Origin of the sequence: Undibacterium sp. 14-3-2, assembly GCF_016595265.1 — a bacterium.
In the GTDB taxonomy this organism is placed as follows: domain Bacteria; phylum Pseudomonadota; class Gammaproteobacteria; order Burkholderiales; family Burkholderiaceae_D; genus Undibacterium; species Undibacterium aquatile.
The window spans coordinates 115,344-173,014 of the sequence record NZ_JAENGS010000006.1 but is presented as its reverse complement, the minus strand read 5'-3'; the positions used below and the strand labels follow the sequence as shown (position 1 = coordinate 173,014).

Below are 57,671 nucleotides of genomic sequence, written 5' to 3'. Positions count from 1 at the left end.
TGGCGCGCACAGGTTTTGCCGGTTTAAAAATTGATTTATTTTCAGAGGATGCAGGTCACTCTTTGCTGACGCAAGTGCAGGCGGCGATACGCGATTTGCTGCCGCTGGTGGAGCATCCCCATTCGCCGGTTGTAGCAACGGATACCTCGATTGAGTTTCATCTGGCGCATAGTGTCCAGAGGGAAGTTGAGATTCTGCATGATCGACTGTTAGGGATTTTTGCAGAGGCGGACAATAAAATTCGTCCGCGTGATGTGGTGGTTATGGTGCCGGATATTGCACAGTTCACACCGTCAATACGCGCCGTGTTCGGCCAATATAAGCGGACGGATCGACGTTATATTCCGTATGAGATCGGCGACGTCTCTGATCGTAAAACAAATCCAGTCATGGTGGCACTCGACTGGTTATTACGCCTGCCGCAGCAGCGCTGTCAGCAGAATGAAGTTGTGGATTTGCTGGAAGTTCCCGCGATTGCAGCTCGCTTTGGTTTGGATGAAGAAGATTTACCGGTACTGAAGACCTGGATTAATGGTGCCGGAATCCGTTGGGGCTTAAATCAACAGCATAGGGACGGCTTGGGGCTGGGCGCGACTGGTGAACAGAATTCCTGGATATTTGGCATTCGCCGCATGTTGCTTGGTTATGCGAATGGCGCTCAGCTACACTATCTAGACATAGAGCCGTATGCTGAAGTTGGCGGGCTGTCATCCTCAATGGCGGGCTGTCTTGCCGAATTTGTTGAAGCGCTGATTGCATGGCAAAACAGACTGGCATTGCCGCAGACACCGCTGGTCTGGGCCGAGCAGGCGCGGCAATTGCTGACTGATTTTTTTGCCGTATCCGGCGAGAATGACAGGGTGTTGCTGGCACGGCTACATGAGTCACTCGACAAGTATCTGAATGCCTGTGAACAGGCGCATTTTGACGAGGCGATTCCGCTCGCGGTTTTCCGTGAACCATGGCTGGCATCGATAGATGAGGCAACGCTGAATCATCGCTTTATTTCCGGTGGCGTGACTTTCTGCACCTTCATGCCTATGCGCTCGATGCCGTTTCAACTGGTCTGTCTGTTAGGGATGAATGAAGGTGACTTTCCACGCAGAACAAGTCAGGTGGATTTTGATTTGCTGGCTTTGCAAGGAATGGCAAGACCCGGTGACCGTTCGCGGCGTGACGATGACAGGTATCTGATGCTGGAGGCGATTCTGGCTGCACGATCCAGGCTGTACATCAGCTGGGTTGGGAAAAATATCCGTGATAATTCTGAGCAGCCACCGTCGGTGTTGGTATCTCAACTGCGTGATTATCTGAATGCGGGCTGGGACATTGATCTGCAAAAGCATACACATGAATATCCTATGCAGGCGTTCAGCCGCGCATATTTTTTCGCCGGACCAGATCGGCCGCTGACGTATGCGCGGGAATGGGGCGCAGCATATTTACAAACGCAGCTGCAAGCGCAACCGCAAGCGCAACAGCCCATGGCGGACAATAGTGTTCCGCTCATGGAAGACGATACCGGTCTGAGTCTGAAACTGAGTGAATTGAGTCGCTTCGTCCGTCAGCCCGTCGCCCATTTTTTTCAACAGCGATTAGGGGTGCAATTTGCTGATGAAGAGCAAATGACCGGCACTGAGGAACCTTTCAATCTCGATGCTTTACAAGAATATTTTTTGAATGACAGGCTGATCAATAGAGGTGATGTACCGGGGAATATCGCTGAGCTTGAAACAAAACTGACCGAAAAAGCGGCGCAGCTTTCACGTGAGGGGCTGTTGCCGGTGGGTTTTATGGGGCAAAAATGGCAGCGTCTGCTGGTGGCTGAAATGATGCCGGTGCAAACGGCGTGGCTGACATTATGTGAATTATTCCCCGATCCTGCAGCGAAGTTGCCGGTGCAGTTTCGCTATCAGAATATCAGTATCTCGGATTGGCTGGAAAACCTGCGTACTGATGGTCAGCAAACCGTTTCCATCATGCAGATCGCTAGCAAAGTGTGCAATGCCAAGGGAGAATTGCGTGCAGATAAAGTGATCGATATCTGGATCAGGCAATTAGTCGCGGCCAGCCTGAATTATCCTGTGACTTTTTATCTGGTCGCACGCGATGCCAGCCTGTGCATGCCGCCTTTGGAGCAGGCTGCTGCGACAGCAACACTGGAAACCCTGATCGTTTTATGGCGCGCGGGTCTTGATGGCATTTTACCGGTTGCCTGTAAGACTGCGCTGGCGCTGATTGCAGGTGATAACCCACAACAAACCTATGATGGTGGCTATAACATGAGAGGCGAAGTAGAAAGCCCTTATCTGGCCCGGATGTGGCCTGATTTTGCTGCATTAAGCGCCGAGCCTGATTGGGAAAACGTCGCCAGAACATTGTATGAGCCTTTATTTCAATGGGCGCGTGAGATTCAGGTAACGCCTCTGAGTGCGATGACAGAGACGGGAGAATCAGAATGAGCCATCTACTGCATCCATTAAGCTTCCCTTTACATGGCAGTCGCCTGATTGAGGCGAGTGCCGGAACCGGTAAAACCTGGACCATCGCCGCATTGTATCTGCGCCTGGTATTGGGGCATGGAGGTGAGCATGCGTTTCAACGCGCTTTGCATCCCTCAGAAATTCTGGTGATGACGTTCACACGCGCGGCGACCAGAGAATTGTCGGATCGCATACGTCAGCGGCTGACGGAAGCTGCTGGCTACTTCAGGTCTGGCGAGGTGCCCGCGAATGATCATTTCATCAGCGAATTGATACAGGCTTATCCTACGCAGGAATTGCAACAACAGGCGGCGTATCGACTCAGTATGGCGGCGCAGGCTATGGATGAGGCGGCGATTTTTACGATTGATGCCTGGTGTCAGCGTATGCTCAAAGAGCATGCGTTTGATAGCGGTTGTCTGTTCGATGAAGAGCTGATCGCCAGCGAGTCTTCTTTACTCGAAAATGCCGCGCTGGATTACTGGCGGCAGCAGGTGTATCCGCTTGATAGCAATGGATTCTCGCTGGTAACCTCGTTCTGGAATGATGCACCTGCACTTTCGGCTGCGGTGCTGAAGCTGGTGCCGTTTGCCGGTTTGCTCGGTGTGCGTATCACGCAGCCTTTATCCGTTTTTATTGCGCAGACATTGGCGGAACAGGAAAAAATTCTGGTTAATTTGAAGGCTGGTTGGGCAGAGAAAGCCGATCAGATGATGCAATGGTTTGCCGCGGAAAGAGAGGCGTCACCGAAACAATTCAGTGCGACGAAATTAAAACCCGCCTCGCTGGATAAATGGCTGGCAGGTCTCAAAGTCTGGGCACAGACGCCTTCGCTGGTCTGGCCGGATGGTTTTGAAACCGCCGCAGAAAAGTTGACACCGGATGCCTTACTGAGCGCATGCAATAAAGGATATGAGCCGGATATTCCCGCCGTATTTAACGACATAGCACCGCTCGCTGCAAAGCTGTGGGAGATAGAGCCGATGAAACATGCGCTGTATCGGCATGCGGTTTCTGTGATCGTTGCCCGTGCGGATTTGCTCAAGCGTAGCAGTCGCCAGTTTGGTTTTAACGATATGTTGCAACGCTTGCGTGCAGCAGTCAGCGGGCCGAATGCGGCTGCACTGAATCTGCGTATCCGTCAGCAATATCCGGTGGCGATGGTCGATGAATTTCAGGATACCTCGCCAGATCAGTATGCGATTTTTGACGCGATTTATCGCATTAACGAGAACGCGGCGACGCAGGGCTTGTTTCTGATTGGCGATCCTAAACAATCGATTTATGGTTTTCGCGGTGCTGATATACAAAGTTATCTGGCAGCCCGCGTAGCGACCACGGGCCGGCATTATTTACTAGGCACTAACTTCCGTTCCACCCATGCGCTGGTGCATGCCGTGAATCATGTGTTTCTGCATGCGGAAACAAATGAAGATGCCGCGTTTGCCGCAGGTGCGTTCCGATTCCGGCGTGCGGCAGCTGATCCTATGCCGTTTGAAGCGGTCACTGCACATGGCCGGGCAGAAAAGTTTGTCAATGCCGATGGCGAAGTCAAAGCGCTGAATCTATGGGCATCGGCGAATCCGGATATGAAAAAAGACGAGTATCTTTATTTTTTTGCGGAACACTGTGCCGAGCATATTGTGACGCAACTGAATAGCCCGCGGACGGGTTTTCAGGGCGCACAGGGAATGCAGCGATTGCAGGCGGCGGATATCGCGATTCTGGTCAGGGATAAATTTGAAGCCGAAGCCGTTCGCAGCGCACTGCAAAAGCGAAATGTCGCCAGCGTGTATTTGTCAGATAAAGACTCGGTACTCAATAGCGACGAGGCCAGAGATGTATTGCGCTGGCTGCATGCATTCTCGAATCCGCTGGATGACACTGTCGGTCGCGCCGCGTTTGCCACCAAAACAGCGAAACTCAGCATCGGGCAACTGATCACGCTGGCGTCCGACGATGAGGCGTGGGAAAACTGTACCGCGCAATTAAAAGAACTGCACTCTGTCTGGCAACGGCAGGGCGTACTCGCTGCGATCCGGCGTTTTATTCACATGCTGGAATTGCCGGCAAAATTACTCAGCGAGGTCGGCGGCGAACGTAGTTTAACCAATATCCTGCATCTGGCTGAATTACTCGAAACGGCCAGCATGCAGCTCGATGGCGAGCAATCGCTGGTTCGCTGGCTGGCAGAGCAAATGGCGGACGATAGTCAGCACAGCGACGAACACATCTTGCGACTGGAGAGCGACGCAAAACTGGTCAAGGTGATTACGATACATAAATCCAAAGGCTTGCAATATCCATTGGTGTATCTGCCATTTGCCGTATCGACCCGGGTGACGACCCGCATGAACCGCAGTTTCTTTGATTACTTCGATGAATCCGGTGTGCGGAAAATTGATTTTGCTTTGTCGCAGGCAGCGCTGGATGCGGTGAACCGTGCCAGAAAAGAAGAGGACATCCGCCTGTTTTATGTGGCTGTCACCCGCGCCGTGCATGCGCTGTGGCTGGGTATCTCCTCGAATCAGGACAAAATACACGAGTCGGCGTTTGGCTATCTGCTGGCGGGGGAAACGACACTCAAGGCGGTCGCGCTGAATGATGCTCTGCATGACATGAGCGATGCTTGCGATGACATCGCGATCATCAATGTCGCAGATTTACCCGGTGTGAGTTTCTACACGCGTCATGAGGCGCAGCAAAGCCTGGTGGATATTCCTGAATATACGCAGGAATTTGAACGTGACTGGGCGGTTGGTAGTTTTACCTCGCTGACACGCGGTATGACGTCCACCGGCAATATGACCCGAGTGCAGGACAGCAAGCTGCTGGAAGAAGATGACACCGCACCGGTGCCAGCGTCGGGCAACAGCGCCTGGCATCGTTTTCCGCGTGGTGCGATGCCGGGACAATTTTTACATGAGCAGCTCGAATGGATGGCGGGCGAGGGCTTTGATTTCATAGAGTCCGACAGCTTTGATACCAGACTGACTTCCCGTTGTCAGCGCGCAGGCTGGGATAATCATCTGGACGATATCATCGTCTGGCTAAAGCGCATCGCCACGACTCCCTTATTGCCAGCGAATGTCAGCCTGATCGGGCTGTCGACGTTTTTGCCCGAGATGGAATTCTGGTTTCCGTGTGAGCGGGTGAATGCGCAGAAAATTGATCGCTTATGTCAGGAATTTTTTCTGGACGGCATACCACGCGATGCCCTGAGTGAACGCGAGTTGCATGGTTTGCTGATGGGCTTTGCCGATCTGGTGTTTGAATATGAAGGAAAGTACTGGGTGCTGGATTACAAGTCGAATGTTGTTGGTGTTGACGATCTGAGTTATCACAAAGCGGGTCTCGCCTCTGCCATGGCGGCGCATCGATATGATGTGCAGGGAGCGATCTATATGCTGGCCTTACACCGTTTGTTGCAGTTGCGTATCGGTGAGGCTTACGCCCCTGCCATCCATCTTGGCGGTGCGATTTTTTTCTTTATGCGCGGCGTTGCGAACGAAGAGACGCATGGTTGTTACCATCTTGAAGCAGACCCGGAATTTCTCGCCAGACTCGATCAGATGATGCGCGACGATGATTCGGCGGCAGGCGATATGTCTACCGGTGGTAAATTTGCTGATACAAAGGAAATCCCATCATGATGGTAGCGACACCGCCAGTGCTGGAACGGCTCAAACAATATGCAGAGCGTGGTCATGTCCGCCTTTTGTCCGTCGCCTTTGTGCGCTTCATGCATAGCCTTGGCATGCAGGACCAGCGCCAACTGCTGCTCGTCGGCTTGTTATGCGAACTTGAAGCGCTTGGTCATAGTTGTATCAAACTCGAAGCCTTGGTGACTGATCCTTGTGCTTTGTTGGGGTGGGATGTGCCGCTGTGGGAAACGCTGATCGCTGATATGGATTTGCCTGCTGACGTGGCCGGTTGGCTGGATGTACTCAGTAGTTCTGCGCAAATTTATCTGCCTGATGTGGCGAGCCGGGACGATCAGCAGCAACCGCTGGTGTTGCACAGAGACAGCCTGTATCTGCGTCGTTACTGGCGACATGAAATGGCGATTGCCTCTGCCGTCAGACAACGCGCATCTGCTTTGATGCCTGTCGATGTGGTAGCAGTGTCGCGCTGGCTGGATATCTTGTTCAACGCTTCCGACGAGATAGATTGGCAAAAGACTGCTTGTGCGATTGCTGTCCGCAGTCATTTTTCTGTCATTACTGGCGGGCCGGGGACGGGGAAAACCTACACCGTGGCACGGCTGCTGGCTTTGTTGTTTGCCTTGTCCGCACATCCTGAACGTTTGCGTATCGCATTGGCTGCACCGACCGGTAAGGCCGCAGCGCGCCTGAAGCAGGCGATTGATCACGCTTTGTCTGAACTCGCGGAGAAAATCGGTCCGGCGTTACCGCTGGCGGAGCTGACCAACAGAATCGGTGCCGCGCGTACGCTGCATAGTTTGCTGGGTGCTCGTCCAGATACGCGGGCATTCCGGCATCATGCCGGGAATTTGCTCGATATTGACGTGCTGATCGTGGATGAGGCGTCGATGGTGCATCTGGAAATGATGGCCTCGCTGTTAGCGGCGTTGCCAGATTCCACCATGTTGATTTTGCTGGGCGATAAAGATCAGCTGGCGTCGGTAGAGGCGGGGGCGGTGTTGGGCGATTTGTGTGATCGCGCCGAATCCGGAAATTATTCGCCTGCCACGGCGCGCTATATTGCCAGCGCCTGCGGCAAAGAGATTCCGCCAGAGTTCATTGCCGATGGCAGCGTGATAGCACAGCAGACCGTGATGCTCAGAAAGAGCCGTAGGTTCAGCGGTGCCATCGGCGCGCTGGCATTGGCTGTGAACAGCGGGCAGACAGACCTTGCGATTGATTGTTTGCGCAGAGCAGATGAGCAAGTCCTGTTCTGGGCCGAATCTGCCCAGCAAAAAACGCTATTGCAAATGGCCTTGTATGGTAGGGCTGGCGCAGAGGGCGGCTATTTCACTTACTTGCAATTACTGGCACAAAGGCCGCAGGGCGGCGACGAAGCGCAGTTTCATCTATGGGTGATTGCTGTTCTCAGAGCTTTTGAATCATTCCGTATTTTGTGCGCGGTCAGAGAAGGAGATTGGGGCGTCAGTGGTTTGAATCAGGCCATCGAACGACACCTGCATCAATTGGGGCATATCAACAGCCGTAGCGAATGGTATAGCGGGCGTCCGGTGATGATTACGCGTAACGATTACGGTACCGGTGTTTTTAACGGCGACATCGGTATGACCTTGCCTGACTTCAGTAAAGACAAGGTACAACGGGTTTATTTTCTGGATGGCGATAAATTGCGCCACGTACTGACCTCCCGTTTGCGCCATGTTGAAACCGCGTTCGCGATGACCGTGCATAAATCACAAGGATCTGAATTTCAGCATACGGTGATGGTATTGCCAGCCGAGGCGTCGCCAGTGATTACCCGCGAGTTGATTTATACCGGTATTACCCGGGCAAAGCAGAATTTCAGCCTGCTGACGCCTGTATCAGGTGTGCTAAGCCATGCAATCGGGCGCCTGACGCTACGGGCGAGTGGCTTGCGAGAAGAGTTAAATATTGTTTAATTGAAAATAAATTCAGAGTTGAATTGCAGATTAATCCTTTGGTTTCCGGTGAAGTCTTTTATAATCCCCCGCGTACCAGATAAGTCGCCCGGAGCGCGGACTGATGACTGATACCTTCGAAATTGATGTGCTCGTATCAACGTTGTGACATTCTTGGAGGTTGTTATCTTGGATAGACGTGTTAAATAAAGAATGTAAATTGTATGAGTAAAGACTTAAGTAAGCCCGCCAAGGCTGAATCAGGAAACATCCCCGAACATATCGCAATCATTATGGATGGTAACGGCCGATGGGCGAAGCAACGATTGTTGCCCCGATTTGCCGGGCATACCAAAGGGGTGAATGCCGTCAATAAAGTGGTGGAAGCGTGTTGTAATCGCGGCGTTCGCTATCTGACTTTGTTTGCGTTCAGCTCAGAAAACTGGCGTCGTCCACCGGAGGAAGTCTCACTGCTCATGAAGTTGTTCCGGAAAGTACTGGTACTTGAGATTAACAATATGTGCCAGAACAATATCCGTCTGAAAATCATTGGTGATCTGAACAAGTTTGACACCGAACTCAAAGAGCTGATCCGCAACGCAGAAGAAAAAACCGCCGCCAATACCGGGCTGACGCTGACGATCTGCGCCAATTATGGTGGCCGCTGGGATATCGTCAATGCCTGTAATGCCTTGATTCGTGAAGGGCTGGATCAGGACAGTATTACCGAAGAAATGCTGTCGTCAAAATTGTCTATGGCGTATGCACCACCGCCAGATATGCTGATACGCACCGGTGGCGAGGCGCGCATATCGAATTTCCTGCTGTGGCAAATGGCTTATTCCGAATTTTTCTTTACCGATACTTACTGGCCGGATTTCGATGGCAAATCGCTGGATGAAGCGATCGCCTCGTTCCAGAAGCGCGAACGTCGTTTCGGCAGAACCAGCGAACAGTTGCTGGAATCTGCTGAGTAAAACAGCATAGCAACGCTATTTTTTATGTAATGCAGGCGGGAATTATCAATGACCAAAATTGTTCCGGTAATTTTATGTGGTGGCTCAGGCACCCGCCTGTGGCCCTTGTCACGCGCTGGTTTTCCTAAACAGTTTCTGGTGTTGTCTGGCACGACCAGCCTGTTTCAGCAGGCTGTGCAACGCGTGAATGCAATTGCTGATGCCGATATTCAGGTCAGTCCTACACTGATCGTGACCAATGAAGAGCACCGTTTTCTGGCACTCGATCAATTGCGTGAAATGAAGTCGGTTCAGGCCAGTCTGTTACTGGAACCCACCGGAAAAAATACCGCACCGGCATTGACGCTGGCGGCTCTCGAAGCTACCGCCAAAGGCGATGATCCGGTTCTGGTGGTGACGCCGGCAGATCAGACCATACAGGATGACGCCGCGTTCACCAACGCATTACAGCAGAGCGTGCGTGCCGCCAGCGATGGTGCGATTATTATTTTAGGTATTACGCCTGATCGCCCTGAAACTGGCTACGGCTATATCCGCAGAACCGGGCAGGCAGCATCGTTTGGCGAATCTGCAGTCGCGCAGTTTGCCGAAAAGCCTGATGCAGCGACCGCGCAGCAATATCTGGACAGCGGCGAATACCTTTGGAATAGCGGCATGTTTGTGCTCAGAGCCAGCACCTGGCTGAAAGCGCTGGCGCAATTCCGGCCTGATATTGCGGAGTCTGCCAGACTCTCGTGGTCGGAAAAAACCAGTGATGCTCAATTCATCCGTCCTGACGCGGCTGCTTTTGCCAATATTCCCGCAGATTCTATCGATTATGCCGTGATGGAAAAATGCCCGGGGTCAGCTTTTGACATACGCATGATTCCGCTGGCCGCCGGTTGGAACGATCTGGGCGCGTGGGATGCGGTCTGGCAGGTCGGCAAACAGGATGCGCAGGCGAACGTGACCTATGGCGATGTGATACAGACCAATTCCAGCAATAGCCTGATTTATTCGTCCAGCCGCCTTGTCAGCACCGTTGGCATTGATCATCTGGTGGTCGTCGAAACGCCGGATGCCGTGCTGGTGGCCGACCGTCGCCAAAGTCAGGATGTGAAGGCGATTGTGGCGCAATTAACGCAGCAGGGACGGCAGGAACATACTTTGCACCGCAAGGTGTATCGTCCCTGGGGCTGGTATGACAGCATTGATGAAGAAGAACGTTTCAAGGTCAAGCGCATACAGGTCAAGCCCGGTGCCAGCCTGAGTCTGCAAAAGCATCATCACCGTGCTGAACATTGGGTCGTGGTCAGAGGAACGGCCGAAGTCACTTGCGGCGATAAAGTCATGCTGCTGACGGAAAATCAATCCACCTATATTCCGCTCGGTGAAGTACATCGGTTGGCGAATCCGGGCGCGATACCGCTGGAGATTATCGAAGTGCAGTCCGGCAGTTATCTGGGTGAAGACGATATCGTCCGTTTTGAAGACACCTATGGCCGTACGAAGTAAATGCGGTAAGGTATAAAAACAGTGCGGCGCCAGGCAAGCACAATTCTTTTGATGTATGTCATGGCAATGACACAATTTCTTGGTATGATTCATCTCAGTTACTGTACATACAACTGATATGTATGACGGTAACAAGGTGTGCCGGATCAGCAGATAGCGGGTTGGCCACCGTCCAGAACAAGGGTACGGAGACTGAACAGACAGTCTCCGTATTTTTTTTGCGCGCTGGTTTTATTCGTTGCGCACAATGCGAATGCAGGGTTGCACCGAAAAAGACAGAAAGCGCAGCGCGTTTCAGATTCAGATACTTTTCGCTCCGTTCTGGTTCAGGCAGATGCCTGTCTGCCCGAATCACGCACAGATCTGAAATCGCAACGGCGTCCGCACTGAGACCTTATGGGGCATTCGCGCCGCAAATTATCTCAAGCTGGCACACCCCGCACAGCGACGGAGCCTCGCCATGCCGAAAAAACGCCTCCGCAAGCACTAAATATACTCCCCCCAGTATGTAAAACAGCCCAATATTCATAAGGAGATAAGGCTGTTTTCTGCATATACTCCCCCAAATTCTCTCTATTTCAGGATGTGCTGGCAGATTTTTCAGGCTTTTTGCGAACGTGGCACGCTATCTGCTCATAGGCTGGTGAAGCTTGCAGTTTCTTTGTTACCCACCACCTTCAGGAGAAATCATGACACGTCGTACGGTTTTGAAAGCAACAGCAATTGGCGCAATGGCGCTCGCTACATCGGGCTGGATGGCTCAGGCATTCGCAGCAGATACGATCAAGGTTGGCATTTTGCATTCCCTCTCAGGCACGATGGCGATTTCCGAAACATCGCTGAAAGACGTGGCACTGATGACGATTGATGAAATCAATGCCAAGGGCGGCGTCATGGGTAAAAAACTGGAAGCGGTGGTTGTTGATCCGGCATCCAACTGGCCTTTGTTTGCTGAGAAAGCACGGCAGTTAGTGTCGCAGGATAAAGTGTCAGTGGTGTTTGGTTGCTGGACATCGGTATCACGCAAATCGGTGTTGCCAGTGTTTAAAGAGTTGAACAGCCTGCTGTTTTACCCTGTGCAATATGAAGGTGAAGAGCTGGAGAAAAACGTGTTTTACACCGGCGCTGCACCGAATCAGCAAGCGATACCGGCGACAGAATATCTGATGTCAAAAGAAGGTGGCGCGGCAAAACGTTTCGTGCTGCTGGGTACAGACTATGTCTATCCACGCACAACCAATAAAATCCTGCGCGCTTTCCTGCATAGCAAAGGCGTGAAAGACAGCGACATCGATGAAGTCTACACACCGTTTGGTCATTCTGATTACCAGACCATCGTCGCGAATATCAAGAAATTTTCTGCCGGTGGAAAAACTGCTGTGATCTCGACCATTAATGGCGATTCGAATGTACCGTTTTACAAGGAGCTTGGTAATGCCGGTCTGAAAGCGACCGATGTGCCTGTCGTAGCGTTCTCGGTTGGTGAAGAAGAATTGCGCGGCGTCGATACCAAACCACTGGTGGGCCATCTGGCCGCATGGAATTACTTTGAGTCCGTCAAAAATCCGGTGAATGCGGAATTCATCAAAAAATGGAAGGCGTATGCGGTCGCCAAAAAATTGCCGAATGCTGCCACCGTGGTGACGAATGACCCGATGGAAGCAACCTACGTCGGCATTTATATGTGGAAGCAAGCGGTGGAAAAAGCTAAATCCACGGATACCGATAAAGTGATCGCAGCGATGGGCGGGCAGACTTTCAAAGCCCCATCCGGCTTTGAACTGACGATGGATGCGACGAATCATCATCTGCATAAACCCGTCATGATCGGTGAGATTAAAGCAGACGGCCAGTTCAGCGTCGTCTATAAAACCAAAGCGCCTATCCGTGCGCAACCATGGAGCCCGTATATCAAGGGCAATGAAGGTAAGCAAAAGCTGTAAGCAGCGCGGCAGTTTTCTCCTTGCGTGAGCACTTCCTGGTGTTTTCCCGACTGACCAGGTCGTTGCTCGCGCGTATGGGGAATGTTGCCTGGCTTTGATCTGCCAATTTTGGTCTGCCAATGCGGAAGCGGCATGTTCCCGTTTCTGCCTACAACAGAATTCCATGAAATTTCCACGAATGAATGCGTCTGCAGAACTATGACATTCCAGAAAATGTTGGCACGCCTGCTTGTCACTATGCCCGGCATCTTATGTGGCAGATTATGTGGCATCTTGTTCAGCGTCTTGTTCGCTGTGTTGCTACCGGCAACAGCGCATGCAGCGATCGACGCGAGTCAGCTTAAAGCGCTGGCGGGTGATGATCCTGATGCACGTATCGCTGCCGTCAATACGATCGCCGCGCTGGCGAATGATGAAGCCGCGAAAGTGTTGACTGCACTTAAAAATGAAGAATTGTATTTCAAAGACGATCAGGTTTTTCTGCCTGAGGGTGAGCAGTTCATCGCCTTAGCCGATGGCAAAAAAGTCGCTTTGCCTGATGGTGCTGATGTCATCGCGATTAACAATCGCTTGCGTGCTGCAGTCGACAGCGCCTTATCCGGTCTGAAGCTGTTTGCACCGGAGCGCGTAGTCCGTCTGGCGGCGGCGCATGCGTTGCAAAAAGAAGCGACGCCGGAACAACTGCCTTTGCTCAATAAGGCGTATGTCAAAGAAAAAGATCCTGAAATCGGCGCATTGCTGCAAATGCTGATCGCGACTGTGAATCTGCATGCAGAAGATCCCGCCATTCGTAAAGCGGCGGTCAAAACACTCGTCACCAGTGCGAATGCGAATCTGAAACCTGCATTGCAGGAAATGATCACCCAACGTCCGGATGGTAGTTATGCCGAGCCGGACGAAAGCATACGCGTCGCAGCGGTGGCCACCTTGAATGCCATCGACAACCGCATAGCCCGTACCGAATTCGTCGGCAATCTGTTTTATGGCATCTCGCTCGGCAGCGTGTTGTTGCTGGCAGCGCTGGGGCTGGCGATCACGTTCGGACTGATGGGTATCATCAATATGGCGCATGGCGAATTACTGATGATAGGTGCCTATACGACCTATGTTTGCCAGTCACTGTTCCGGCATTTTTTCCCGGAAGCGATTGACGCTTATTTATTGCTGGCCGTGCCAGCGGCTTTTCTGGTCTCGGGCATGGTCGGTATCGTGCTGGAACGCACGGTGATTCGCTGGCTCTATGGCCGCCCTTTGGAAACCCTGCTATGTACCTGGGGTATCAGCCTGATGCTGATGCAGGGTGTACGTTCGGTGTTCGGCGCGCAAAACGTCGAGGTGGCCAATCCTGCCTGGATGTCTGGCGGCGTCACAGTGATGGGCTCACTGGTGTTGTCTTACAACCGCATCATCATTATTTTCTTTTCTCTGGCAGTGGTTTTTGCGGTTTGGCTGATTCTGAATAAAACCCGCATGGGCTTATTTGTGCGTGCCGTGACGCAAAATCGCCGCATGGCCGATTGTGTCGGCGTCGCGACCGGCAAGATCGATATGCTGACCTTTGGTCTGGGTTCTGGCATCGCGGGTCTGGGCGGCGTTGCCTTGTCTCAGTTGGGGAATGTCGGCCCTGATCTGGGGCAGAGCTATATCGTTGATTCATTTATGGTGGTGGTGCTGGGTGGTGTCGGCCAGCTGGCGGGTACCGTGATTGCGGCATTCGGCCTCGGTGAAGTGAATAAATTTCTGGAGCCAGTGGCAGGTGCGGTGATGGCCAAAATTGTGATTCTGGTGTTCATTATCATCTTTATTCAACGCAGACCGCAGGGCTTGTTTGCACTCAAGGGAAGGAGTGTCGACTGATGCGCCATTTATTTTCACGTCCGGCATGGACGGGCATCGTCGTACTGGCGCTGATCGCGGCGCTGCTGCCGCTGTGCTATCTGGTGTTCCCTGAAGGCCATGCCTTGCATGTGTCTTCGTATGTGATCGGTATCGTTGCCAAGTTCATGTGTTACGCACTGGCGGCGATGGCGCTGGATCTGGTGTGGGGCTATACCGGTATATTGTCTTTGGGGCACGGCGTATTTTTTGCGCTCGGTGCTTACGCGCATGGCATGTATCTGATGCGCGCGATTGGCCGTGACGGTGTGTATCAAAGCGACTTACCCGATTTCATGGTGTTCCTCGATTGGAAAACTTACCCGTGGTACTGGTCGCTGACGGATCATTTCTGGTATTGCATGGCGCTGGTGGTGCTGGTGCCCGGTGTGCTGGCATTCGTCTTTGGCTATTTCGCTTTCCGTTCCAGAATCAAAGGCGTGTATTTTTCCATCATCACGCAAGCCATGACCTTTGCCTTCATGCTGCTGTTTTTCCGCAATAACACAGGCTTTGGCGGCAATAATGGTTTTACTGATTTTAAACGCATACTCGGTTTCAGCATCACCGCGCCGGGCACCAAAGCCGTGTTGTATCTGATGACCTTAGTGATTCTGCTGGCCGCTTTATTTTTGTGTCGCTGGATCGTGCAGTCCAAACTCGGGCGGGTGTTGCAGGCGGTCAGAGATTCAGAATCGCGCCTGATGTTCATCGGCTACGATCCCTTATGGTTCAAGCTGTTTATCTGGACCTTGTCTGCGGTCTTGTGCGGCATTGCCGGGGCTTTGTATGTGCCGCAGGTCGGCATTATCAATCCGTCTGAAATGTCGCCGGGAAATTCGATAGAGATGGTGATCTGGGCCGCCGTTGGCGGGCGCGGCACTTTGCTTGGCCCGATTATCGGGGCGTTCACTGTGAATGGTCTCAAGAGCTGGTTTACGGCGGCGTTTCCTGATCTCTGGTTATATGCGCTGGGCTTATTATTCATTCTGGTGACGCTATTCATGCAAAAAGGCATATTGGGTTTAGCCGGCAAGTTGCGCAAACGTGGGGAGTCCGCATGACTTACTTGATGAACGGCGTGATGAGTGGTGTATTACGTCCCGGCCAGCAATACGCATCGGCGACCGGCGATCAGGGTGTTTCTTATGGCAGAGTCCGGCAGGCAGGTGTCGATACCACGCATGGCGCGATTCTGTATCTGGAAGATATTGTTGTTTCCTTTGATGGCTTTAAAGCGATCAATCATCTGACGCTGGATATTTCTGTCGGTGAATTACGCTGCATCATAGGCCCGAATGGTGCCGGTAAAACGACGATGATGGATGTGATTACGGGCAAAACCCGGCCTGCATCGGGCACCGCATTTTTTGGTCAGACCATGGATCTGAGCAAGATGAATGAAGTCGAAATTGCGCATGCCGGTATCGGTCGTAAATTTCAACGCCCCACGGTGTTTGAGCAGCATACCGTATTCGAGAATCTGGAACTCGCCATGAAAATGGATAAGCGGGTCAAGACGACTTTGTTTGCACGATTGAATAGCGAGCAGCGCGATAAGATTGCGGCGATATTGCAACTGATACGTTTGCAGGGTGAAGAAAAACGGCTCGCAGGTTTGCTGTCGCACGGGCAGAAACAATGGCTGGAAATCGGCATGTTGCTGATACAGGAGCCGCAACTGATTTTACTGGATGAGCCGGTGGCAGGCATGTCCGATGCCGAGACCGCACGCACCGCCGAATTGCTGAATGAATTGCGCGGCAAACATTCGATCATGGTAGTGGAACACGACATGGGATTTGTGACTGAGATTGCGCAGCAAGGCAAGGTCACGGTATTGCACGAAGGTGCCGTACTGGCAGAGGGCACGATGCAGCAGGTGCAGGCCGATGAACGTGTGATCGAAGTCTATCTGGGGCGCTGATGTTGATCAGCTTTGCTCATCCTTGCTACTGCCGGATTCAGTTTATTTCCGTGGTCGTTTTCATTCACAGGATTGACGCAATTTGTCCCGGCAAGGCATGGCGACGAAGACAGTACGAATAGTACGGCCAGGAGCCATAACGCCGCTGGGGCGAATTTGCGTCAGTCCTTATTCAGGAAAATCATGCTAGAAGTTAACCAACTGCATCAATATTACGGTTCCAGCCATACGCTGCGCGGCATTTCCCTGTCGCTGAAAAAAGGCGAATGCCTGACCTTGCTGGGGCGTAACGGCGTCGGTAAAACCACCTTGCTCAAATGCCTGATGGGTGTTCTGCCTGCGTCGCAAGGTGAAGTGGTGTTTGAAGGGCGCAATATCAATAAGCTGGCTCCGCATGAGCGGGCGAAAGCCGGTGTCGCCTATGTGCCGCAAGGGCGCGAGATATTTGCCCGTCTGACGGTGGAAGATAATCTCCTGATGGGCATGGCAACGCTGCCAGCAAAACGCGCCAAAACGATCAAAGGCGAAGTGTATGAATTATTCCCCGTGCTGAAGGAAATGCTGCATCGGCGTGGTGGCGATTTGTCTGGTGGTCAGCAACAGCAACTCGCGATTGCCCGTGCTTTGCTGGCGGAACCCAAGCTGATTATTCTTGATGAACCCACCGAAGGCATACAACCATCGATTATCAAAGACATCGGCCGCGTGATCAGGCTTTTGCGTGAACGCGGCGATATGGGCATTCTGCTGTGCGAGCAGTATTTTGATTTCGCACGTGAACTGGCTGATCAGTTTGTGGTCTTGTCACGTGGCGAAGTCGTGGCGTCCGGCACACAGGATTTAATGGATGGCGACGATATCAAACGTCATCTGGCGGTATAGTGTGGTTCTTGTTTTTTTGTTGTGAGTCTGCATGAGTTTGCCTATCACTGTTACGACGCCTATCACCGAAACTGCTGCAGTATCTGCACCATCAGCACCAGAGAAGAGCCACTGGCAGGCACGTTTGCAACTGGGGTTTAGTAAAGATGCGGCAACCACACGCCTGACTGAACGTCAGCACAGCGGCCCGCTGCGAGTGCAAAAGCCTTTGTATCCCGAAGGTGCAGAGATTTGTCATGCGATCATTATTCATCCTCCCGGTGGCGTGGTCGGTGGCGACCAGTTGCAGATCAGCGCAACGCTGGGTGAGGGTACTCACGCACTGATCACAACACCCGGTGCCGCCAAGTGGTATCGCGGCAACGGTTACACATCTAAGCAAGCTGTGGTGCTGCATGTCGCTGACGGCGCGGTCATGGAATGGCTGCCGCAAGAAACCATATTTTTTGATGATGCCTGCGTGTCCTTGCATCAGGACATCCACCTCAGCGGCAATGCCGCCGTCATTGCCTCGGACATTCTGTGTTTTGGCCGCACGGCTGCTGGTGAAACCTATACCAGCGGCAGCATCTGGCAACACAGCCGCATCTATCGTGATGGAAAACTGATCTGGTTTGAGCAAGGTTGTCTGGAAGGTGATGGCGAGTCCATGCAAAGTCCGCTGGGGCTCGCTGGCCGCTCCGTCAGCGGCATGGTGCTGGCGGCAGGCGCCATGCTCAGCAGCGCACAGCTTCTGCAATTACGCGAAGAAAGCCGCGCCTTGCTGGATGCGCGCGAACCCCAGGCTTTGTGCGGCGTCACGCAAATGAAGTCAGTGCTGGTGGCGCGTTATCTCGGCAATTCCAGCGAGGTCGCACGCGCATGGATGCAATTGGTCTGGCAACACCTGCGCCCCGTCGTCGCCAGACAAACCGCACGCATACCACGCATCTGGAATACCTGAGTAGCTGATTTTTTAACGGCTTTGTCCTGTTTTAACTGCGACTAATGCAAGTGTTTGTTGCCGTTAAGCAGCGGTTGTGTTGTGTAGCTTTTCCACGAATTATTTTCTCTTACTCATAATCCGAAAATGCAACAGCATTCCCCAAACAATCACAGCCCAAGAAGCCCACATAATCCATACTCCTAAATTGTCGGCTCCTATTAAGGAAATTCCAAATCCTAATAAGCAGCAAAAGAAACCGATTCCGCCAATCGCGATACCACGCTCTTCCGCTTTAATTTTCATTGCAACCTCACTGATCGAGTTTTCAAATTGATTGGAAGTTTTCGGCACTCCATTTCCCGAAAGCCCGAATAATTCAAGGTTTTTCAGCAAAAGCTCTGAACTTTTCAACAGTATGGCGTCCTCTGACATATGCATAGCCAACGGCACTATTTCGGTTCGCTCTAAAATCAATCATATTTCACCTATTTGATGCGTCTGCCATTTCGCGGCAGTGCGTTGGTGATAGACCTTGGCGCATTCTGGCTGGTTTGCTCCGTTTTATCAGTGCAAACCAGCGTAATTACGCGCTTATTTTCTGAGCTCTGGAGTTTCCAGTAGTACCTTTTGCAGCTTCTGAAGCAGATCCTCAGTGGAGCGGCGAGCGCTTAGTGAGTGATCTAGTTTAAATTCTTCGAACTCAGCAGCACCATCTCCCACTACTTTTTTCTCAACGACCAATTGACCATTTTTATCTGTAATTTTACAGGTCAGCTCGGTTGTAAACTTGGTTGGTGGCCAGGTAAACGGGCTTGGTGATGAAGAGTTTGTCAGAATGAGTGGTGTAAAAATAAGAGAAATATCGTATTTTGTAATCAGTTCTTTCTCTTGCGGAGATTTGAGACGATTCACATCTTTAAATACGTTCGACAATACTTTATAGAAGCCCGGCTCAATGTCCTGATAAGGGGAATATTTTACTTTGTCGCCACCACCACCACCAGTAGTCACTTCAGTATTGAGTGATGCTGGGTCAATGTAGTATCCAACGCTTTTATCAATTTTCTGACTCGCCTGTACTGTAGATATTTTGTCGAGATTAGATTTCAGTGTTATTGGATGGGCGCAGGCTGCCATTAATACAGGAACTGCTAATGCTGTAGCTATTTTTGCGATTCGTAACATAATTATTTAGTTATTTTGTTGCTTGGTTGAAGGAGTCGTCAGAAAACAGAGATGCAAGTAATTTTTGTACCGCAACGTTGTAAGACTGGATGGCAGAAGGAATTGCAATGTTCCCCATAAACGACGAAGTGAATTCATGTTTCACAGTTTTTACTTGGTTGTAACTTTCTTTACCGTCTGTTTTTACGATAAAGCGTGCCGAAACTGTTGTATATCCGGTACTGAACCCAGCAGCATCAATATCATTTTTTAATAAAGTGCCGGTTACTTCGATTGCAGCATTATTTGACAGACGGTTTGCCAATTGAAGTTCTTGTTTTAACGCAGCAGTCAGATACGAAGAGTAAGACTGATCATACGGTGACGCCAGAGATGAGCCACGAATAGAAATCGAATTATTATTATCGGGAGACTTCTCAGATGTAAACGGCGTTACTTTTACCTGAGTCTGACTATTATTTTTAAGTGATTGCACGTTGTCCATTGATGCGTTGTAGCTTGGGGCTACCATGGCACATCCTGTTGCAAAGAAAACTGTAGCTCCACAAACAACTGCTGATTTTAAGATTGATTTCATATTTAAATACTTGTTATTAAATTTAGGAAAAAGATAATATTGTCACTCTATGAGTGATGTCAATCAATTAATTCATTGTTAAAGTTATCCTAATAATATTTTTGGCGAAACTCCTTTCCTTATTAGCTCGGTACTTGGTGAAATGCGTATGTGTAGTTCATCAGTAAAATCACGAGAAGCGCAACCAAGGTTATTACGGCAAAGTGTTTTGTACATCCCACCACACGCTTTTTGCTTAGGTAGGTTGGTATTCTTGGTAAAGTGGTTTACTTAAACACCGTGATAGCCAACAGCACCATTCCGCGCCAATCACAATCAAAATCCCTGCCTGCATCCCCAATCGCACTAAAATCAATCAGTCCGCACTTATTTGATGCGCTCGTCATTTCGTGGCGGTGCGTTGCCTGTAAACCTTGGTGCGTTCTGGCTGGTTTGATTCTTGCTGTTTCTGTCAACAATACATTGCGTATGCAGATGAGGAAAACGAACGATGGATCTGAGCCCGAGAGAGAAAGACAAATTACTCATTTTTACGGCGGCACTGCTGGCGGAAAGACGCAAGGCGCGTGGCCTGAAATTGAATTATCCGGAAGCAGTGGCACTGATTACTGCTGCGATTATGGAAGGTGCACGCGATGGTAAAAGCGTCGCAGAGCTGATGTCCGACGGCACGCAAATATTAAGCCGTGCCGATGTGATGGAAGGGATTCCTGAAATGATTCCCGATATTCAGGTCGAGGCGACTTTTCCGGATGGCACCAAGCTGGTGACCGTTCATCATCCGATTCCATAGGAGGCCACATGATTCCGGGAGAAATGCTGATCGCTGACGGCGATATCGAGTTGAACGTGGGGCGGCAGACGACGTCGCTGACGGTGGCCAATAGCGGTGACCGGCCTATACAGGTGGGCTCGCATTTTCATTTTTTTGAAACCAATCCGGCGCTGCAATTTGAGCGGCAGGCGGCGTATGGCATGCGGCTGAATATCGCTGCGGGTACGGCGGTGCGCTTTGAGCCGGGGCAGCAACGCACGGTTGAGCTGGTGGCGCTGGCGGGTGAACGGCGGGTGTTTGGTTTCAGCGGCAAAGTCATGGGCGCACTGGATGCGAAGGAGAACAACGCATGAAAATTTCGCGTCAGGCGTATGCCGAAATGTTTGGCCCGACCACGGGCGACCGTATTCGTCTTGCCGATACCGATTTATTTATTGAGATCGAAAAAGACTTTGCGATCTATGGCGAAGAAGTCAAATTCGGCGGCGGCAAAGTGATACGTGATGGCATGGGGCAATCTCAGCGTGCGCATGCAGACGTCATGGATACCGTGATCACGAATGCGGTGATTCTCGATCACTGGGGCATAGTCAAAGCGGATATCGGTTTAAAAAACGGCCTGATCGCTTGCATAGGCAAGGCGGGCAACCCTGATATCCAGCCCGGCGTGGATATGGCAATCGGCGGTGCGACCGAAATCATTGCGGGCGAGGGCATGATCGTCACCGCCGGTGGCATTGATTCGCATATTCATTTCATTTGTCCGCAACAGATAGAAGAAGCGCTGATGAGCGGCGTGACGACCATGCTTGGTGGCGGCACCGGGCCAGCGGTCGGTACCGCGGCAACGACCTGCACACCGGGGCCCTGGCATCTGCATTCTATGATCATGGCGGCAGATGCGTTTCCTATGAATCTGGGGTTTTTAGGTAAAGGCAATGTCAGCCTGCCATTGCCGCTGGAAGAACAGATCCGCGCCGGTGCGATAGGCCTGAAGCTGCATGAAGACTGGGGCACAACGCCGCAGGCCATTGATAATTGCCTGAGTGTGGCTGACAACATGGATGTGCAGGTCGCCATTCACAGCGATACCTTAAATGAAGGCGGTTTTTTAGAGCACACGTTGGCGGCATTCAAAGACCGCACGATACATACTTTCCACACCGAAGGCGCGGGTGGCGGCCATGCGCCGGACATCATCGCCGCAGTGGGCGAGGGTAATGTGCTGCCTTCTTCAACTAATCCGACCCGGCCTTATACCGTCAATACGCTGGATGAACATCTGGATATGCTGATGGTCTGCCATCACCTTGATCCGGCGATTGCAGAAGACATCGCGTTTGCCGAATCGCGCATACGCCGTGAGACGATTGCTGCCGAAGATATTCTGCATGATATCGGCGCGATCTCGATGATGTCGTCAGATTCGCAGGCGATGGGGCGCGTTGGTGAAGTGATCATGCGCACCTGGCAAACCGCCGACAAGATGAAACAACAGCGTGGTGCATTACCGGAAGACAGTCGCCATAACGATAATTTCCGCGCCCGACGTTACATCGCCAAATACACGATTAATCCGGCGATCACGCATGGCATTTCGCATGCGGTGGGCTCGCTGGAGGTTGGAAAAATTGCCGATATCGTGTTGTGGAAACCCGCGTTCTTCGGCGTGAAACCGTCGATGATACTGAAAGGCGGCATGATCGCAGCGGCGCAGATGGGCGACCCGAATGCATCGATTCCTACGCCGCAGCCTGTGCATTACCGCATGATGTTTGGTGCGTTTGGTGGCGGCCTGAAAAAATCGTTTACTTTTGTTTCGCAGGCGGCATTTGATGCTGATCTGGCGGAACAACTGAAACTGAACAAAACCCTGATTCCGGTAAAGAACACGCGCACGATCCGCAAACAAGACATGATCCTGAATGGGCTCACGCCGAAGATGGAAGTGGACCCTGAAACCTATGAAGTGCGTGCGAATGGTGAATTGCTGGTGTGCGAACCAGCAAAAATTTTACCGATGGCACAGCGCTATTTTTTATTCTGACATGATGCTGACACTCCAAACCAAAATTGAACGCAGTGAGAATGCTGCTCACATCGATGGCCAACTCATTCTGCCGTATGAATTGCGTGAAAAATCGCGTTTGCGTGCGACGCTGCAAAGTGGCGAAGATGTTGCAGTATTCACCGTGCGTGGCACCGTGATGCGCGATGGCGATCTGATGCTGGCAAATGATGGCCGCATTATTCAGGTGCTGGCGGCGGCTGAACCGACTTATAAGGTCGAATGTGCGAATGCGTTTGCGCTGCTGCGTTGTGCATTCCATTTGGGAAACCGGCACACGCAGGCACAACTGGGCGATGGATTTTTGCGTATCCGCAAAGACCCGGTACTGAAAGAAATGCTGGAAGGTCTGAATGCCGTCGTGACTGAAGAGCTGGCGAGTTTCGAGCCGGAAGCCGGTGCTTACGGCGGCGGCCATCATCATGGCGGCGATGAGATGCATCCGCATAATCCGCTGGCGCCTATCCCGTTGCGGCAACGGATACATCGTCCTTCGGATAAACAATAAGCCTTAACAATAAGCACATGCAATCCGCCGCCTTACTTCATCTGTTACAGCTTGCCAGCCCGTCGTTGCCGATAGGTGCTTACAGCTATTCGCAAGGTCTGGAAGCAGCGATAGAGAATGGCACGGTAAAGAATAAAGCAACAGCGCGGGCATGGATCACCACGTATTTGCGCGAAGTCGTTGCCCGCTTTGAAGCCCCGATTTTATGGCGACTGATACACGCGTTTCAGCAAAAAGATCTGGCCGCAGTCACTTACTGGAATGAGTTATTTATCGCCGCCCGCGATACTGCTGAATTCAGGGCAGAAACCATACAAATGGGATACTCGCTGGGCAAGCTGGTGGGTGATTTGCAGATTGCCGACCCTGCGTTGCTGACGATCTTGCAGGCGCAAAGCGAGTTGCCATTACCGACCGCACTTGCTTGTGCCGCCGTCGCGCTGGAGGTGCCAGCGACAGCGGCCTTGCTAGGCATGTTATTTACCTGGGCAGAAAATCAGGCGCTGGTGTGTGTGAAGTCGATACCGCTGGGGCAGGTTGCAGGGCAGCGTTTATTGCTGTCGTTGCGCGCAGATCTGGAAGCTGCAGCGACACTGGCAGAACATCTGGAAGACCATCAGTTATCGAATTGGTCGCCGGGTTTGTCGCTTTTGTCTATGCAGCATGAGGTGCAGTACAGCCGTTTGTATCGCTCCTGACGTGTTTTACAGATGGAAGTTAAGGATGATGTTTGTCGCCTCAACATGAGAACAACAGGAACAGAATGAATATGAATACAGAAAATTTAAATGCGGAAAATTTAAACGCAGCCGATACGAGCGCAGCGACTGGCAAGAGCGAACCGAATCCCTTGCGTGTCGGCATTGGTGGCCCTGTTGGTTCCGGCAAAACAGCACTTTGCGAAATGCTTTGCAAACGCATGCGCGACGACTATGAAATGGCAGTCATCACGAATGATATTTACACCAAAGAAGACATGGAAATTCTGCTGCGTGCCGATGCGTTGCCAGCGGAAAGACTGATGGGTGTGGAAACCGGCGGTTGCCCGCATACCGCGATTCGCGAAGATGCCTCGATTAATCTGGAAGCGATTGCGCGCATGAGCGCCGATTTTCCTGATCTCGATCTGATTCTGGTCGAGTCCGGCGGTGACAATCTGGCGGCGACCTTCAGCCCTGAATTATCCGATCTGACGATTTATGTGATCGACGTGGCTGGCGGTGAAAAAATCCCGCGCAAAGGCGGCCCCGGCATCACCCGTTCTGATCTGCTGATCATCAATAAAACCGATCTGGCACCGCATGTCGGCGCGAACCTCGACATCATGGCGCAGGATGCCAAGCGTATGCGCGGCACACGCCCGTTTGTGTTCACGAATCTGCGCACCGGTGACGGGCTGGAAACGGTGGTGAGTTTCATTCGTGAGCAGGGCATGCTGGACGAAGTCAGGCCATAAGCCCGTGCGAGGACTGACGCAAAACCGCCCCAGTGGCGTGATGCAATGTTGTGTAAGTCCTGCGATGTTTTTCTGAAAAATTATCTATTCGTATTTATCCAAGCTGAAGGAAAAAATCATGAAATCAGTCACCGTTCAATCCCGCCTTTTACTGAGCTTGTTGAGCTTGCTGAGCGCAACGATGTTGGCCGCTACACCCGCATTTGCCCACGTCAGCGTGATGCATTCCGTCGCCGGAGGCAGCGGCTTTCTGGCTGGTTTCCTGCATCCGCTGATGGGTGCAGATCATTTGCTGGCAATGCTAGCGGTTGGCATCTGGGCAGCGCAACATCAGCGCCCGACATACTGGCTTTTGCCACTGGCATTTCCGCTGATGATGACGGCAGGTGCTGCGCTGGGCATGAGTGGCATCATCATTCCGGGCGTGGAAGCAGGCATCGCCGCCTCTGTATTGATACTCGGTTTGCTGATCGCGGGCGCGGTGAAATTGCCGCTGGCAGCCAGCACGGCATTGATTGCGGTATTCGCCGTTGCACATGGTTATGCGCATGGGGTTGAAATGCCTGCCGATGGTAAGGCGTTGGCATTCGGAACCGGTTTTGTTGTCGCGACTGCCTTGCTGCATCTGAGTGGCTTATTCGCGACGATCACTGCAAACCGTTTTCTCAACGCAAAAATCAGCCGCTTCGCCGGTGCCGGCATTGCGCTGAGCGGGCTGTTCTTTGTGTCCGCGATGGCCTGATTTTTATTGTAAGAACGCAGGCTTCATGCGGTGGTGGCAAGTTGTATGATGTTTTTCTTCAACGCCGCATGCACTGCCTGCATTTCTGTTTTTTGTCTGTGCTTGTGATAGCGGAACAGCATCAGACCTTCCACCTGCGCAACGATCAGAACTGCGCGTAACATGTACTCGTCATCACTGACATCCGGGTGCATACCGCGTATCAATTTATAGATGGCCTTGCGTTCGCGCAGAATCATCGTATCCATCAGCGCCGAAGCAAATGCATTGCGCGCGGCCAGTGCCCATAGTTCAAAAAACAAACCGTGCGTCAGCGGATCATTCAATTCTTCCAGAAACATATCGATGGCGCTGTTGAGCTGCTCTATGCGCGACAGTTTGCCCTTCGTTGTGGTGATGTGATCGAGTTTTTCCTGAAACGTATTCATGGTCATCAGCAGCACGGCCTCGATCAGCAAATCTTTGCTTTGATAATAGTGCTGCACGTTGCTGAGGCTGATGCCTGCCTGCGAAGCGACTTTGCGCATCGATAAACCAGCGTAACCCTCGGTCGCAAAAATCGTCCGTGCAACGCTGAGTATCGCGTGGACGCGCTCCATGCCTTTTTCTGTGGTTCCGGAAGGTTTGCTTTTCAACGAGGTGTGCAGTGCGTCAGGCATGAATAATGTGTGGAGATAACCGATAGGGTGAGTACGTGTGAGGCAAAATTATCCCATAACGATTGACAAATAGTACGACTGACCTATAATTTTTGTTTAATTGGTCGTTTGACCTATTTTATTATCCGCGTCAGTCCGGCTGTTCTGCGGACGATGCGGCAAAGCTGCAAAGTTGTTACCGGAGATGGCGCAGCTTTGCTTAAGCGCAGTTTTACATCATCTATCAATCATAAAAATAATCAGGAGACACACATGAATCAGCGGGTATACGTATCCGGCGTAGGGATGATCCCTTTCGTCAAGCCAGGCACCAGCGCGAGTTACGATCAGATGGGAATGACAGCCGGCCGTCTGGCACTCGCTGATGCAGGCATCAGCTACGATGATATCGAACAGGCGTATGTAGGTTATGTCTATGGCGATTCAACGGCAGGGCAAAAGGCTTTGTATCAGATCGGTATGTCCGGCATACCGATTGTGAACGTGAATAATAATTGTTCGACTGGTTCCAGCGCCTTGTTTCTTGCGCGTCAGGCGATTGCCAGCGGCGCCGTTGATTGCGTGCTGGTGCTGGGGTTTGAGCAGATGAGCCCGGGTGCGCTGGGCTCAGTATTTCAGGACAGACCGAGTCCGTTTGATGCGTTTGATGCCGTGACCGATCAGTTGGTCGGCATGCCGCAGATTCCGCTGGCGCTGCGTTATTTTGGTGGTGCCGGGCTGGCACACATGCAGAAATACGGCACACCGCTGGCGTCGTTTGCAAAAATCCGCGCCAAAGCCAGCCGCCATGCAGTGAATAATCCGCTGGCCTTGTTCCGTCAGGAAGTGACACCGGAAGATGTGCTGAATTCCACCATGATCTGGCCCGGTGTGATGACGAAACTGATGGCATGTCCGCCAACCTGTGGCGCTGCTGCAGCAGTTCTGGTTTCTGAAAAATTTGCCAAGGCGCGTGGCTTGAATACGCAGGTCTACATTGCCGCGCAAGCCATGACGACGGATACGCCCAGCACTTTTAATTCCGGTGACATGATGCGCGTGGTGGGTTATGACATGAGCCAGAGTGCGGCAGCGAAAGTCTATGCCCAGGCTGGCATCGGCCCGGAAGATCTGGATGTCGTCGAATTGCACGACTGCTTTGCGCATAACGAACTGATCACTTACGAAGCACTGGGTTTATGCCCCGAAGGCGGCGCGGAAAAATTCATTGACGATGGCGACAATACCTACGGCGGTAAAGTCGTGACCAATCCTTCCGGCGGCTTGCTGTCGAAAGGGCATCCGCTGGGCGCCACCGGTCTCGCGCAATGCTTTGAGCTGACTCAGCAATTGCGTGGCAATGCTGGTGCCAGACAGGTTGCCAATGCGCGGACAGCGCTGCAGCATAATCTGGGGCTGGGCGGCGCGTGTGTGGTGACGATGTATCGTCAATCCTGATACCGCGAGGAGAATTTTATGCACTATACATCCCCCTGGATGACAGCGGAGCTGGAAGGTTTCCGCGACGCGATTCGCCGTTTTGTTGAGAGTGAAGTGGTACCGCATCAGGAACGTTGGGCTAAACAGCAACACGTCGATCGCGAGTTGTGGCGCAAAGGTGGCGAGATGGGCATGCTGCTGGCCGATATCCCTGAAGAATACGGCGGTTCCGGTGGCACTTTTGCGCATCAGGCGATTGTGTTTGAAGAACTGACTTATGCCGGTGACATGGCGTTCGGCATCCATGTGCATGCGATTGTGGCGCACTACATTCTGAATCAGGGCACGGAAGCGCAAAAGAAAAAATATCTGCCCTTGCTGGCGAGCGGTGAAATGGTCGCGGCGATTGCGATGTCCGAACCCGGCGCCGGTTCTGATCTGAAAGGCATACGCACCACCGCCTTGGCGGATGCAGATGGTTACCGCATTAATGGCTCTAAAATTTTTATCTCGAATGGCTATCTGGCTGATCTGATTGTCGTGGTCGCCAAAACTGATCCGGACGCGGGCGCCAAAGGCGTTTCGCTGATGTTGTTGGAAACAAGAGATTGCCCCGGTTTTAAAGTCGGTCGTATTCTAGAAAAAATCGGTCAGAAAGGGCAGGATACTTGCGAGCTTTTTTTTGACGATGTGCGCGTGCTTGCGGATGCGGTACTCGGTGGCGTGGAAGGTCGGGGCTTCGCACAGCTAATGACAGAGTTACCGTATGAACGCACGATACTCGGTGTCTCGGGTGTCGCCGCAATTGAGCGCGCTTTGCGCTTGACGGTGGAGTATGCGAAACAGCGCAAGGCGTTTGGTCAGGCATTGATAGACATGCAGAATACCCGTTTCGTGCTGGCGGAAATCAAAACTGAAGCCACCATTGCCCGTACCTTCATAGATCGTTGCATCGTCGATATGCTCGAAGGGCGCATGGATACTGAGCTTGCGTCGATGGCGAAATACTGGATATCCGATCTGCAATGCAAAGTGATCGATCAATGTCTGCAACTGTTCGGCGGTTATGGCTATATGCTTGAATATCCAATTGCGCAGATGTATGTCGATGCGCGGGTGCAGCGCATTTATGGCGGCGCGAATGAGATTATGAAAGAAATCATCGCCCGCGGCTTGTAAGCGGCCGCACTGCAAAGCGATCCGAGTGTCGTCGTTCTGACAGAATTGCGTGTGCTGCTTGGTACGACGATGCGGAGCGTATGGCTGAAAACGCGACGCACCTTGCATCAGATAATCATTCTCCGGAGGCAGTATGAGTGGTCCATTAAGTGGTTTGCGCATCATAGAAATGGTGGGTCTGGGGCCTTGCCCGTTTGCGGCGATGATGTTTGCCGACATGGGGGCGGAAGTCATACGCATAGATCGCCCGCCGGTGCCCGGTGCGGCTAATCCATTTCCCATGCTGAGCACGAAATACGATGTGATGGCGCGCGGCCGACGTTCGCTGGCACTCGATCTGAAGCAGCCGCAAGACCGCGCGACTTTGCTGGAACTGATCGGTAAAGCCGATGCGCTGATAGAAGGATTTCGTCCCGGCGTGATGGAACGCTTGGGTCTCGGGCCGGACGTCTGCCTGCAAAAAAATCCGCATCTGGTGTTTGGCCGCATGACAGGCTGGGGACAAGATGGTCCTTTAGCGCAAGTTGCAGGGCACGATCTGAATTACATCGCCTTGAGCGGTATGCTGCACGCGATGGGCCGGCCCGATACGCCGCCAGCACCGCCGCTGAATCTGGTGGGTGATTTTGGCGGCGGCGCGATGATGCTGGCGTTCGGCGTGGTGTGCACGTTGCTGGAAGCGAAAACATCCGGGCGCGGCCAGGTCGTCGATGCGGCGATGGTCGATGGTTCCGCCTTGCTCGGCGCGATGTTGTATGGTTTCCGCGCTTACGGCGCGTGGAATGATCAGCGCGGTAGCAATATGTTGGATGGCGGCGCGCATTTTTACGATACCTACGCCTGCGCGGACGGTAAATTCATTTCGGTCGGTGCGATAGAGCCGCAGTTTTATCAGTTATTGCTGCAACACGCAGGCATCAACGATCCCGCGTTTCAGCAGCAAATGCACGCGCCGGCCTGGCCGGAGCTAAAACAAAAATTAGCGACGATTTTTGGCAGCAAAACCCGGGCTGAATGGTGCGCGATCATGGAAGGCACCGACATCTGTTTTGCGCCTGTGCTGGATATGGCCGAGGCACCGCAGCATCCGCATAATCTAGCGCGGCAGAATTTTATTGAGATAGCTGGCGTGACGCAGCCAGCTCCTGCACCGCGTTTCAGTCGCAGCGTGCCGGATGTGCCGCAAGCACCGGCGCAGCCCGGGCAGCACAGCCAGGATATTCTGCGTGATTGGGGTGTTGCGTCAACAACTCGGTAACAAGCGCGAGCTGATTTGAATGCTGGCCCGGCTGTCGTCCGACCTCATAAAAAGCCCGGAAAATGAAGAAAAACAGGGAGTATCTGCCATTTTCGCCTTCATCTCCTTATTAATAAAGGGCTTTAAAATATACTGGGGGGAGTATATTTAAGCCGTTTTTGACGTTTTACAGACGGTTTGCAGGCAAATTCCCCCTTGTGCTGGCTTGCGCTACTGGTGTCTCTGGGGTTGATGCGTTTCTCTATGATCGATTTTGGGCGGCAGAATCTGCGGTCTCTTCAGGCGGTTCCAGAATATTCTTCGTCACCGCACAAGACGCGACGTCCGCCATCGTAAAATTGAAATGAAACTGCAACTAAACAGTAACTAAATGCGTGTTCAACGGGAACTATTTGCCTGTTTTTCGTATCCGATAGACGCCAAATATTATCTGCGCTCAGCCTGTTTCTACAATTTGGCAGGACAACGGCGGGCGAAGGTGAACTGAAAAAAATCAACAGGGAGAAAATTGATGCGTGTTTCCAGACTTTTGCCGGGTGCACTGGCAGTCATGATGTGTTTTCCGGCGGTGTCTTTCGCAGCCGATGCTGAAAAACCAGCCGTTGCTGACGCTAAAGCTGAAAAAAAAGCGGATGCCGATAAGAAAAAATGGGATGTGAATAATCCGCCCGGTGAAAAACAAACGGTGAATATCGATACCCGCAGCGGCACCTGGATGAGTGTCGATGTCAGTCCTGATGGCAAGCAAGTGGTGTTTGATTTACTCGGCGATATTTACAGCCTGCCTGTCAGCGGTGGCGAGGCGAAAGCACTCACGCATTCGCTCGCATGGGAAATGCAGCCGCGTTTTTCGCCTGATGGCAAACACATAGCGTTTATGTCGGACGCTGGTGGCGGCGATAATGTCTGGGTGATGGATGCGGATGGCAGCAACCCGCGCGCGGTGTCCAAAGAAGATTTCCGCCTGTTGAATAATCCGGTCTGGCATCCGGATGGCAATTACATCGCCGCCCGCAAACATTACAGCGGCACGCGTTCGCTGGGTTCCGGTGAAATCTGGATGTATCACACCAGCGGTGGTGCAGGCATACAACTGAATGAAAAACCGAACTGGCAAAAAGATCTGGGCGAACCCGCATTTTCGCCGGATGGTCGTTACGTCTATTATTCGCAAGACACAACCGGCGGCACGTCGTTTGAATATAACAAAGATTCGAATGGGCAGATTTATCAGATTTTCCGCAAAGATTTGCAGGATGGTAAAGTCAAAGCCATCGTCAGCGGCCCCGGCGGTGCGGTACGTCCTGTGCCTTCGCCGGATGGCAAATACCTCGCCTTCGTGCGCCGTGTCCGCAATCAATCTACCTTGTTCCTGAAAAATCTGGAGACCGGCGCTGAAACTGCCGCCTGGCCGGAATTGGAACGCGATATGCAGGAAGCCTGGGCGATCCACGGCGTGTATCCTGCGTTTGCGTGGATGCCGGGCAGTAAAGAAATTGTGGTCTGGGCGAAGGGAAAATTATGGCGACTTGATCCGTTTGCAGGCAAAGCAAATGAGATCGCTTTCCACGTCAAAGACACTCGTGAAATTCGTCCGGCATTGCGCTTTGCGCATGATGTCGCGCCGGATCAGTTCGACGTGCATCAGCTGCGCTGGGTGAATGTTGCACCTGCGGGCGATAAAGTGATTTATTCGGCGCTGGGTCATTTATATGTCCGCGATTTACCGAATGGCACACCACGTCGCCTGACAAAACAAACAGAGAATTTTGAATATTTCCCTAGCTTTTCCCGCGATGGTAAGAGCGTGGTGTATACGACCTGGAACGATCAGAAACTTGGTACGGTGAAGGTGCTGGATATCGCCTCAGGCAAAGAAACGTTGATCACGAAAGCACCGGGTAAATATGTGCAGGCACGTTTCTCGCCGGACGGCAAACAAGTCGTTTTCGTCAAAGCCAAAGGCGGTTACCTGACGACGCCGTGGTATGCGGTGGAAACAGGTGTGTATATCGCCAATGCCGATGGTAAATCTGCACCTGTGCTGGTGACCGATGAAGGTAGTGCGCCGCAATTTGGTAAAGATGGCAGCGCGGTGTACGTCAGCCGCACCAAATACACAGGCGAAGTCGAATGGACGACATCGCTGGTGCGTGTACCTTTGGATAAATCGCCGGAACAGGCGGTGGCAAAGAGTGAGTTTGCCGGTGAATTTGCGATTTCGCCGGATGGCGAGTGGCTGGCGTTCGGCGAGCGTTTCCATGCGTATGTGACGCCGTTGCCGCTGGCGGGCAAGCCGATCACGATAGGCCAGAAAATGGATGCGCTGCCAGTCAAACAGCTGGATGTGAATGCAGGCCAGTATCTGCACTGGTCGGGCGATAGCAAGAAAATTCATTTTGCGCTGGGCGATGAATTGTTCACCCGCGATCTGAAAGACGCTTTTGCTTTCGTGCCCGGTGCGCCGAAGGAATTGCCGAAATTCAGTGAAAACGGCTTGAAGATAGGCTTTGCGCAAAAGGCCGATAAACCTGCCGGTGTGACTGTGATTTCTGGTGCCAAGATTGCGACCATGAAAGGAGATGAAGTGATAGACGACGGTCGCATCGTCATCAAAGATAATCGCATTGTGCAGATAGGCAAAACGTCAGAGGTGGCGACACCTGCTGGTGCAACCGTGATTGATGCGAAAGGCAAGACGATATTGCCGGGCATTGTGGATGTGCACTGGCATGGCGGCATGGGCGAGGGCGGCATTATCCCGCAACAAAGCTGGATCGATTACGCGTCGCTCGCTTTCGGTGTGACGACGATACATGATCCGTCGAACGACACCAATGATATTTTCACGCACAGCGAATTACAAAAAACCGGAGAAGTGGTGGCGCCGCGTATTTTTTCCACCGGCACAATTCTGTACGGCGCAAAAGGCAATTTCAGCGCTGTGGTGAATAGTCTGGATGACGCGATGACGCATCTGAAACGCCTCAAAGCAGCAGGCGCGATCTCGGTGAAAAGCTACAATCAGCCACGCCGCGAACAGCGTCAGCAGATTCTGGAAGCCGCACGGCAGACCGGCATGATGGTGGTGCCCGAAGGTGGATCGCTATTTCAGCACAATATGACGATGGTCGTTGATGGTCATACCGGTGTCGAGCATGCGCTGCCGGTGGAAAAAGTTTACGATGATGTGAAACAGTTGTGGTCGCAGACCAAGGTCGGTTACACCCCGACACTCGGCGTTGCCTACGGCGGTCTGGATGGTGAACATTACTGGTATGCGCGTACTGATGTCTGGAAGCATCCACTCCTGTCTAAATACGTGCCGCGCTCGGTATTGCAACCGCGCAGTGTGCGCCGTGTCACTGCGCCGGAAGAAGACTTCAATGTGTTCCGTACCGCAGAAACTGCGGTGGCGCTGGAAAAAGCGGGCGTGCCTGTGAATCTGGGGGCACACGGTCAGCGTGAAGGTCTGGCGGCGCATTGGGAAATGTGGACGTTGGTGCGCGGCGGCATGACGCCGATCGAAGCGATCCGCAGCGCGACGATTAACGGCGCGCGCTACCTCGGTCTGGATAAAGATGTGGGCTCGCTGGAACCGGGCAAACTGGCCGATCTGATGGTGATCGATGGCGATGTGCTGAAAGACATCCGCCAGTCTGACCGCATTACTCAAGTGATGATCAATGGCCGTTTATACGATACCGCCAGCATGAATGAAACCGGCGCAAGCAAAAAAGCCCGCAAACCTTTCTTCTTTGAAGGTATCAATGGCGCGAACGTGCCGGTGGAAGCCAATGATTATTCACATAATCATGCAGAAGAATAAGCTGCCGAGCTGCCGTTCCGTAAAAAATGAATGCAATGAATGAAAGGCATTCCAGGCAGCGAAAGAAGTGAAAAAAGCCGGTGTTGTAAATACACCGGCTTTTTTTTGAAATTTATTTTCCCAGCATACGCAGCAAGGTTTTATCTTTATCGATAAGGTGATGTTTCAGTGCACCGGCAATATGCAGAACCAGCAGAAATATCAGAAGATAGCTGATGTATTGATGGCCTGCCTGACCGAATTTATATCCGGCTTCCCAGATAGGGAGAACTTCATTGAGGCGTTGCGGGTCTGGATTTTCCTTCACGATTTCCAGCCCGAAAATTCCAAAGCCATGTCCGCTGAAACCCGAGTGCATCATACCGAACACGGGAATCAGAACGCTGCCGACGATCAACCCCCAGTGCGTGATTTTTCCTAAAAATTTCTCAACTGGACGATAGTGCCCGGCCGGATGCGGCCAGCCATTCATAGCTCTCCAGATCACACGAAAAATAATCAACACCGACAGCAGTAAGCCTATCGATTTATGCAGGTCGTAGAGATTCCACAGCTCATTTTTCGTCATGATGATGCCCACGCAAAGCAGCGCGATCATGCCGAGTGCGATCAGCCAATGCAATACGCGGCTGGTTTTACTTAATCTGTCTGGCTGGTCTTTGGATAAGAAGGAATTCGACATGCTTGTGTACTTTCAGATAATGATTCGGAAGGGCGATCATATCTGAAATTTGCTGTGCCATTAGACAGCGGTGTATTCCTGCAAGTGATGTGATACGAACGATAGGTCGTGACGATCTTCTCGTGAAGATAATTGTTTAGTCAGAGTACGGTCTGGGTGGATCAATATAGCGTGCGTATTTTTCAATAAAAAAAGCATGCCTGAGCATGCCTTTTTTTATGATGGATTGCACAAGGTAATCAATGCATCAGAATGCGTATTGAGCACCAACGGAGAAGTTGGAAATCGTTACTTTTGCGCCGTCGACGTCAGCAACTTTTGCATCGCGACGTTCGTATTCAGCGCGCAGGCTGACATTGTTTGTGAGTTGATAAGTCACACCCAAGCCTGCAACTGCTTGAGCGGAGTTTTTGGACAGGGAGCCTTTCAGTGTGCCGTAAGACGCATTGACTTCGCCTTTGATGTAGCCAACGCCCAATTTAGCGAAGCCAACGAAACCATTGACTGGTGTAGTTTTGAATACGCCAACGAGGTCAACGCCGCTTGCTTTAAATTCACCTTTGAGGCCGCTGTCACTTGCGCTTGCTTTGCCCAGAGAGAAGTAGCTGGCTTCTACAGCGATGTTAGGGTAGAGATCCAGTCCGCCCAGTAATTTAAATGCTGTGTCTGTTTTATCGCACTGAGCTGCACCTTGGCAGTCTACATTCCATCTTGCCTGACCAACTGTACCGCCAACATAAGCCTGTGCGGATGCGCTTGCGCTCATAGCGAAACCAGTAGCGAGCAGAGCTGCAGCGATAATATTTTTCTTAATCATGTGTAAAAATTTTTTTTTATAGGGATAAGTAAGTGATGTGCCTGAACGTATCTGGCATCACCGGAATCTGACGTTGATTCAAGTTAATTTCGTTAAATGAACGTCAATGAACATTTTACATTTTTAATATTGTTGTCGCAAATATAATTATTGTGTTGCCTGCAATGTGTATGTTTGAAGCAACTAGTTTGCTTTGAAGGGTCCTTAATTTTGGCAAATAAAAAAATAATGGTCTTTTTTTGTCATTGAGGTAGATATTTTTGCTGCAATGCAGTATATTGGAACTGTCTCCTCCAACACCTCATAGGTTTTGGATTTAAGCCCGCAAATGCGGGCTTTTTTTTCGCCAGTGAATTTCTTGGTTTGTAAAATCAGAGCTTGTGAGCGCCTGATTTTTCTTATTTTATTGCGGTGCACCAAAGTAGTGTTCAGGTTGGTGCATTCCGACTTTAATTTCCTGTCTTGTGTTTGGATGGAATATTTGATGTTCATCTTGGTGCGTTCTGTGCTTTTATTTCGTTGGCTGTGTTTTTGCCGCTGCGCTGGTTTTTTGTGAAATGTGTCAAATTTGCCCGTCATTATGCCTTTTGTAGTCTGGTCTGGATAAACAACGGCATCGGTGGCGTTGCCGATGAGAAGACGCACGATCATCGATAGTGACGAGGCGCATTTTTTGAATCACAACGGTGACCGGGGAAAAAAGATGTCAAAAAACATGCAATACTGCATTTTTTAACAAAACAGATAACGAGACATGAGCATCCAGCCGAAAGAATTCATCGTCAACAAAAGCCACTTGCCTGAATCCAGATTCGTCCCTTTGCGTGTACCAACGCAGGGCGAGCTGCAAGACGGACAGGTCTTGCTGCAGATAGACCGTTTTGCCTTCACCTCGAATAACGTTACCTATGCCGCTTTTGGCGAGGCCATGCAATACTGGAATTTCTTTCCCACAGAAAAGGGCTGGGGCAATATTCCGGTCTGGGGCTTTGCCGATGTCGTTGCGACCAAAGCCGAAGGTGTGCAGGTTGGTGAGCGTTTTTATGGCTACTACCCAATGGCGACGCATCTGACCGTGAATGCTACCCGCGTCTCAGACGCTGGTTTTATGGATGGGGCTGAACACCGTCAGGCTATGCACGGTTTGTACAACCATTACGTCAGAACCACGACCGACCCTGGCTACACCAAAGAATCGGAAGACGTGCAAGTGCTGCTGCGGCCGCTGTTTATTACATCCTTCATGATCGATGATTTTCTCGATGACAACCAGTTTTTCGGGGCGCAATCGGTGCTGATTTCCAGTGCCTCCAGCAAAACGGCGTATGGCCTCGCGTTCATGCTGTCGCAGCGCAAGGACAAAACCTGCAAAGTGATCGGCCTGACCTCGGCAGCGAATCTGGATTTCGTCCGCAATATGGGGATTTACGATCAGGTCATCAGCTATGACGAGGTCGCCACACTGACGGCTGATCAGGCCGTGGTGTATGTCGATATGGCGGGCAACGGGCAGTTGCGCAGCCTGCTGCATCATCATTTCGGCGACAACATGAAATACAGCTGCGCCGTCGGCGGCACGCACTGGGATGAACTCAGCGGTGCATCCGGTTTGCCGGGTGCGCGACCAACCCTGTTTTTTGCCCCGGCACAAATCAAAAAACGCATGACAGACTGGGGCCCGGGCGGCGTACAGAAACGCCTTGCAGACGCATGGCAAGCCTTCATGCAGCCCGTCATGGCGGCTGAAAAACCGTGGATGCAGATCAGCCACGGTTACGGCGAAGCTGATGTGCGTCAGGTGTATGAGGCTATGCTGAGTGGTGCAGCCCGCCCGGATCAGGGGCATGTGTTGTCACTGTGCCGTCCGCTGGATTAAACGATTTTCAGAGCTAGACCTTCCCGAGTGCAGGCAAATCGCCCGATTGCCTGCCTCTTATTTTTTGTACTCACCGCGTTGGCTGGCAGCCTCAGGTGCTTTCCTTATCCTTTCCAAGCCCTTCAAACTCAGAAAATATACTCCCCGGGGTATATCTACAAGCCCAATGTTTATGCTGAGATTTGGGGTGTTTAGCCAAAAACAGGGGGGAGTATGCAGAATACAGACGTTTTTCCTCGAGTTTCGGCGCATGACGTGGTGCGTTTATTTAGTTGGATGTGTCTGTGCGTCAATCTGATGTGATGCCTGGGCATATTTGAGGCTGCGACGAACGCAGGTGCCGCGCAAGCAGGTTACTGTTGTTGTACTGTATTTTTAATCGGGTATGGCGAAAAAAGCGATACCTGATAAGGATTTGCGACGCATTGGAGTTTGTTGCTTATTTTTTATTGATCTGATACTTTGCCATTTTGCTCTTTAAAACAAGTTAGGCTGCAAATTTCACAGTTTTCGGCTCTTACTCCAAAAAATTCCGTTTAATCTCAGGCACCTCATTTATGGCACGGAAGTACATTCAACAGCGTCAGCAAACAAAGGACGAGATGTTCGACGCGGTCGTAAAGAATGCTATCGATTTTATCGACGCATCCCTTGATAACCTTAATAAGCGACCCAAGAACGGAATTGTTGACTTCTACACTGCTATAGAACTGTTTCTGAAGGCGAGACTGATGGCAGAACACTGGACTCTGATCGTTGGAAAACCAGAGTCGGCGAACCTGACAAGCTTTTGCATTGGCGATTTTCAGTCTGTCTACTTGGACGATGCCGCCAGGAGACTAAAAGACATTGTCGGCGAGGCAATCGAGGAGACGGCGCTAAATAACTTCAAAACCCTCGCGGAGCACCGCAATCAGATCGTTCACTTCGCTCACACAGACTACCCGGATGTCGGTGGCAGTAAAGCTGGCGTTGTAATTGAACAATGGAAGTCGTGGAGCTGCCTTAAAGAGCTCCTCACTGTTAAGTGGAAAGAAACATTCAAGGCCTATCTTCATGATTTTGATCGCCTTCACGCGAGAATCCTAAAAGAAAAAGCTTTTATCCATTCTAGGTTCCAGGAGCTTGAGCCGAAAATTAGTCAAAAACAGCGCGAGGGATGTACCTTCGTAAAGTGCAGCAGTTGCGAAGCTGAGGCAGGGTTAGTTAGCGGAACTCATCCTTGGGGCGCGACCTACAACTGTATGGTGTGCCAGAAAATGGGTTTAGCAACTAAGCCCACAGCGGAGAAAGTTGCCTGTGACAAGTGTAGCTGCGAGTTTGAATTTTTCAAACCTACCGTCAAGTCTTGTCCACACTGTGCAGAGCCAATCGACACCGACAAACTTATTTCACTATGTAAGGCCAAGTATAAGACAGGTGACGACTGGTGGGAGGACGGGGCCCCTTGTGTGGCTCACTGCCACGAGTGCGAGTACCCAAAGCCGTCTGTCTTCTACATCGATGGATTGTGGAGTTGCGTTTCTTGCTTTGATCGAGGTTGGAGCGCGGTCACATGCCCTCACTGTGACGAGTTCGTGACTGGCGATATGGAAAGAATAAAGTATTTCGCTTGCTGCAAGTGCGAGGACGAAAGACGTCAAGAGATCGTTACAGAGACGAAGCGCGAGGAATTTGAGTGACCACCAAGGTGCTGCGGCCTAACTTACTACCATCCATTCCGAAAATACGCCGGGTCACGCAATCGCTGGCGATGTTGGATGCGATACTTTGTCCGGAATGGGAATATCGCTATTACAGCTTTGATCGCCATTGGGGGCAGGGGGAAGAAATGGCATCGATGCGGAATGGTTGCGGCGATGACTGGTTCTTGCTGCTGGACGCTGCCGGGGCGGCGCTCAAGGGTTACGCACATGAACTGGCCGATGATGCTGAACTTCCTCAAAACATTCAGGCGCAGGTGCCGGCCAATTTTGCGTCATTTTTGCAGGAGCCGGCATTTTCTATGGAGCGCGCAACTTTTTGCTACTGGCGACAAACGGCCGATGTGGGCTGGAGTAAGGTCAGCAGCAGTTTAGGTCATGATGGTTCCGACGACATGCTTGCGCTGATCGTGTCGTCGCCCGCGGCCTATCAAGCGTGGGCGGAAGAGTACTACGAAGTTGCTGTGTCGCTTGCCGCGGTAGAGGCGCTGTTTTCTCATCAGCCGCTTGATGATGCGCTCATTCTGGCGCTGAACGCCGATGCTGATTTAAGTGCAGTCTATGCCGAGGCTGACGCAATTGGCTACCCGAAGACTGTCGTCTGACGTGTCTGACAGCTTGCCGACAAAAGAAAAAGCCCTGCATCAGCTGTCTGACGCAGGGCTTTTTTAACGATGTGTATTGAGCGTACTGAACGCGTGTGCCGTTACGGATTTTGCAGGGCTTTTCTGACTTGTTTCAGGAAAGCCGGATCAGACGTGCCGATTTTCTGTGTGCGACCCACAATTTTGCCATTGCCATCCAGCAGTATCATGGCTGTGGTGTGATTGAATTCCCCGTCTTCCAGCAGACGGTATTGAATGCCCAGTGCAGCAGCAATCTTGCGGACGCTGGCTGGGTCGGTGCGGGCAATGGTCCAGTATTTTGAATTCAGTTCATGTTTGCTGGCGACCGATTGCAGTGCCTGCGTGTCGTCGCGTGCCGGATCGAAGGTGATCAGCATCATGGACAGATTGTCGCGCTCTGCCGGGGTCAGGTCTTTTTCCACCAGCCGCATCGATTCGATCAGCATAGGGCAGACAAATTCACATGAGTTATAAAACATGCTGACCAACACAGGTTTGCCACGCTTGTCTGCCAGTGTGAAGGATTCGTTATTCTGATTGCTCAGCGTGGCAGCAATCTTATAGACCGAATTACCGGGCAGGGGTTTGGCATTTGCGGTGGCGGTGACGCTGCTGGTGGTGCTGGCGCTGGTGCTGGAAGCGGAACCGTCAGCTGTTTGTGCCAGCACGGAGGTGGCTGATGCCAGCAAAAGACAGCTTGCCGAGAACAACAGGCCGGTAGTCAATGAGTTCAATCGTTTCATGGTTTTTCCTGAGGTAGGTTTTTCGCACAGCGAAAACCCAGTTGTCGCGTAGTGTTGGCGCCATTCATGGCGGACAGCAAGGCAACGCGCATGAGTATGGCAAAGTTATCTCTATCCTGCAGGCTGATTGCTCCGGCTCCGCAGTACTGTAATTGATCAGGGTCGCCCTGATTACGGCTGTCTGCACTGACCAGCAAGGCATTGAAGTCGTCCACCCATTCCCAGATCAGGCCATGCATATCGCGCACGCCGTAATAGTTGGCGACGCCACCGACTTTGACTGGGCTGGAACTGCCGGGTTGGGAATACCAGGACAGAATCTTTGCTCGCCATTTCGGGTCCTTGCGCGCATCGGCGTGCGTTTCGTCGGCCGCTGCGACATATTCCCATTCGTACCAGGAAGGAAGCCGTCCGCCTTCGGATTCGCAGTATGCCTGGGCGGCAAACCAACTGACTTGTGTTACCGGAGTATCCGCCTGACTGGCTGCGGGGCCGGTGTCAGGTATCTGGCTGAGGTAACTCTCATCCGCAAAAATACTGGGGATATTGGCTTTTTCCCATTCAGGGTGTGCTTTGGTAAATGCAAAAAACTCTGCCGTTGTGACAGGTTGCGTACGCAGATAAAACGCATTGATTTTGACGGGAAGATTGCTGAGGCCGCGTCCGGCAGACAGCACACTATCGATGCTGCCTGTCGGAATGGTCTGATAATTTTCTGTCGATGCTGCCTGTGCTATCCCTCTGATTGATAGCAGTGACGCCACGATCAGCAAAGGAATTCCGAAGGAAACCCGTAAGCTTGCCAGTACTGTGGATGTATTACCTGGTCTGGACAAAGTACTCAACGGGTTCTCCGGTGGAAAGTAAATCAAGTTCAGTAGCTATTCAATCTATGCGCAATATCTGCCTGGTATTGGCGATCAGTGTTCAGCCGATGCTTTTACCGTGGTTTTCGCACGGATGGCCTTCACATCGTCGCTCTTGATCTGGCCGCCTTTGTTATCCCAGCTGTTGAGGATATACGTCAGGATATTGGCGACTTCATCATCATTTAACTGATTCATCGGCGGCATTACAGAGTTAAATTCGCTGCCATTGACTGTGACTTTGCCACTGAGTCCCTGTAGCACTACTTTGATCGCACGCTGATGATCGGCGTTCAGGTAATCTGATTTTGTCAGAGGAGGAAAGACGCCCGGCAAACCAGCACCATTGGATTGATGGCAGACTGAGCAGGTGCCTTCAAACAGGGCTTTTCCTGCCAGTACCTGATCCTGCAATGTCAGTGTGCCACTGGCTGCATTGGCTGTCGCTTTGGTGACTGCAGCCAGGTTAGGGCCGGCACGGTCACCCAGGTAAACCGCATCGACCTCTTTACCGGAATAGATGGCTTTATTTTCAGGCCCATCCACTTTGATAATGGCCAGCGCACCCTTGTTGAATGCACGGAAGATGGAGTGATCCACCATCACGAAGCTACCCGGAACTTTGGTTGTATATTCCACGACCGCAGCACCGCCAGCCGGGATCAGCGTAGTTTGTACATTTTTCTGGAAATTAGTACCGCCTTCAAAACGTACCTTGTCGAAAATCGCACCGATCACATGGAAGCTTGACACCAGATTTGGGCCACCATTACCGACGAACAGACGGATTTTTTCATTGGTTTTAGCTTTGAGTGCCTTGTCGCCAGTCAGCGCGCCTTCAGCACCATTGAACAGAACGTAAGTTGGTCTTTCGTCGATGGCTTTTTCCATGTCGAATGGTTGAAGGCCTTTTTCACGGTATTTGCCGGTGGTGTAGAAGTCACCTTGCATGACGTAGTACTCGTGATCGACAGCAGGTAATCCTTCTGGTGGCTCTACTAAGATCAAGCCATACATACCGTTGCCGATGTGCATACCGACTGGAGCCGTTGCGCAGTGATAGACGTAAATGCCTTCATTGAGGGCTTTGAAAGAGAATTGGGATTCATGTCCAGGTGCAGTGAAGCTGGACGCTGCGCCGCCGCCAGGGCCTGTCACGCCGTGCAGGTCAATATTGTGCGGCATTTTGTTGGCAGGATGATTCTTCAGGTGAAATTCTACGGTGTCGCCCTGACGAACGCGGATAAAGCTACCCGGAACCGTGCCACCAAATGTCCAGAAGGTGTAGCTCACGCCTTCAGAAATGGGCATTTCTTTCTCGATGACTTCCAGATTGACAATCACTTTTGCCGGATATTTTCTTTTAATCGGTGGCGGAACATTCGGCGGGCTGGTTAATATTGCCTGAATAGGCATACCCTGCGGTGCGCCAAAATCACCGGTTGATTTTGCAGCGGCTTTAACATTACCGGCAGCACTGGCGACAGGGGCGGTGATCAGGGTGGTGACCATCGCCAGCATTGCACAAGCCGTTTTAATTATGAGCTTCATAGTAATACCTCTCAAATGATGATGGGACGTGCTGCAAAGTTTTCCGGGGAGCTGCCATTTCTGTATTGCTCTGGAAAACTGGTGTCGACATCGGTGTTGGTATAAAAAGTACTGTCCGGAATAGTTACCGGTCTGATCCAGCCGAATCTCAGAGTAAAGCAAAGTGATTGCTGCAGCTATACGCCGTTAGGAGGATGTCGTGCTATAGGATGGGGGATAAAGCATATCTTTGATGCGCCTACAGGTGGTATGCGGACAGATGGCAGAATGCATACTCACAGATACAGTTTTCCCTCGTAAAAACACTATGTGTATCCTGTTTCGCGATGCATGTATGTCAAAATGACGCCTGACTGCATTGTCTTGCGTTGCGCAACCGCATCAATGCAATGTCTTACTTATTGATAACTATCCGGAGTCATACCATGTTTCAGCACGTTGAAGCCTATCCTGGCGATCCTATTCTTTCTTTGAACGAAGCATTTGGCAAAGATCCTCGTCCGAACAAGATTAATCTGTCCATCGGTATTTACTTTGATGACGCTGGCAAGATTCCTATGCTGCCATCCGTGCGTGCTGCGGAGCTGAAAGTGGTGGCTGAAGCGGGGGCACGTCCTTATTTGCCGATGGAAGGCGCGGCGAATTTCCGTACAGCGGTTCAGCATTTGTTGTTCGGTGCAGAGCATGCGGCGGTCAAGGCTGGTCGCATTGTGACCTTGCAAACAGTGGGTTCCAGCGGTGGCCTGAAAGTCGGCGGCGATTTTATTCATCGTTATTTCCCTGAGTCTGTAATGCTGGTGAGTGACCCGACCTGGGACAATCACCGCGCCGTGTTTGAGGGCTCGGGAATCACGGTTAAAACGTATCCGTACTATGACGCTGCGACTGGCGGCCTGCGTTTTGATGCGATGCTGGAAGCATTGAAGACAGCAGAAAAGAAAAGCATCGTCTTGTTGCATGCATGCTGCCACAACCCGACTGGCGTCGATCTGACGCAGGCGCAATGGCAGGCCCTGGTGCCAGTGCTGAAAGAGCGCGAGCTGATCGCTTTCCTCGATCTGGCTTATCAGGGTTATGGCGATGGCATAGAGGAGGATGCGTATGCGGTGCGTTTGCTGGCTGATGAAGGCTTAAGCTTCTTTGTCGCGAATTCGTTTTCCAAGAGTATGAGTCTGTATGGCGAGCGTTGCGGTGCATTAAGCGTGGTTTGCCCGGATGCAGCGCAGGCGGTGAATGTGCTTGGTCAGATGAAGGCAACAATTCGTCGCAATTATTCGAATCCGCCTCTGCATGGTGGCCAATTAGTGGCGCGTGTGTTGACAGACCCTGAGTTGCGCCCGATGTGGGAATCAGAGGTGGTTGCGATGCGTGACCGTATTCAGTTGATGCGCCGTCAGTTGCATGATGTGCTGAGTGCGAAATTGCCTGGCCGCGATTTCAGCTACTTCCTCACGCAACGCGGCATGTTCAGCTACACCGGTCTGACTGCGGAACAATGTGATCGTCTGAAAGACGAGTTCGGCGTGTATCTGGTGCGTTCGGGCCGTATGTGCGTCGCTGGTCTGAATACTGGCAATGTGGAAGCAACGGCGAAGGCAATTGCGGCAGTGCTGAGTTAATGAGGTTATGCCTGGTGCTGCTCGGTTTTGCTGAATACTGCTAAATACTAAGGATCACGCTCGCAAATAAAAATGGCGCCGTCGAGCGCCGTTTTTATTTGTCTGCCGGTATACGTTGTGGGACTACTGTGTGTATCGTGGTCGCAGGCATTTTCAATAGCTGTGTGAACGCCGTTTTCAGGCTGGATTGGCTGCCCGTAGTCCAAGCGGTGTCATCGGCGCCACCACTGCTATGCGTTAGTAAATCCGCTTTGACGAGCCGTCGTTTTAATTGCTGAGCGACGGCTAATCCCGTATCGATGATGTGTATTTGCCTGCGAGGTTCTGATGTTTGCGCAATCACGTCGTTGATGATAGGGGTAACGAACGGGTAATGCGTGCAGCCGAGCACAATGGCATCGGCACCCGCATTCAATAATGGTGTCACGTATTTCTGTACCAGTGAGTAGGTGGCAGCAGAACGCAGCTCGCCTTTTTCTATCTGGCTGGCAAGTCCTATGCAGGCTTGTTGTTCTACTTTGATGCCCGTCGTCTGCGTCAGATGATCGCGCAGATCCTGAAATTTTTTGCTGTGCAAAGTGCCTTGTGTCGCGAGGACGCCGATGATGCCGGATTGAGTCAGCGCTGCCGCAGGTTTTAAGCCGGGTTCAATGCCGACGATAATCAGATCAGGGTGACGCTGACGCAGTAGTTGTATTGCCGCTGCTGTCGCCGTGTTGCACGCAACAACCAGCGCTTTGATGTGATGTTGCAACAGGAAATCGATAATCGCGAGGCTACGATCAATAATGACGGATTCCGGTTTTTCGCCGTAAGGGGCAAAGCCGGAGTCGGCAAAATAGATCAGGGATTCGTGCGGCAGTGTCTGACGAATGTGCTGTAACACCGATAAGCCGCCAACACCGGAATCAAACACACCGATTGGTGCATCAGGGGCAAATGGCATACGTGGTTTTCATGAAAAAGGACTGAGGCAGAATTGTGCCAGTGACTCGCTGTCTGGTCTTATTCTGCTTCAGTCCTGTGGTGATTAGCTTAGGAAACTGCGGATATTACTGAACCGGAATGATGCCGATTTTTGCTTGCCATTCTTTAGGACCGGTGTTATGCACCGAAGTCCCGTTTGAATCAACGGCAACAGTGACTGGCATATCCACCACGTCAAACTCATAGATCGCTTCCATGCCCAGATCAGCAAAGCCAACAACCTTGGCGGTTTTGATTGCTTTCGATACCAGATAAGCTGCGCCGCCGACGGCCATCAGATAAGCCGATTGATGTCTTCTGATCGATTCAATCGCGACCGGGCCACGTTCTGCTTTACCTATCATCGAGATCAGACCGGTTTTTTCCAGCATCATGTCGGTGAATTTATCCATGCGGGTTGCTGTTGTCGGGCCAGCCGGACCAACTGCTTCATCGCGCACAGGATCGACTGGGCCAACGTAGTAAATCACACGGTTGGTGAAATCAACTGGCAACGATTCACCGTTGGCCAGCATGTCCTGAATACGTTTGTGCGCAGCATCGCGACCTGTCAGCATTTTGCCGTTCAACAGCAAAGTCTGACCTGGTTTCCATGAAGCGACTTCCGCTTTTGTCAGCGTGTTCAGATCAACGCGTTTGGATTTTTCTGTATCTGGTTTCCAGTGAACATCGGGCCAGTCGGACAGTTTCGGTGGTTCGATGTAGGTCGGGCCAGAACCGTCGAGTACGAAGTGCGCATGACGTGTTGCCGCACAGTTAGGAATCATCGCAACTGGCTTAGATGCAGCGTGCGTCGGATACATATTGATCTTGACGTCGAGCACTGTCGTCAGACCACCCAGACCTTGCGCGCCTATGCCGAGTGCATTGACCTTGTCGCACAACTCGATACGCAATTCTTCGAGTTTGTTTTGCGGGCCGCGTTTTTTCAATTCGTACATGTCGATGTCATCCATCAGGGATTCTTTCGCCATCAGCATAGCTTTTTCGGCTGTACCGCCGATACCGATACCCAGCATACCTGGTGGGCACCAGCCTGCGCCCATGGTTGGCACTGTTTTCATGACCCAGTCCACCAGTGAATCAGATGGGTTCAGCATCACGAATTTTGTTTTGTTTTCAGAGCCACCACCTTTGGCTGCGACTTTGACATCAACGGTATTGCCCGGAACCAGTTCCATGTGAACCACGGCAGGCGTGTTGTCTTTGGTGTTTTTACGTTCAAACTGTGGATCGGCAACGATGGAAGCGCGCAGCTTGTTATCGGCATTGTTGTAGCCCTGACGCACACCTTCGTTTACGGCGTCGATAATGGAGCCGGAAAAACCTTCAAAACGCACGCCCATACCGATTTTCAGGAATACGTTGACGATGCCGGTGTCCTGGCAGATAGGGCGGTGACCTTCAGCGCACATGCGCGAGTTTGTCAGAATCTGCGCAATTGCATCTTTCGCGGCAGGGCTTTGTTCTGCTTCATAAGCACGCGCCAGATGGGCAATGTAATCAGCAGGATGGTAGTAACTGATGAATTGCAGGGCTGCAGCAACGGATTCGATCAGGTCGTCTTGTTTAATGACTGTCATGATGTGGCTCTTGGCTAGGTGAATGAAAAAAGCTGGGTTTCTTTGCGCTGTGTCGTTGTGTAAGTCTTAGCACAACGAGTGCTTGCGCGAGTGTCAACCAGTGATGTGTCAGAGCCCCAATATCCATGCGGGTGTCCGGACGACTGCTCTGGAACGCCGCATGGATATTGGGAGTTGGGCACATCATTGGTCTGTATTTGTTCGTTGCTATTAATGTTTAGCAGCTACTTGCTGCGTCTTGGTCATAATCTGATCGCAGTACGCGATTGCCATCGCAGACAGCAGGAAGGCAATGTGTATCGCCGTCTGCGCGATGATCACTTCTGATTTGTAATTGCCGGCATTGATAAATGTTTTCAGTAAATGAATAGAGGAAATGCCGATGATCGCCATTGCCAGCTTCACTTTCAGTACCGAAGCATTGACGTGCGACAGCCATTCCGGCTGATCCGGGTGACCGTCCAGCCCGAGACGGGAAACAAATGTTTCATAGCCGCCGATAATCACCATGATTAACAGGTTGGAAATCATCACCACGTCGATTAATCCTAACACCACCAGCATGATCGTGGTTTCTGTCAGTTTGGTCGGGCGCTCGCCGCCAGTGGAAACTGCATCAAGAATATGTTGCAGCGCAGCCTGATTACCGAGTGCGGCACCGATCAGGTCAACCAGTTCTACCCAGAAATGAAATACATAAACGCATTGCGCAAGGATCAGGCCGAGATAAAGTGGCAGTTGCAGCCAGCGGCTGAAAAATATCAGGTTAGCGAGTGGCGATAGTTTGCTGTGGGTTTCTGTTGTTGACATGTGGTGTTCTCTTTGTCTCTTTAGGGCTTACGCAAAGCCGTCCCAGCGACGTTATGACTCCTGGCCGTACTATTCGTACTGTCTTCGTCGCCATGCCTTGCCGGTACAACTTTGCGTAAGCCCTGTCTTTATCTGCCAGGTTGACATGAATGCAGGCGGTATTTTACATGGGCACTGACTGATCGTGTGAGAACGCTGGATTTGTTGAAGCGGTTTATTTTTGTGCGGCAACAGAGTGCGGCAGCAGATTGGCACGGCATTGCATTGGTGATGCCACTGCTGTTCTCGTTGTGATTGTTGTATTGTATGAGTGGCAGGATTTTGCAGCTGACTTGATGCAGTAAATTGGTATTGTTTTGGTATTGCTTACGCTTGCAAACCGTAAGGCTTGAGTAAGTCTCCAAGTTTAAGGTTTGCCTATTCCTTCGTTGATGATTTCAATCAAACTATAAAAATTGGAGACAAGTATGTCAGACCTTAATACAGCCCAAAATTCCGCGCCAGAAGCAAAAGCCGAATCTCGGATTTTTCCTCCACCAGCCGCTTTCGCTGCAAATGCAACGATTTCCGGCATGGATGCTTACCATGCGATGTGCAAGGAAGCAGAAACCGATTACGAAGGTTTCTGGGCCAAACTTGCGCGTGAAAATCTGCATTGGCACAAGCCGTTTGAAACGGTGCTGGATGAAACCGACGCGCCGTTTTACAAATGGTTTGAAGATGGTCTGATGAACGTGTCCTACAACTGTCTGGACGTGAATCTGCAAAAAGGAAATGGCGATAAAGTTGCCGTCATTTTCGAGGCAGATGGCGGTGAGGTCACCAAAGTGACTTACAAAGAATTGCATCATAAGGTTTGCCAGTTTGCGAATGGGCTGAAGTCGCTTGGCATTACTAAAGGTGATCGCGTTGTGATTTATATGCCGATGTCGGTCGAAGGTGTGGTCGCAATGCAGGCATGCGCACGTATCGGTGCGACGCATTCAGTTGTGTTTGGCGGGTTTTCTGCAAAATCTCTGCATGAACGTATTGTTGACGTTGGCGCAGTCGCCGTTATCACAGCAGATGAGCAGGTGCGAGGCGGTAAACATCTGCCACTGAAAGTGATCGTGGATGAAGCGCTGACGCTGGGCGACTGCGAAAAAGTTAAAAATGTGGTGATCTATAAACGTACTGGCGGCGCAATTAACCTGACTGCCGGACGCGATCTGTGGATGCACGATCTGGTCGCAAATCAGTCTGCTGTTTGCGAGCCTGAATGGGTCAGCGCCGAGCATCCGCTGTTTATTCTTTACACTTCCGGCTCCACCGGCAAACCAAAAGGTGTACAGCATTCATCCGGCGGCTATCTCTTGTGGGCAATTCTCACAATGAAGTGGACGTTCGATATCAAACCATCTGACGTATTCTGGTGTACTGCCGATATCGGCTGGGTCACAGGCCATACCTACATTACCTATGGCCCTCTGGCAGTCGGTGCGACAGAAATTGTATTCGAAGGCATTCCAACCTTCCCGAATGCAGGACGTTTCTGGGACATGATAGAAAAACATAAAGCGACCATTTTCTATACTGCGCCAACCGCAATCCGTTCACTGATCAAAGCCGCCGATGCGGATGCCAATGTGCATCCGGCAAAATTTGATCTGTCGTCCCTGCGCTTGCTGGGCTCGGTGGGCGAGCCGATTAATCCGGAAGCGTGGATGTGGTACTACAACAATATCGGGCGCGGCAATTGCCCTATCGTTGATACATTCTGGCAGACAGAAACCGGTGGTCACATGATGACGCCATTGCCAGGCGCAACACCGCTCGTACCGGGTTCCTGCACCTTGCCTTTGCCTGGAATTATGTCGGCCATTGTGGATGAAACCGGACATGATTTGCCGAACGGGCAGGGCGGCATTTTGGTTGTGAAACGTCCATGGCCTGCGATGATACGCACCATCTGGGGCGACCCTGAACGCTTCAAAAAAGGCTATTTCCCAGAGGAATTCGGCGGCAAGATTTATCTCGCCGGTGACGGTGCGATACGCAATAAAGACACCGGCTATTTCACCATTACTGGCCGTATCGATGATGTGCTGAATGTGTCTGGTCACCGCATGGGCACGATGGAAATTGAATCGGCACTGGTCGCACATCCACTGGTGGCAGAAGCGGCCGTGGTCGGCAAGCCTGATGACACCACAGGTGAAGCGATTTGCGCATTCGTGGTACTGAAACGTAGTCGTCCGATTGGCGATGAAGCTAAACAAATTGCGACAGAACTGCGTAACTGGGTTGCCAAAGAAATCGGTCCGATTGCCAAACCAAAAGAAATTCGTTTTGGCGACAACCTGCCGAAAACCCGCTCCGGCAAAATCATGCGTCGCTTATTGCGCGTTCTGGCAAAAGGCGAAACCATCACGCAAGACGTATCGACACTGGAAAATCCGGCTATTCTCGATCAGTTGAAAGAAGCGCAGTAATTTACTTAGTCGTTGAATAAACGACGGTTTTTCTACTCAGCAAAAACGGCATTACCTGAACGGTGATGCTGTTTTTTTTGCCGAATTTGCGCAGAGTTTGATAGATGCAAGCGTCTGCGCATTGATGCTGAATGTCTTACCGCTTATTTCCTTGTTTATTCCGGAAGAGCTTCCAAACTGAATAGCTGTTCAACGGGTAGTTGTAAACAGCGTGCAAGTTTGAGCGCCAAAATAATCGATGGCACCATATTCCCCGTCTCAATGGCGTTGATAGATTTTCGGGTAATGCCACTCATTTCTGCAAGATCCGCCTGAGTCAGATCACGCATCGCTCGCTGCACCTTCATCGTGGTTTTTAATTGTTCATTCATTTTATTGGTTCAAAAATGGGCGTATCATCGACTAGCGATCCAGTATGAGTGTGGTAACGATGAAGACGCTGAGGCCAAGCGTCAGGCTCATGCTGCACATGAGCCAAACGTTATTTTGTTGAATGAGTTGTAGTAAAAGGGCGAGTGTCGGTTGTGCGAATAAAACGCCGATAAATCCGTAACGATAGGCACGCTGTACGCTGGCGACGCGCAGCTCGTCTTCGAGTACGGCTTTCATCGCTGAGTCATTAGGGTCTAGCTTGAGCCCTTTTTTTCGAATAGAAAATATTCCTGCAACAATGAATATTGGCAGGATTTGTAAAAGCTGCTGTAGTCGATTGCCCCAGCCAGATTCAGGAAAGAGATTGATGGCGAGGGCGATTGCTCCTAGGAGAGCAACGACAATCAATGCAAGCCACAACGTTGTTCGCGAAGCGTGAATAAGCTGATCGGTTTTTGCTCTATCTGATTTTTGCATGATGATCCTCTTCCTGAAAATGAATTATCGAATAGTCTATTAAGCCGGAGAATGGTAACTCATAAAACTCAAAAAGTAACTTATAAGTTACTTTTGTTGTTTTCAATTCACGCGGTCTCATTTTGCGACAATAGGAGCTTTTAGAAAAATTAGGATATTGAGGCGAGAGTCGGAGAAACTGTTCTCTGCTAATTCTGAAAATTGCGGCGGGTTTTGAACGAGAAATTTTGATGTGACGCGCAGAGCACTGGTGTATGCAAGCGTCTGCGCGTTGATGCGGAATTGATTAGCGAATTAGCGATTGTTGCGGGACATGAAGATCAGGCGTTCAAATAAGTGTACGTCTTGTTCGTTTTTCAGCAGGGCGCCATGCAGTGGCGGCACGATGGCTTTGTTGTCTTTGCTGCGCAGGGCGTCGGCAGGAATGTCTTCTGCCAGCAAGAGCTTCAGCCAGTCGATGAATTCGGATGTGGAAGGTTTTTTCTTCAGACCGGCCACATCGCGCACTTCGTAAAAAGTCTGCAAAGCTTGTGTCAGCAGATCTGCTTTCAGTTTCGGAAAATGGACATCGACAATTTTTTGCATTGTCTCTTTGTCCGGGAATTTAATGTAATGGAAAAAGCAGCGGCGCAAAAATGCATCCGGCAATTCTTTTTCATTATTGGATGTGATAATGACCAGCGGGCGATGTTTGGCGCGCACCATTTCGCGTGTTTCGTAGACGTAGAATTCCATGCGATCGAGTTCGCGCAGCAAATCATTCGGGAATTCGATATCAGCTTTATCAATTTCATCGATCAGCAGCACGACCGGCTGATCGGCTGTAAACGCCTGCCATAAAACGCCTTTGACGATGTAGTTGTGGATGTCTTTGACGCGTTCGTCGCCGAGTTGGGAGTCGCGCAAACGTGACACTGCATCGTATTCGTAGAGGCCTTGCTGGGCTTTGGTGGTGGATTTAATGTGCCACTGCATTAAGGGCATATTCAGCGCTGCCGCCACTTCTTCTGCCAGCATGGTTTTACCGGTGCCGGGTTCGCCTTTGATCAGTAACGGACGTTGCAGTTTTAACGCAGCGTTGACGGCAAGTTTTAAATCATCGGTGGCGACGTAGTTGTCGGCGCCATCAAAACGGAGAGTCGTGGTTTCCAGCGTCATGGTGGTATCAGAAGAGTTAAATTAGCTTACCGAGTATAAGCGAGAATCTGTAATTTTGTGAACGGATGTGCGTTTTTTCAGAATCACCATCGATGGCTTTTATGTCCGGACACAACGCAGAGCAAAACATCAGAACAACAAACTGCTGCATAGTTGTGCAAATTGTGGGTTTTTGCTGACTTTTTTTTACGCAAAATTGATTTTGATCATATAGAATGCTGAGCTACATCAAGGTGTTGTCTTCATTTTTCAGTTTGTATAATTCTTATTAAAGCTCATATGAAAAAACTGTTCGCACTCCTCGTTTTCACGAGTCTCACTCAAGCTGCAGCAGCGGCTGAAGTTGTTGGCAATGCTAAAGATGCTGCTGATAAAAAAATTGCTATGTGCATAGGTTGCCATGCCATTCCCGGATACAAGGCGACATACCCTGAAGTTTTTCAAGTCCCGATGATCGGTGGTCAGTCTGCGAAATACATAGAAAGCGCGCTGAAAGCATATCAAAAGGGTGAACGTAAACATCCGTCTATGCGTGGTATTGCCGGTAGCCTGACTGATCAGGATATCGCTGATTTAGCTGCTTACTATTCACAACAAAAATAAGAGTCGGAGATCAAGATGAAAAAAGTCAAATTACTAGCGTTGCTGCTTTCGTTCTTTTCTGTTTCTGCTTTTGCTGCGGGCAATATTGAGGCTGGCAAAGCTGCAACTGAAAAAAATAACTGTGCGTCTTGTCACGGTAAAGATTACAACTCGCCGATTGATCCGGCTTACCCTAAACTGGCTGGGCAACATGTTGATTATCTGGCGCAGGCATTGAAGGCGTATCAGCGCGGTGCGGATGGCGCGAATGGGCGCGGTAATGCGATTATGGGCGGGCAGGCAAAGGCTTTGTCGAATACTGATATTCAAAATATTGCTGCTTACTTGCACAGTTTACCTGGCAGTCTGGTACTGAAAAAATAAGTCAAAAAACGCTCGTTCATTGAGTGCAAAGCGTTAAAAATAAAAAGCCACGTTGACCGTGGCTTTTTTTATCTGCATCGTTGTTGTAAAGCCTCGATGTAGGCCTGACCGTCCGGCGGCAGCCCGGTTCTCTGGGAGTTCCAGATCATCTCACCCAGACATTCCATGATCTGATGGTGCGCTTCGTGTTCTGAGTTGTATTTGTTGGCGAGAGTCTGAAATGCTGCTTTGACGCCGCGCGGCTGATCGACAGAGATTTGCTCTGAAATCGACAGATGCATCGATAAATGCAGAAAAGGATTGGTTTGTCCCTGATCGACGCTGTAATTCGCCTGCAGCGCTTCTTCTGCATCGTGTAAAGTCTCATCGTATTCAGGGTGTTGCCTGATCCAGTCTGAAGCAATCGCTTCCAGTGGTGTCAGAATCTCTCGTGCCTGGTTTTTTCTGTAGGTTTCGCAAAAAAAACGTCTGACATCTTGCTGGCTGGGGTTAAACATAACATTGATACCGGAGCTTAAATTTGAAGTTTGCTATTGTAGGGGATTTTTCATTTATCGCTTTGAAGCCTGAACATTTTCAGACTTCATTTATTCATCTGTCACAGTAAAAAGGAAAAACAATGCTGAATCAAGACGCCCTCGACACTCTATTTTCCCACGCCCGCACGCATAATGTCTGGCTCGCCAAGCCAGTCAGCGACGCGCAGCTGTACCAGATTTATGAATTGATGAAGTGGGGCGCGACTGCGGCGAATTCAACGCCGGCGCGCATTGTTTTTGTAAAGTCGGACGCTGAAAAGGAAAAGTTAGCTGCCTGCGTCTCTGCAGGAAATGTCGATAAGGTAAAAACTGCACCGGTGACTGCCATTATCGGTATGGACATGGCGTTTTATGAACAATTGCCTAAACTTTTCCCGCATACCGATGCGCGTTCATGGTTCGTCGGGAATCAGGCGGCGATTGAGTCGACGGCATTTCGTAATTCGTCATTGCAAGGCGCTTATCTGATGCTGGCGGCGCGAGCGATTGGTCTGGATTGCGGGCCTATGTCTGGCTTTGATGCAGAGAAGATCGATCAAAGTTTTTTTGCTGGAACGGAAGTGAAAGTTAATTTTATCTGTAATCTGGGTTATGGCGATGCAGAGAAATTATTTCCACGTTCGCCACGTCTCAGTTTTGAAGAGGCCTGCAAAATTGTATAGCGTGCTTAGCTGGTGATGCACATAGTTTGAAACAACGTGCACCGCATGCATGTGTACGTTAATCGCGATGCGATTACGCCTTTACACCTTATCAGGCAAAGGCGTTTTTTGTTTGTATTCGCATAAGTCAGCGATCATGCAATTCCAGCATTTGGGTTTTCTGGCGATACAGGTATATCGTCCATGCAGGATCAGCCAGTGATGGGCGTCCTGACGGAATTCTTTTGGTACGAATTTCATCAGTTTTTGTTCGACAATATCGACATTCTTGCCAGGCGCGAGGCCGGTACGATTTGATACTCTGAAAATGTGCGTATCGACCGCGATGGTTGGCTCGCCAAACGCAGTATTCATCACCACGTTGGCGGTTTTTCTGCCGACACCGGGCAAGGCTTCCAACGCTTCGCGGTTGCGCGGCACTTCGCTATGATGCTCCGTCATCAGCAGGTGACAGGTCGCTATCACATTTTTTGCTTTGGTCCTGAATAAGCCTATCGTCTGAATATACGGAATTAATCCATCAACACCGAGCGCATAAATCGCTTCAGGGGTGTTGGCGACCGCATATAGCACGCGGGTAGCCTTGTTAACGGAGACATCGGTTGCCTGAGCCGACAATAAGACCGCAATCAGTAACTCGAAAGGCGTTTTGTATTCAAGTTCTGTTGTTGGGTGCGGGTTTTCTTTTTGCAGACGCGTAAAAATGGCATGCCGTTTTTCTGCATTCATGATTTATTTTGCTCCGCTTCTGCTGCAATTTTTTTTAATCTGGCGCGTTCCATTGCGGCGGCAATCACCGCCTTTTTACGTTCTTTGCTGCGTATTTCTTCCTCGCTCAGCGCAGGTTCCAATTCCAGCGCCTTTAGTTTTGCAGCGGCCTTGGCCGCCAGGCGTTCGTCATTTTCACGCTTTTCGCGCGCTAAACGCATGGTTCTGAATTCGAATTGCTGACGCGCGCTATTTGCCTGTTCCTGACTCCATGCATCCCAACCGGTTTTTCCCTCAGTCGCCGGTAACATGGCGATGCAATCGACAGGGCAGGGGGCAACGCAGAGATCGCAGCCTGTGCACAGGTTGGCGATCACGGTATGCATCTGCTTAGGCGCACCAATAATCGCATCGACGGGGCATGCTTGTATGCAAAGCGTGCAGCCTATGCAAAAGGCTTCATCAATGACCGCAACGGGGCGTTCCCGCTCTGCGCCGCGGCTGACATCGAGCGCGATCACAGGCTGACCCAGCAAGCGTGCCAGACGTTCCACACCTTGTTGACCACCCGGAGGGCATTGGTTGTAGCTGGCTTCGCCAGAGGCAATTGCGGTGGCGTAAAGGTGGCAGGATGGATAGCCACACTTTGTGCATTGCGTCTGAGGAAGCAGGTCTTCGATTTGTGCTGCGATGGAAGTGGACACGGGAAATGAAGTAAACAAATAAATGCGATGTGCGAAGCTGAGATTATCTACGCAAATTTCAGGAACAACAATGGAAAAAGCCACTATCCGTGAGAATAGTGGCTGCTGATTCGCCGTCCTGACGCCTTGTGGATGGCAATGAAATCAGGCGTGTTTCTGAATAAATTCAGCAATTTTCGGAGCGATGATTTCGCGCCAGCGACGACCTGAAAAAATACCGTAGTGCCCGCAACCAGGGGCGACGAAATCCTGTTTCATGTTTGCCGGGATATTGCTGCAAAGTTCGTGTGCGGCCTGCGTTTGCCCCGCGCCGGAAATATCATCGAGCTCACCCTCAACAGTGAATAAAGCCACCGTTTTGATGTCCTGCGGACGCACCAGCTTGCCTTCAACTTTCCATGTTCCTTTCGGTAAATGGAATTCCTGGAACACGGTTTTAATGGTTTCGAGGTAGTAATCGGCTGGCATATCCAGCACCGCATTGTATTCGTCATAAAACTTGCGATGCTGTTCCGCAGATTCGTCATCACCTTTGACCAGATGCTGGTAAAAGTCCCAGTGACTTTGAGCATGACGATCCGGATTCATGGCGACGAAACCCGTGTGCTGCAAAAAGCCCGGATAGACTTTGCGGCCATAGCCAGGATAGTTTGCCGGTACACTGTAAATCACGGTGTTTTCAAACCATGAGAATTTCTTTTCGGTGGCGAGGTTATTGACTTGTGTCGGCGATTTGCGCGGGTCTATCGGACCACCCATCATCGTCATTGTTTTCGGCAAATGTGGATCGTTATCCGTTGCCATCAGGGAAATCGCTGCCAGTACCGGCACAGTAGGCTGGCATACAGAAATCACATGTACATCGGGGCCTAAAGTACGGATAAATTCCTGAACGTAGTAGATGTAGTCATGCAAATGGAAGCGGCCTTCCGACAGTGGCACCATGCGGGCGTCTGTCCAGTCGGTGATGTAGACATCATGAAGCGGCAATAAGCCACGAACCGTATCGCGCAGCAGGGTTGAATGGTGCCCGGAGAGTGGCGCAACCAGCAATACTGTTGGCTGCTTTAATTTTTGCAGATCTTTTGTTGGCAATACTTTTTTAAAGTGCAGCAGCTTGCAAAATGGCTTGATTGCAGTTGTTTCCTGGGCGATTTCCACAACCTGTTTGTCGATGGTGGTCGAGGTGATGCCAAACTCTGGTTTCTCGTAATCTTTTCCCAGTCGAAACATCAATTCGTAACCAGCAGCGACTCTCTGTGCGTAGGGCGTATGCGCAAGGGGAGAAACCGGGTTAGTGAATAATTTGGATGATGCTTCTGCCCATTGAGTGAGCGGGGTCAGGAAAGCGCGATTAAGTTCGTGAAGTTGATAGAGCATGATGACATCTTTCTGGTCAAAGACGGATAGTCCGTTTTCTTACAACTGATTGGATTTTAGGAAAAGTTCTCTCTGCTTATGGCAGTATTTTTATAGGGATATTGCATTGCATCATAAACCAGTTTTGAATTTTTTGGTTTTTCTGTTGCTGCTGCTGATCGTTCGTGTGCAAATTAATGTTACAAACGTGATCAGGATATAAATTTATTGCCGAATAAGTATGATTCGATCATTTTTTTCCAATAAAAAAGCGCAAAGTTTTTACCTTTGCGCTTTTGTTAGAAACGATACGACTTAGTCGAATGTCGGAGTATCCACACCCAGAATCTTGTGCAGTTTTGGTGAGGTTGTCGTGTATTGCATGTGAATTTTCTTTTCAGGGAAAATATACGGTGCTGCACCGAAAGCCGCCAGCGCCGCTTCATGGAAGCCCGACAAAATCAGTTTTTTCTTACCTGGATAAGTGTTGATATCACCCACCGCGAAAATACCCGGAACATTGGTTTCAAACTTCTCAGTGTCCATGACTTTCAATTGCTTGCGTTCGATTTCCAGACCCCACTCAGCGATAGGGCCGAGTTTTGGTGAGAGGCCGAAGAACACCAGCAGATTATCCAGCGGCATGC

General features: G+C 51.0%; 51 protein-coding genes (2 of these 51 cut by a window edge). 30 read left to right on the top strand and 21 right to left on the bottom strand.

Annotated elements, in window-relative coordinates; genetic code table 11:
* The 11 genes from recC to Undi14_RS14360 form a co-directional block, all read left to right on the top strand.
* Window positions 1-2,462, top strand: partial view of an exodeoxyribonuclease V subunit gamma gene (gene recC / locus Undi14_RS14410; protein WP_200181081.1) — the 3' portion only. Its footprint begins 973 nt before the window's first position; 2,462 of the gene's 3,435 nt are visible here — the last part of the coding sequence; its start codon lies beyond the left edge, outside the window; its stop codon occupies window positions 2,460-2,462.
* A complete protein-coding gene (gene recB / locus Undi14_RS14405; RefSeq protein WP_200181080.1) occupies window positions 2,459-6,136 on the top strand; it encodes an exodeoxyribonuclease V subunit beta in 3,678 nt (1,225 codons plus the stop codon). The genes recC and recB overlap by 4 nt, the downstream gene beginning before the upstream one ends.
* On the top strand, window positions 6,133-8,088 hold the full coding sequence (gene recD, locus Undi14_RS14400; protein ID WP_200181078.1) for an exodeoxyribonuclease V subunit alpha: 1,956 nt from the start codon (window positions 6,133-6,135) through the stop codon (window positions 8,086-8,088). Before recB ends, recD begins: the two co-directional genes overlap by 4 nt.
* Before the next feature lie 203 nt (window positions 8,089-8,291).
* Window positions 8,292-9,044 carry an isoprenyl transferase gene (locus tag Undi14_RS14395; protein WP_200181076.1) on the top strand — a complete coding sequence of 251 codons (753 nt, stop codon included), beginning with the start codon at window positions 8,292-8,294 and terminating at the stop codon, window positions 9,042-9,044.
* A 48-nt stretch (window positions 9,045-9,092) separates the two neighbouring features.
* Window positions 9,093-10,538, top strand: a complete 1,446-nt coding sequence (locus Undi14_RS14390) for a mannose-1-phosphate guanylyltransferase/mannose-6-phosphate isomerase (protein ID WP_200181073.1) — start codon at window positions 9,093-9,095, stop codon at window positions 10,536-10,538.
* Between the two features lie 689 nt (window positions 10,539-11,227).
* Entirely contained in the window at window positions 11,228-12,481 is a 1,254-nt protein-coding gene (gene urtA, locus Undi14_RS14385; protein WP_186885758.1) for an urea ABC transporter substrate-binding protein, read from the top strand.
* A 198-nt stretch (window positions 12,482-12,679) separates the two neighbouring features.
* A complete protein-coding gene (urtB, locus tag Undi14_RS14380) occupies window positions 12,680-14,338 on the top strand; it encodes an urea ABC transporter permease subunit UrtB (RefSeq protein WP_234030614.1) in 1,659 nt (552 codons plus the stop codon).
* Window positions 14,338-15,420 carry an urea ABC transporter permease subunit UrtC gene (urtC, locus tag Undi14_RS14375; RefSeq protein WP_200181071.1) on the top strand — a complete coding sequence of 361 codons (1,083 nt, stop codon included), beginning with the start codon at window positions 14,338-14,340 and terminating at the stop codon, window positions 15,418-15,420. The genes urtB and urtC overlap by 1 nt, the downstream gene beginning before the upstream one ends.
* Window positions 15,421-15,440: 20 nt before the next feature.
* Entirely contained in the window at window positions 15,441-16,283 is an 843-nt protein-coding gene (urtD, locus tag Undi14_RS14370; protein WP_223827071.1) for an urea ABC transporter ATP-binding protein UrtD, read from the top strand.
* A 183-nt stretch (window positions 16,284-16,466) separates the two neighbouring features.
* A complete protein-coding gene (gene urtE / locus Undi14_RS14365) occupies window positions 16,467-17,165 on the top strand; it encodes an urea ABC transporter ATP-binding subunit UrtE (protein ID WP_200181070.1) in 699 nt (232 codons plus the stop codon).
* 31 nt (window positions 17,166-17,196) lie between these two features.
* The gene (locus Undi14_RS14360) at window positions 17,197-18,108 is read left to right on the top strand and encodes an urease accessory protein UreD (protein ID WP_200181069.1); all 912 of its coding nucleotides are present in this window, start codon (window positions 17,197-17,199) and stop codon (window positions 18,106-18,108) included.
* A 99-nt stretch (window positions 18,109-18,207) separates the two neighbouring features.
* Here the strand turns inward: Undi14_RS14360 and Undi14_RS14355 are convergent, their stop codons facing one another.
* From Undi14_RS14355 to Undi14_RS14345, 3 genes are all read right to left on the bottom strand, one after another.
* On the bottom strand, window positions 18,208-18,501 hold the full coding sequence (locus Undi14_RS14355) for a hypothetical protein (protein ID WP_200181068.1): 294 nt from the start codon (window positions 18,499-18,501) through the stop codon (window positions 18,208-18,210).
* 180 nt (window positions 18,502-18,681) lie between these two features.
* Complete coding sequence (locus tag Undi14_RS14350; protein WP_200181067.1) at window positions 18,682-19,275, bottom strand: hypothetical protein; 594 nt, start codon at window positions 19,273-19,275, stop codon at window positions 18,682-18,684.
* A gap of 10 nt (window positions 19,276-19,285) precedes the next feature.
* Window positions 19,286-19,852 (bottom strand): hypothetical protein, encoded by a 567-nt coding sequence (locus Undi14_RS14345; RefSeq protein WP_200181066.1) that lies wholly within the window; start codon window positions 19,850-19,852, stop codon window positions 19,286-19,288.
* A 490-nt stretch (window positions 19,853-20,342) separates the two neighbouring features.
* Between Undi14_RS14345 and Undi14_RS14340 the strand changes: the two genes are divergently transcribed.
* The 7 genes from Undi14_RS14340 to Undi14_RS14310 all read left to right on the top strand — a co-directional run bounded on the left by Undi14_RS14340 (window position 20,343) and on the right by Undi14_RS14310 (window position 25,401).
* On the top strand, window positions 20,343-20,645 hold the full coding sequence (locus Undi14_RS14340) for an urease subunit gamma (protein WP_190480778.1): 303 nt from the start codon (window positions 20,343-20,345) through the stop codon (window positions 20,643-20,645).
* Window positions 20,646-20,653: 8 nt separating this feature from the next.
* Window positions 20,654-20,980, top strand: coding sequence for an urease subunit beta (locus Undi14_RS14335; protein WP_190480777.1), 327 nt, complete (start codon window positions 20,654-20,656; stop codon window positions 20,978-20,980).
* Complete coding sequence (gene ureC / locus Undi14_RS14330; RefSeq protein WP_200181064.1) at window positions 20,977-22,674, top strand: urease subunit alpha; 1,698 nt, start codon at window positions 20,977-20,979, stop codon at window positions 22,672-22,674. The genes Undi14_RS14335 and ureC overlap by 4 nt, the downstream gene beginning before the upstream one ends.
* A 4-nt stretch (window positions 22,675-22,678) precedes the next feature.
* A complete protein-coding gene (gene ureE / locus Undi14_RS14325) occupies window positions 22,679-23,203 on the top strand; it encodes an urease accessory protein UreE (RefSeq protein WP_200181257.1) in 525 nt (174 codons plus the stop codon).
* A 17-nt stretch (window positions 23,204-23,220) separates the two neighbouring features.
* The gene (locus Undi14_RS14320; protein ID WP_200181061.1) at window positions 23,221-23,901 is read left to right on the top strand and encodes an urease accessory protein UreF; all 681 of its coding nucleotides are present in this window, start codon (window positions 23,221-23,223) and stop codon (window positions 23,899-23,901) included.
* Window positions 23,902-23,966: 65 nt separating this feature from the next.
* Window positions 23,967-24,659, top strand: coding sequence for an urease accessory protein UreG (gene ureG / locus Undi14_RS14315; RefSeq protein ID WP_223827059.1), 693 nt, complete (start codon window positions 23,967-23,969; stop codon window positions 24,657-24,659).
* Between the two features lie 118 nt (window positions 24,660-24,777).
* On the top strand, window positions 24,778-25,401 hold the full coding sequence (locus Undi14_RS14310) for a HupE/UreJ family protein (RefSeq protein WP_200181058.1): 624 nt from the start codon (window positions 24,778-24,780) through the stop codon (window positions 25,399-25,401).
* A 23-nt stretch (window positions 25,402-25,424) separates the two neighbouring features.
* Here Undi14_RS14310 and Undi14_RS14305 read toward each other — a convergent pair whose 3' ends face one another.
* A complete protein-coding gene (locus Undi14_RS14305) occupies window positions 25,425-26,060 on the bottom strand; it encodes a TetR/AcrR family transcriptional regulator (RefSeq protein ID WP_200181055.1) in 636 nt (211 codons plus the stop codon).
* 252 nt (window positions 26,061-26,312) lie between these two features.
* Between Undi14_RS14305 and Undi14_RS14300 the strand changes: the two genes are divergently transcribed.
* The 4 genes from Undi14_RS14300 (at window position 26,313) to Undi14_RS14285 (ending at window position 33,745) form a co-directional block, all read left to right on the top strand.
* Window positions 26,313-27,497, top strand: coding sequence for a lipid-transfer protein (locus Undi14_RS14300; protein WP_200181053.1), 1,185 nt, complete (start codon window positions 26,313-26,315; stop codon window positions 27,495-27,497).
* Window positions 27,498-27,515: 18 nt separating this feature from the next.
* On the top strand, window positions 27,516-28,658 hold the full coding sequence (locus Undi14_RS14295) for an acyl-CoA dehydrogenase family protein (RefSeq protein ID WP_234030613.1): 1,143 nt from the start codon (window positions 27,516-27,518) through the stop codon (window positions 28,656-28,658).
* A 133-nt stretch (window positions 28,659-28,791) separates the two neighbouring features.
* Window positions 28,792-29,916, top strand: coding sequence for a CaiB/BaiF CoA-transferase family protein (locus Undi14_RS14290; RefSeq protein ID WP_200181051.1), 1,125 nt, complete (start codon window positions 28,792-28,794; stop codon window positions 29,914-29,916).
* A gap of 511 nt (window positions 29,917-30,427) precedes the next feature.
* Complete coding sequence (locus tag Undi14_RS14285; RefSeq protein ID WP_200181049.1) at window positions 30,428-33,745, top strand: amidohydrolase family protein; 3,318 nt, start codon at window positions 30,428-30,430, stop codon at window positions 33,743-33,745.
* A 112-nt stretch (window positions 33,746-33,857) separates the two neighbouring features.
* Here the strand turns inward: Undi14_RS14285 and Undi14_RS14280 are convergent, their stop codons facing one another.
* From Undi14_RS14280 to Undi14_RS14270, 3 genes are all read right to left on the bottom strand, one after another.
* Window positions 33,858-34,427, bottom strand: a complete 570-nt coding sequence (locus Undi14_RS14280; protein WP_200181047.1) for a cytochrome b — start codon at window positions 34,425-34,427, stop codon at window positions 33,858-33,860.
* A gap of 247 nt (window positions 34,428-34,674) precedes the next feature.
* On the bottom strand, window positions 34,675-35,244 hold the full coding sequence (locus Undi14_RS14275; RefSeq protein WP_186885772.1) for an outer membrane beta-barrel protein: 570 nt from the start codon (window positions 35,242-35,244) through the stop codon (window positions 34,675-34,677).
* Window positions 35,245-35,448: 204 nt separating this feature from the next.
* Window positions 35,449-35,889 (bottom strand): hypothetical protein, encoded by a 441-nt coding sequence (locus Undi14_RS14270; protein ID WP_200181045.1) that lies wholly within the window; start codon window positions 35,887-35,889, stop codon window positions 35,449-35,451.
* Between the two features lie 109 nt (window positions 35,890-35,998).
* Between Undi14_RS14270 and Undi14_RS14265 the strand changes: the two genes are divergently transcribed.
* From Undi14_RS14265 to Undi14_RS14255, 3 genes are all read left to right on the top strand, one after another.
* A complete protein-coding gene (locus Undi14_RS14265) occupies window positions 35,999-37,120 on the top strand; it encodes a DUF2855 family protein (protein ID WP_200181042.1) in 1,122 nt (373 codons plus the stop codon).
* 557 nt (window positions 37,121-37,677) lie between these two features.
* Complete coding sequence (locus Undi14_RS14260) at window positions 37,678-38,802, top strand: hypothetical protein (protein ID WP_200181040.1); 1,125 nt, start codon at window positions 37,678-37,680, stop codon at window positions 38,800-38,802.
* Window positions 38,799-39,428 (top strand): hypothetical protein, encoded by a 630-nt coding sequence (locus Undi14_RS14255; RefSeq protein WP_200181038.1) that lies wholly within the window; start codon window positions 38,799-38,801, stop codon window positions 39,426-39,428. Before Undi14_RS14260 ends, Undi14_RS14255 begins: the two co-directional genes overlap by 4 nt.
* Window positions 39,429-39,529: 101 nt before the next feature.
* Here Undi14_RS14255 and Undi14_RS14250 read toward each other — a convergent pair whose 3' ends face one another.
* From Undi14_RS14250 to nirK, 3 genes are all read right to left on the bottom strand, one after another.
* On the bottom strand, window positions 39,530-40,192 hold the full coding sequence (locus tag Undi14_RS14250; RefSeq protein ID WP_200181036.1) for an SCO family protein: 663 nt from the start codon (window positions 40,190-40,192) through the stop codon (window positions 39,530-39,532).
* Window positions 40,189-41,037, bottom strand: a complete 849-nt coding sequence (locus Undi14_RS14245; RefSeq protein ID WP_234030612.1) for a formylglycine-generating enzyme family protein — start codon at window positions 41,035-41,037, stop codon at window positions 40,189-40,191. Before Undi14_RS14245 ends, Undi14_RS14250 begins: the two co-directional genes overlap by 4 nt.
* A gap of 75 nt (window positions 41,038-41,112) precedes the next feature.
* The gene (nirK, locus tag Undi14_RS14240; RefSeq protein WP_200181034.1) at window positions 41,113-42,609 is read right to left on the bottom strand and encodes a copper-containing nitrite reductase; all 1,497 of its coding nucleotides are present in this window, start codon (window positions 42,607-42,609) and stop codon (window positions 41,113-41,115) included.
* A 425-nt stretch (window positions 42,610-43,034) separates the two neighbouring features.
* Between nirK and Undi14_RS14235 the strand changes: the two genes are divergently transcribed.
* Window positions 43,035-44,228 (top strand): amino acid aminotransferase, encoded by a 1,194-nt coding sequence (locus Undi14_RS14235; protein WP_200181031.1) that lies wholly within the window; start codon window positions 43,035-43,037, stop codon window positions 44,226-44,228.
* Between the two features lie 94 nt (window positions 44,229-44,322).
* On the opposite strand, the gene murI is transcribed toward Undi14_RS14235, so the two are convergent.
* The 3 genes from murI to Undi14_RS14220 form a co-directional block, all read right to left on the bottom strand.
* Window positions 44,323-45,174: a glutamate racemase gene (gene murI / locus Undi14_RS14230; protein ID WP_200181029.1), complete on the bottom strand. Its 852-nt coding sequence runs from the start codon at window positions 45,172-45,174 to the stop codon at window positions 44,323-44,325.
* A gap of 106 nt (window positions 45,175-45,280) precedes the next feature.
* The gene (locus tag Undi14_RS14225) at window positions 45,281-46,798 is read right to left on the bottom strand and encodes a fumarate hydratase (protein WP_200181027.1); all 1,518 of its coding nucleotides are present in this window, start codon (window positions 46,796-46,798) and stop codon (window positions 45,281-45,283) included.
* A gap of 210 nt (window positions 46,799-47,008) precedes the next feature.
* The gene (locus tag Undi14_RS14220) at window positions 47,009-47,608 is read right to left on the bottom strand and encodes a TIGR00645 family protein (RefSeq protein WP_200181025.1); all 600 of its coding nucleotides are present in this window, start codon (window positions 47,606-47,608) and stop codon (window positions 47,009-47,011) included.
* Between the two features lie 467 nt (window positions 47,609-48,075).
* On the opposite strand from Undi14_RS14220, the gene acs reads away from it, so the two are divergent.
* On the top strand, window positions 48,076-50,079 hold the full coding sequence (gene acs, locus Undi14_RS14215; RefSeq protein ID WP_200181023.1) for an acetate--CoA ligase: 2,004 nt from the start codon (window positions 48,076-48,078) through the stop codon (window positions 50,077-50,079).
* A 155-nt stretch (window positions 50,080-50,234) separates the two neighbouring features.
* Here the strand turns inward: acs and Undi14_RS14210 are convergent, their stop codons facing one another.
* The 3 genes from Undi14_RS14210 to Undi14_RS14200 all read right to left on the bottom strand — a co-directional run bounded on the left by Undi14_RS14210 (window position 50,235) and on the right by Undi14_RS14200 (window position 52,086).
* The gene (locus Undi14_RS14210) at window positions 50,235-50,450 is read right to left on the bottom strand and encodes a helix-turn-helix transcriptional regulator (RefSeq protein WP_234030611.1); all 216 of its coding nucleotides are present in this window, start codon (window positions 50,448-50,450) and stop codon (window positions 50,235-50,237) included.
* A 31-nt stretch (window positions 50,451-50,481) separates the two neighbouring features.
* Entirely contained in the window at window positions 50,482-50,928 is a 447-nt protein-coding gene (locus Undi14_RS14205; RefSeq protein ID WP_200181021.1) for a hypothetical protein, read from the bottom strand.
* A gap of 294 nt (window positions 50,929-51,222) precedes the next feature.
* Window positions 51,223-52,086 carry a MoxR family ATPase gene (locus tag Undi14_RS14200; RefSeq protein WP_200181019.1) on the bottom strand — a complete coding sequence of 288 codons (864 nt, stop codon included), beginning with the start codon at window positions 52,084-52,086 and terminating at the stop codon, window positions 51,223-51,225.
* Window positions 52,087-52,365: 279 nt separating this feature from the next.
* On the opposite strand from Undi14_RS14200, the gene Undi14_RS14195 reads away from it, so the two are divergent.
* Window positions 52,366-52,689 carry a cytochrome c gene (locus tag Undi14_RS14195; protein ID WP_200181016.1) on the top strand — a complete coding sequence of 108 codons (324 nt, stop codon included), beginning with the start codon at window positions 52,366-52,368 and terminating at the stop codon, window positions 52,687-52,689.
* A gap of 15 nt (window positions 52,690-52,704) precedes the next feature.
* Window positions 52,705-53,052 carry a cytochrome c gene (locus Undi14_RS14190; RefSeq protein WP_190480754.1) on the top strand — a complete coding sequence of 116 codons (348 nt, stop codon included), beginning with the start codon at window positions 52,705-52,707 and terminating at the stop codon, window positions 53,050-53,052.
* A gap of 68 nt (window positions 53,053-53,120) precedes the next feature.
* Here the strand turns inward: Undi14_RS14190 and Undi14_RS14185 are convergent, their stop codons facing one another.
* Window positions 53,121-53,549 carry a DUF1841 family protein gene (locus Undi14_RS14185; protein ID WP_186898151.1) on the bottom strand — a complete coding sequence of 143 codons (429 nt, stop codon included), beginning with the start codon at window positions 53,547-53,549 and terminating at the stop codon, window positions 53,121-53,123.
* A gap of 122 nt (window positions 53,550-53,671) precedes the next feature.
* Here Undi14_RS14185 and Undi14_RS14180 point away from each other — a divergent pair, with 122 nt between their 5' ends.
* A complete protein-coding gene (locus Undi14_RS14180; protein WP_186885788.1) occupies window positions 53,672-54,253 on the top strand; it encodes a malonic semialdehyde reductase in 582 nt (193 codons plus the stop codon).
* An 81-nt stretch (window positions 54,254-54,334) separates the two neighbouring features.
* Here the strand turns inward: Undi14_RS14180 and nth are convergent, their stop codons facing one another.
* The 4 genes from nth to Undi14_RS14160 form a co-directional block, all read right to left on the bottom strand.
* Window positions 54,335-54,982, bottom strand: coding sequence for an endonuclease III (nth, locus tag Undi14_RS14175; RefSeq protein WP_200181014.1), 648 nt, complete (start codon window positions 54,980-54,982; stop codon window positions 54,335-54,337).
* On the bottom strand, window positions 54,979-55,689 hold the full coding sequence (rsxB, locus tag Undi14_RS14170; protein WP_370589961.1) for an electron transport complex subunit RsxB: 711 nt from the start codon (window positions 55,687-55,689) through the stop codon (window positions 54,979-54,981). Before rsxB ends, nth begins: the two co-directional genes overlap by 4 nt.
* A 120-nt stretch (window positions 55,690-55,809) precedes the next feature.
* Window positions 55,810-57,045 carry a polyhydroxyalkanoate depolymerase gene (locus Undi14_RS14165; protein WP_200181012.1) on the bottom strand — a complete coding sequence of 412 codons (1,236 nt, stop codon included), beginning with the start codon at window positions 57,043-57,045 and terminating at the stop codon, window positions 55,810-55,812.
* A 294-nt stretch (window positions 57,046-57,339) separates the two neighbouring features.
* On the bottom strand, window positions 57,340-57,671 hold the 3' portion of the coding sequence (locus tag Undi14_RS14160) for an NAD(P)/FAD-dependent oxidoreductase (protein WP_186898149.1). It continues 739 nt past the right edge of the window; 332 of the gene's 1,071 nt are visible here — the last part of the coding sequence; the start codon falls outside the window, past its right edge; its stop codon occupies window positions 57,340-57,342.

What these genes read in the sequence shown, in the direction of transcription:
- urtE (WP_200181070.1), top strand. Translation starts at nt 16,467, where the DNA reads ATGCTAGAAGTTAACCAACTGCATCAATATTACGGTTCCAGCCATACG.
- murI (WP_200181029.1), bottom strand. Translation starts at nt 45,174, where the DNA reads ATGCCATTTGCCCCTGATGCACCAATCGGTGTGTTTGATTCCGGTGTT.
- Undi14_RS14390 (WP_200181073.1), top strand. Translation starts at nt 9,093, where the DNA reads ATGACCAAAATTGTTCCGGTAATTTTATGTGGTGGCTCAGGCACCCGC.
- Undi14_RS14190 (WP_190480754.1), top strand. Translation starts at nt 52,705, where the DNA reads ATGAAAAAAGTCAAATTACTAGCGTTGCTGCTTTCGTTCTTTTCTGTT.
- Undi14_RS14360 (WP_200181069.1), top strand. Translation starts at nt 17,197, where the DNA reads ATGAGTTTGCCTATCACTGTTACGACGCCTATCACCGAAACTGCTGCA.
- Undi14_RS14195 (WP_200181016.1), top strand. Translation starts at nt 52,366, where the DNA reads ATGAAAAAACTGTTCGCACTCCTCGTTTTCACGAGTCTCACTCAAGCT.
- Undi14_RS14265 (WP_200181042.1), top strand. Translation starts at nt 35,999, where the DNA reads ATGAGCATCCAGCCGAAAGAATTCATCGTCAACAAAAGCCACTTGCCT.
- ureE (WP_200181257.1), top strand. Translation starts at nt 22,679, where the DNA reads ATGCTGACACTCCAAACCAAAATTGAACGCAGTGAGAATGCTGCTCAC.
- Undi14_RS14205 (WP_200181021.1), bottom strand. Translation starts at nt 50,928, where the DNA reads ATGCAAAAATCAGATAGAGCAAAAACCGATCAGCTTATTCACGCTTCG.
- Undi14_RS14300 (WP_200181053.1), top strand. Translation starts at nt 26,313, where the DNA reads ATGAATCAGCGGGTATACGTATCCGGCGTAGGGATGATCCCTTTCGTC.
- Undi14_RS14285 (WP_200181049.1), top strand. Translation starts at nt 30,428, where the DNA reads ATGCGTGTTTCCAGACTTTTGCCGGGTGCACTGGCAGTCATGATGTGT.
- Undi14_RS14250 (WP_200181036.1), bottom strand. Translation starts at nt 40,192, where the DNA reads ATGAAACGATTGAACTCATTGACTACCGGCCTGTTGTTCTCGGCAAGC.
- Undi14_RS14320 (WP_200181061.1), top strand. Translation starts at nt 23,221, where the DNA reads ATGCAATCCGCCGCCTTACTTCATCTGTTACAGCTTGCCAGCCCGTCG.
- recD (WP_200181078.1), top strand. Translation starts at nt 6,133, where the DNA reads ATGATGGTAGCGACACCGCCAGTGCTGGAACGGCTCAAACAATATGCA.
- Undi14_RS14200 (WP_200181019.1), bottom strand. Translation starts at nt 52,086, where the DNA reads ATGACGCTGGAAACCACGACTCTCCGTTTTGATGGCGCCGACAACTAC.
- Undi14_RS14350 (WP_200181067.1), bottom strand. Translation starts at nt 19,275, where the DNA reads ATGTTACGAATCGCAAAAATAGCTACAGCATTAGCAGTTCCTGTATTA.
- acs (WP_200181023.1), top strand. Translation starts at nt 48,076, where the DNA reads ATGTCAGACCTTAATACAGCCCAAAATTCCGCGCCAGAAGCAAAAGCC.
- urtD (WP_223827071.1), top strand. Translation starts at nt 15,441, where the DNA reads ATGAGTGGTGTATTACGTCCCGGCCAGCAATACGCATCGGCGACCGGC.
- Undi14_RS14180 (WP_186885788.1), top strand. Translation starts at nt 53,672, where the DNA reads ATGCTGAATCAAGACGCCCTCGACACTCTATTTTCCCACGCCCGCACG.
- urtC (WP_200181071.1), top strand. Translation starts at nt 14,338, where the DNA reads ATGCGCCATTTATTTTCACGTCCGGCATGGACGGGCATCGTCGTACTG.
- urtA (WP_186885758.1), top strand. Translation starts at nt 11,228, where the DNA reads ATGACACGTCGTACGGTTTTGAAAGCAACAGCAATTGGCGCAATGGCG.
- Undi14_RS14225 (WP_200181027.1), bottom strand. Translation starts at nt 46,798, where the DNA reads ATGACAGTCATTAAACAAGACGACCTGATCGAATCCGTTGCTGCAGCC.
- Undi14_RS14165 (WP_200181012.1), bottom strand. Translation starts at nt 57,045, where the DNA reads ATGCTCTATCAACTTCACGAACTTAATCGCGCTTTCCTGACCCCGCTC.
- Undi14_RS14210 (WP_234030611.1), bottom strand. Translation starts at nt 50,450, where the DNA reads ATGAATGAACAATTAAAAACCACGATGAAGGTGCAGCGAGCGATGCGT.
- Undi14_RS14305 (WP_200181055.1), bottom strand. Translation starts at nt 26,060, where the DNA reads ATGCCTGACGCACTGCACACCTCGTTGAAAAGCAAACCTTCCGGAACC.
- nirK (WP_200181034.1), bottom strand. Translation starts at nt 42,609, where the DNA reads ATGAAGCTCATAATTAAAACGGCTTGTGCAATGCTGGCGATGGTCACC.
- Undi14_RS14185 (WP_186898151.1), bottom strand. Translation starts at nt 53,549, where the DNA reads ATGTTTAACCCCAGCCAGCAAGATGTCAGACGTTTTTTTTGCGAAACC.
- Undi14_RS14335 (WP_190480777.1), top strand. Translation starts at nt 20,654, where the DNA reads ATGATTCCGGGAGAAATGCTGATCGCTGACGGCGATATCGAGTTGAAC.
- ureG (WP_223827059.1), top strand. Translation starts at nt 23,967, where the DNA reads ATGAATATGAATACAGAAAATTTAAATGCGGAAAATTTAAACGCAGCC.
- Undi14_RS14290 (WP_200181051.1), top strand. Translation starts at nt 28,792, where the DNA reads ATGAGTGGTCCATTAAGTGGTTTGCGCATCATAGAAATGGTGGGTCTG.
- Undi14_RS14295 (WP_234030613.1), top strand. Translation starts at nt 27,516, where the DNA reads ATGCACTATACATCCCCCTGGATGACAGCGGAGCTGGAAGGTTTCCGC.
- Undi14_RS14345 (WP_200181066.1), bottom strand. Translation starts at nt 19,852, where the DNA reads ATGAAATCAATCTTAAAATCAGCAGTTGTTTGTGGAGCTACAGTTTTC.
- urtB (WP_234030614.1), top strand. Translation starts at nt 12,680, where the DNA reads ATGACATTCCAGAAAATGTTGGCACGCCTGCTTGTCACTATGCCCGGC.
- Undi14_RS14395 (WP_200181076.1), top strand. Translation starts at nt 8,292, where the DNA reads ATGAGTAAAGACTTAAGTAAGCCCGCCAAGGCTGAATCAGGAAACATC.
- Undi14_RS14235 (WP_200181031.1), top strand. Translation starts at nt 43,035, where the DNA reads ATGTTTCAGCACGTTGAAGCCTATCCTGGCGATCCTATTCTTTCTTTG.
- Undi14_RS14280 (WP_200181047.1), bottom strand. Translation starts at nt 34,427, where the DNA reads ATGTCGAATTCCTTCTTATCCAAAGACCAGCCAGACAGATTAAGTAAA.
- Undi14_RS14220 (WP_200181025.1), bottom strand. Translation starts at nt 47,608, where the DNA reads ATGTCAACAACAGAAACCCACAGCAAACTATCGCCACTCGCTAACCTG.
- nth (WP_200181014.1), bottom strand. Translation starts at nt 54,982, where the DNA reads ATGAATGCAGAAAAACGGCATGCCATTTTTACGCGTCTGCAAAAAGAA.
- ureC (WP_200181064.1), top strand. Translation starts at nt 20,977, where the DNA reads ATGAAAATTTCGCGTCAGGCGTATGCCGAAATGTTTGGCCCGACCACG.
- Undi14_RS14340 (WP_190480778.1), top strand. Translation starts at nt 20,343, where the DNA reads ATGGATCTGAGCCCGAGAGAGAAAGACAAATTACTCATTTTTACGGCG.
- Undi14_RS14310 (WP_200181058.1), top strand. Translation starts at nt 24,778, where the DNA reads ATGAAATCAGTCACCGTTCAATCCCGCCTTTTACTGAGCTTGTTGAGC.
- Undi14_RS14260 (WP_200181040.1), top strand. Translation starts at nt 37,678, where the DNA reads ATGGCACGGAAGTACATTCAACAGCGTCAGCAAACAAAGGACGAGATG.
- Undi14_RS14275 (WP_186885772.1), bottom strand. Translation starts at nt 35,244, where the DNA reads ATGATTAAGAAAAATATTATCGCTGCAGCTCTGCTCGCTACTGGTTTC.
- recB (WP_200181080.1), top strand. Translation starts at nt 2,459, where the DNA reads ATGAGCCATCTACTGCATCCATTAAGCTTCCCTTTACATGGCAGTCGC.